Source organism: Thermophagus xiamenensis (assembly GCF_900112795.1).
Classification (GTDB): domain Bacteria; phylum Bacteroidota; class Bacteroidia; order Bacteroidales; family Marinilabiliaceae; genus Thermophagus; species Thermophagus xiamenensis.
The window spans coordinates 1-57,671 of sequence record NZ_FONA01000017.1; the positions used below are offsets into that span (position 1 = coordinate 1).

52 protein-coding genes and 2 tRNA genes (1 of these 54 running past the window's edge) are annotated in these 57,671 nt (G+C 34.5%); 23 read left to right on the forward strand and 31 right to left on the reverse strand.

All coding sequences use genetic code 11. The annotated features are described in order from the left end of the window. Window positions 1-398 precede the first annotated feature (398 nt). From BM130_RS15310 to BM130_RS15680, 3 genes are all read right to left on the reverse strand, one after another. Entirely contained in the window at window positions 399-992 is a 594-nt protein-coding gene (locus BM130_RS15310) for a hypothetical protein (protein ID WP_138956887.1), read from the reverse strand. 498 nt (window positions 993-1,490) lie between these two features. Further along, the gene (locus tag BM130_RS10685) at window positions 1,491-2,315 is read right to left on the reverse strand and encodes a glycosyltransferase family 2 protein (RefSeq protein WP_010527662.1); all 825 of its coding nucleotides are present in this window, start codon (window positions 2,313-2,315) and stop codon (window positions 1,491-1,493) included. 340 nt (window positions 2,316-2,655) lie between these two features. After that, window positions 2,656-2,907 (reverse strand): HU family DNA-binding protein, encoded by a 252-nt coding sequence (locus BM130_RS15680; protein ID WP_010527663.1) that lies wholly within the window; start codon window positions 2,905-2,907, stop codon window positions 2,656-2,658. Between the two features lie 483 nt (window positions 2,908-3,390). Between BM130_RS15680 and BM130_RS10695 the strand changes: the two genes are divergently transcribed. After that, window positions 3,391-3,807: an OsmC family protein gene (locus tag BM130_RS10695; protein ID WP_010527664.1), complete on the forward strand. Its 417-nt coding sequence runs from the start codon at window positions 3,391-3,393 to the stop codon at window positions 3,805-3,807. A gap of 131 nt (window positions 3,808-3,938) precedes the next feature. Here the strand turns inward: BM130_RS10695 and clpX are convergent, their stop codons facing one another. From clpX to tatC, 6 genes are all read right to left on the reverse strand, one after another. Beyond that, window positions 3,939-5,153 carry an ATP-dependent Clp protease ATP-binding subunit ClpX gene (gene clpX / locus BM130_RS10700; RefSeq protein ID WP_010527665.1) on the reverse strand — a complete coding sequence of 405 codons (1,215 nt, stop codon included), beginning with the start codon at window positions 5,151-5,153 and terminating at the stop codon, window positions 3,939-3,941. 54 nt (window positions 5,154-5,207) lie between these two features. Then, window positions 5,208-5,900 (reverse strand): ATP-dependent Clp endopeptidase proteolytic subunit ClpP, encoded by a 693-nt coding sequence (gene clpP, locus BM130_RS10705; RefSeq protein WP_010527666.1) that lies wholly within the window; start codon window positions 5,898-5,900, stop codon window positions 5,208-5,210. 253 nt (window positions 5,901-6,153) lie between these two features. Next, a complete protein-coding gene (gene tig, locus BM130_RS10710) occupies window positions 6,154-7,533 on the reverse strand; it encodes a trigger factor (RefSeq protein ID WP_010527667.1) in 1,380 nt (459 codons plus the stop codon). Between the two features lie 296 nt (window positions 7,534-7,829). After that, window positions 7,830-7,911 (reverse strand) — tRNA-Leu (locus tag BM130_RS10715). 62 nt (window positions 7,912-7,973) lie between these two features. After that, entirely contained in the window at window positions 7,974-8,741 is a 768-nt protein-coding gene (gene lptB, locus BM130_RS10720; RefSeq protein WP_010527668.1) for an LPS export ABC transporter ATP-binding protein, read from the reverse strand. A gap of 19 nt (window positions 8,742-8,760) precedes the next feature. Beyond that, window positions 8,761-9,582, reverse strand: coding sequence for a twin-arginine translocase subunit TatC (gene tatC / locus BM130_RS10725; protein ID WP_010527669.1), 822 nt, complete (start codon window positions 9,580-9,582; stop codon window positions 8,761-8,763). A gap of 363 nt (window positions 9,583-9,945) precedes the next feature. On the opposite strand from tatC, the gene recQ reads away from it, so the two are divergent. Beyond that, window positions 9,946-12,126 (forward strand): DNA helicase RecQ, encoded by a 2,181-nt coding sequence (gene recQ, locus BM130_RS10730; RefSeq protein WP_010527670.1) that lies wholly within the window; start codon window positions 9,946-9,948, stop codon window positions 12,124-12,126. Between the two features lie 26 nt (window positions 12,127-12,152). Here recQ and BM130_RS10735 read toward each other — a convergent pair whose 3' ends face one another. The 9 genes from BM130_RS10735 to BM130_RS10775 form a co-directional block, all read right to left on the reverse strand. After that, window positions 12,153-14,177, reverse strand: coding sequence for a ComEA family DNA-binding protein (locus BM130_RS10735; RefSeq protein ID WP_010527671.1), 2,025 nt, complete (start codon window positions 14,175-14,177; stop codon window positions 12,153-12,155). 356 nt (window positions 14,178-14,533) lie between these two features. Continuing rightward, window positions 14,534-15,367, reverse strand: a complete 834-nt coding sequence (locus tag BM130_RS10740) for a hypothetical protein (protein ID WP_010527672.1) — start codon at window positions 15,365-15,367, stop codon at window positions 14,534-14,536. A gap of 140 nt (window positions 15,368-15,507) precedes the next feature. Continuing rightward, a complete protein-coding gene (locus BM130_RS15685; protein ID WP_237706134.1) occupies window positions 15,508-15,900 on the reverse strand; it encodes a hypothetical protein in 393 nt (130 codons plus the stop codon). A gap of 703 nt (window positions 15,901-16,603) precedes the next feature. Further along, window positions 16,604-18,055 carry an RNA polymerase factor sigma-54 gene (gene rpoN, locus BM130_RS10750; RefSeq protein WP_010527674.1) on the reverse strand — a complete coding sequence of 484 codons (1,452 nt, stop codon included), beginning with the start codon at window positions 18,053-18,055 and terminating at the stop codon, window positions 16,604-16,606. A 164-nt stretch (window positions 18,056-18,219) separates the two neighbouring features. Beyond that, entirely contained in the window at window positions 18,220-19,659 is a 1,440-nt protein-coding gene (asnS, locus tag BM130_RS10755) for an asparagine--tRNA ligase (protein WP_010527675.1), read from the reverse strand. Between the two features lie 156 nt (window positions 19,660-19,815). Then, window positions 19,816-20,376, reverse strand: a complete 561-nt coding sequence (locus tag BM130_RS10760) for a hypothetical protein (protein ID WP_010527676.1) — start codon at window positions 20,374-20,376, stop codon at window positions 19,816-19,818. Beyond that, on the reverse strand, window positions 20,369-20,791 hold the full coding sequence (locus BM130_RS10765) for a hypothetical protein (protein ID WP_010527677.1): 423 nt from the start codon (window positions 20,789-20,791) through the stop codon (window positions 20,369-20,371). Before BM130_RS10765 ends, BM130_RS10760 begins: the two co-directional genes overlap by 8 nt. 31 nt (window positions 20,792-20,822) lie before the next feature. After that, a complete protein-coding gene (locus BM130_RS10770; RefSeq protein ID WP_010527678.1) occupies window positions 20,823-21,377 on the reverse strand; it encodes an RNA polymerase sigma factor in 555 nt (184 codons plus the stop codon). 133 nt (window positions 21,378-21,510) lie between these two features. Beyond that, window positions 21,511-21,942 carry a hypothetical protein gene (locus BM130_RS10775; RefSeq protein ID WP_010527679.1) on the reverse strand — a complete coding sequence of 144 codons (432 nt, stop codon included), beginning with the start codon at window positions 21,940-21,942 and terminating at the stop codon, window positions 21,511-21,513. Window positions 21,943-22,327: 385 nt separating this feature from the next. On the opposite strand from BM130_RS10775, the gene BM130_RS10780 reads away from it, so the two are divergent. Both BM130_RS10780 and BM130_RS10785 read left to right on the forward strand, forming a co-directional pair. After that, on the forward strand, window positions 22,328-23,632 hold the full coding sequence (locus BM130_RS10780; protein ID WP_010527680.1) for an O-acetylhomoserine aminocarboxypropyltransferase/cysteine synthase family protein: 1,305 nt from the start codon (window positions 22,328-22,330) through the stop codon (window positions 23,630-23,632). Window positions 23,633-23,734: 102 nt separating this feature from the next. Beyond that, window positions 23,735-24,934: a homoserine dehydrogenase gene (locus tag BM130_RS10785; protein WP_010527681.1), complete on the forward strand. Its 1,200-nt coding sequence runs from the start codon at window positions 23,735-23,737 to the stop codon at window positions 24,932-24,934. Window positions 24,935-24,936: 2 nt separating this feature from the next. Here BM130_RS10785 and BM130_RS10790 read toward each other — a convergent pair whose 3' ends face one another. Further along, complete coding sequence (locus BM130_RS10790) at window positions 24,937-25,644, reverse strand: ComF family protein (RefSeq protein ID WP_237706135.1); 708 nt, start codon at window positions 25,642-25,644, stop codon at window positions 24,937-24,939. A gap of 58 nt (window positions 25,645-25,702) precedes the next feature. Then, the gene (locus BM130_RS10795) at window positions 25,703-27,973 is read right to left on the reverse strand and encodes an inorganic phosphate transporter (protein ID WP_010527683.1); all 2,271 of its coding nucleotides are present in this window, start codon (window positions 27,971-27,973) and stop codon (window positions 25,703-25,705) included. Between the two features lie 249 nt (window positions 27,974-28,222). Here BM130_RS10795 and BM130_RS10800 point away from each other — a divergent pair, with 249 nt between their 5' ends. The 3 genes from BM130_RS10800 to BM130_RS10810 all read left to right on the forward strand — a co-directional run bounded on the left by BM130_RS10800 (window position 28,223) and on the right by BM130_RS10810 (window position 30,549). Beyond that, entirely contained in the window at window positions 28,223-29,251 is a 1,029-nt protein-coding gene (locus tag BM130_RS10800; protein WP_010527684.1) for a sensor histidine kinase, read from the forward strand. Window positions 29,252-29,321: 70 nt separating this feature from the next. After that, window positions 29,322-30,023 (forward strand): response regulator transcription factor, encoded by a 702-nt coding sequence (locus BM130_RS10805; protein ID WP_010527685.1) that lies wholly within the window; start codon window positions 29,322-29,324, stop codon window positions 30,021-30,023. Window positions 30,024-30,126: 103 nt separating this feature from the next. After that, window positions 30,127-30,549 carry an SPOR domain-containing protein gene (locus tag BM130_RS10810; protein ID WP_010527686.1) on the forward strand — a complete coding sequence of 141 codons (423 nt, stop codon included), beginning with the start codon at window positions 30,127-30,129 and terminating at the stop codon, window positions 30,547-30,549. A gap of 4 nt (window positions 30,550-30,553) precedes the next feature. On the opposite strand, the gene BM130_RS10815 is transcribed toward BM130_RS10810, so the two are convergent. Next, window positions 30,554-31,183: an HAD family hydrolase gene (locus BM130_RS10815; RefSeq protein ID WP_010527687.1), complete on the reverse strand. Its 630-nt coding sequence runs from the start codon at window positions 31,181-31,183 to the stop codon at window positions 30,554-30,556. 536 nt (window positions 31,184-31,719) lie between these two features. Between BM130_RS10815 and BM130_RS10820 the strand changes: the two genes are divergently transcribed. Next, a tRNA-Ile gene (locus tag BM130_RS10820) sits at window positions 31,720-31,793 on the forward strand. Between the two features lie 855 nt (window positions 31,794-32,648). On the opposite strand, the gene BM130_RS15460 is transcribed toward BM130_RS10820, so the two are convergent. From BM130_RS15460 to hemW, 6 genes are all read right to left on the reverse strand, one after another. Further along, on the reverse strand, window positions 32,649-32,819 hold the full coding sequence (locus tag BM130_RS15460) for a hypothetical protein (RefSeq protein ID WP_157998108.1): 171 nt from the start codon (window positions 32,817-32,819) through the stop codon (window positions 32,649-32,651). A gap of 29 nt (window positions 32,820-32,848) precedes the next feature. Next, complete coding sequence (locus tag BM130_RS10825; protein WP_010527688.1) at window positions 32,849-33,829, reverse strand: permease; 981 nt, start codon at window positions 33,827-33,829, stop codon at window positions 32,849-32,851. Window positions 33,830-34,002: 173 nt separating this feature from the next. Next, window positions 34,003-34,614 (reverse strand): sigma-70 family RNA polymerase sigma factor, encoded by a 612-nt coding sequence (locus tag BM130_RS10830; protein ID WP_010527689.1) that lies wholly within the window; start codon window positions 34,612-34,614, stop codon window positions 34,003-34,005. 178 nt (window positions 34,615-34,792) lie between these two features. Continuing rightward, the gene (locus BM130_RS10835) at window positions 34,793-35,650 is read right to left on the reverse strand and encodes a cation diffusion facilitator family transporter (protein ID WP_010527690.1); all 858 of its coding nucleotides are present in this window, start codon (window positions 35,648-35,650) and stop codon (window positions 34,793-34,795) included. 351 nt (window positions 35,651-36,001) lie between these two features. Next, window positions 36,002-36,376 carry a rhodanese-like domain-containing protein gene (locus BM130_RS10840; RefSeq protein WP_010527691.1) on the reverse strand — a complete coding sequence of 125 codons (375 nt, stop codon included), beginning with the start codon at window positions 36,374-36,376 and terminating at the stop codon, window positions 36,002-36,004. 302 nt (window positions 36,377-36,678) lie between these two features. Beyond that, window positions 36,679-37,806 carry a radical SAM family heme chaperone HemW gene (hemW, locus tag BM130_RS10845; RefSeq protein WP_010527692.1) on the reverse strand — a complete coding sequence of 376 codons (1,128 nt, stop codon included), beginning with the start codon at window positions 37,804-37,806 and terminating at the stop codon, window positions 36,679-36,681. 468 nt (window positions 37,807-38,274) lie between these two features. Between hemW and BM130_RS15690 the strand changes: the two genes are divergently transcribed. Beyond that, the gene (locus BM130_RS15690; RefSeq protein ID WP_237706137.1) at window positions 38,275-38,550 is read left to right on the forward strand and encodes a VanZ family protein; all 276 of its coding nucleotides are present in this window, start codon (window positions 38,275-38,277) and stop codon (window positions 38,548-38,550) included. Here BM130_RS15690 and BM130_RS10855 read toward each other — a convergent pair. From BM130_RS10855 to rpiB, 3 genes are read right to left on the reverse strand one after another with little or no spacing between them, the layout of a single operon-like run. Then, a complete protein-coding gene (locus BM130_RS10855; protein ID WP_010527693.1) occupies window positions 38,504-38,950 on the reverse strand; it encodes an RrF2 family transcriptional regulator in 447 nt (148 codons plus the stop codon). The genes BM130_RS15690 and BM130_RS10855 overlap by 47 nt on opposite strands. Before the next feature lie 11 nt (window positions 38,951-38,961). Then, entirely contained in the window at window positions 38,962-40,350 is a 1,389-nt protein-coding gene (locus BM130_RS10860) for a LutB/LldF family L-lactate oxidation iron-sulfur protein (protein WP_010527694.1), read from the reverse strand. A gap of 5 nt (window positions 40,351-40,355) precedes the next feature. After that, complete coding sequence (gene rpiB, locus BM130_RS10865) at window positions 40,356-40,799, reverse strand: ribose 5-phosphate isomerase B (protein WP_010527695.1); 444 nt, start codon at window positions 40,797-40,799, stop codon at window positions 40,356-40,358. Window positions 40,800-41,226: 427 nt separating this feature from the next. Here rpiB and nadA point away from each other — a divergent pair, with 427 nt between their 5' ends. The 13 genes from nadA (at window position 41,227) to uvrC (ending at window position 55,898) form a co-directional block, all read left to right on the forward strand. Then, window positions 41,227-42,219, forward strand: coding sequence for a quinolinate synthase NadA (gene nadA, locus BM130_RS10870; protein WP_010527696.1), 993 nt, complete (start codon window positions 41,227-41,229; stop codon window positions 42,217-42,219). A 151-nt stretch (window positions 42,220-42,370) separates the two neighbouring features. Beyond that, window positions 42,371-42,760: a response regulator gene (locus tag BM130_RS10875; RefSeq protein WP_010527697.1), complete on the forward strand. Its 390-nt coding sequence runs from the start codon at window positions 42,371-42,373 to the stop codon at window positions 42,758-42,760. Between the two features lie 9 nt (window positions 42,761-42,769). Then, complete coding sequence (gene ruvB, locus BM130_RS10880) at window positions 42,770-43,789, forward strand: Holliday junction branch migration DNA helicase RuvB (protein WP_010527698.1); 1,020 nt, start codon at window positions 42,770-42,772, stop codon at window positions 43,787-43,789. 369 nt (window positions 43,790-44,158) lie between these two features. Continuing rightward, complete coding sequence (locus BM130_RS10885; RefSeq protein WP_237706136.1) at window positions 44,159-45,253, forward strand: polysaccharide biosynthesis C-terminal domain-containing protein; 1,095 nt, start codon at window positions 44,159-44,161, stop codon at window positions 45,251-45,253. Next, window positions 45,240-45,674 carry a dUTP diphosphatase gene (dut, locus tag BM130_RS10890; RefSeq protein ID WP_010527700.1) on the forward strand — a complete coding sequence of 145 codons (435 nt, stop codon included), beginning with the start codon at window positions 45,240-45,242 and terminating at the stop codon, window positions 45,672-45,674. Before BM130_RS10885 ends, dut begins: the two co-directional genes overlap by 14 nt. A 40-nt stretch (window positions 45,675-45,714) precedes the next feature. After that, window positions 45,715-47,493 (forward strand): tetratricopeptide repeat protein, encoded by a 1,779-nt coding sequence (locus BM130_RS10895; RefSeq protein ID WP_010527701.1) that lies wholly within the window; start codon window positions 45,715-45,717, stop codon window positions 47,491-47,493. Next, complete coding sequence (gene lolB1, locus BM130_RS10900; protein ID WP_010527702.1) at window positions 47,486-48,328, forward strand: lipoprotein insertase outer membrane protein LolB1; 843 nt, start codon at window positions 47,486-47,488, stop codon at window positions 48,326-48,328. Before BM130_RS10895 ends, lolB1 begins: the two co-directional genes overlap by 8 nt. Beyond that, window positions 48,309-49,463: a murein hydrolase activator EnvC family protein gene (locus BM130_RS10905; protein ID WP_010527703.1), complete on the forward strand. Its 1,155-nt coding sequence runs from the start codon at window positions 48,309-48,311 to the stop codon at window positions 49,461-49,463. The genes lolB1 and BM130_RS10905 overlap by 20 nt, the downstream gene beginning before the upstream one ends. 104 nt (window positions 49,464-49,567) lie before the next feature. Beyond that, the gene (locus BM130_RS10910; RefSeq protein WP_010527704.1) at window positions 49,568-49,963 is read left to right on the forward strand and encodes an ATP-binding protein; all 396 of its coding nucleotides are present in this window, start codon (window positions 49,568-49,570) and stop codon (window positions 49,961-49,963) included. Window positions 49,964-49,968: 5 nt separating this feature from the next. After that, window positions 49,969-50,397: an rRNA maturation RNase YbeY gene (gene ybeY, locus BM130_RS10915; RefSeq protein ID WP_010527705.1), complete on the forward strand. Its 429-nt coding sequence runs from the start codon at window positions 49,969-49,971 to the stop codon at window positions 50,395-50,397. A gap of 36 nt (window positions 50,398-50,433) precedes the next feature. Further along, window positions 50,434-52,311 (forward strand): tRNA uridine-5-carboxymethylaminomethyl(34) synthesis enzyme MnmG, encoded by a 1,878-nt coding sequence (mnmG, locus tag BM130_RS10920; protein WP_010527706.1) that lies wholly within the window; start codon window positions 50,434-50,436, stop codon window positions 52,309-52,311. Between the two features lie 128 nt (window positions 52,312-52,439). Next, the gene (gene ade, locus BM130_RS10925) at window positions 52,440-54,071 is read left to right on the forward strand and encodes an adenine deaminase (protein ID WP_029626610.1); all 1,632 of its coding nucleotides are present in this window, start codon (window positions 52,440-52,442) and stop codon (window positions 54,069-54,071) included. Between the two features lie 6 nt (window positions 54,072-54,077). Beyond that, window positions 54,078-55,898, forward strand: coding sequence for an excinuclease ABC subunit UvrC (uvrC, locus tag BM130_RS10930; protein ID WP_010527708.1), 1,821 nt, complete (start codon window positions 54,078-54,080; stop codon window positions 55,896-55,898). A 118-nt stretch (window positions 55,899-56,016) separates the two neighbouring features. On the opposite strand, the gene lplA is transcribed toward uvrC, so the two are convergent. Beyond that, window positions 56,017-56,991, reverse strand: coding sequence for a lipoate--protein ligase (lplA, locus tag BM130_RS10935; RefSeq protein ID WP_010527709.1), 975 nt, complete (start codon window positions 56,989-56,991; stop codon window positions 56,017-56,019). Between the two features lie 641 nt (window positions 56,992-57,632). On the opposite strand from lplA, the gene dtd reads away from it, so the two are divergent. After that, window positions 57,633-57,671, forward strand: the 5' end (the start) of a protein-coding gene (dtd, locus tag BM130_RS10940) for a D-aminoacyl-tRNA deacylase (protein ID WP_010527710.1). Its footprint extends 414 nt past the window's final position; only the first 39 of its 453 coding nucleotides appear in the window; it begins with the start codon at window positions 57,633-57,635; the stop codon falls past the right edge of the window.

A 57,671-nucleotide genomic window follows, 5' to 3' on the forward strand; every position in this document is an offset into this window, starting at 1 on the left:
GAATGAAATACTCTGGATATTTTTTGGCATACATACGGGCAACGCATTGGAGATAGGAAGGCGGATGTACCAGGCCGGGCAAGAGGTCACAAAGGTTGCTTAAAATCATTTTAGCAATACTATTAATTCTAACGGGCTTCCCGATGGGGATGGTATGCTCTTAAAGCACCTATAATAACAATTTTAATTAACATATAACTGTCTTGAATAACTTATGTAAATAAAAAAGCCGGAATTTAAATCCCGGCTTCTGTGTTTTATTCTAATTTTTTCTTACTTCTGAAATTGCCTACTCTAAAGAGTATCATAAAGAAAAGAAATCCTGAAATTGACTATTCAAAAATTTTATAAACCTAAAACACATTTTTAAAAGCTTGATAGGCCAAAATGTCTAAAATTTAATGGTCAGTACTAAATAAGAAATCACAATACAATTTCTTATCCATTTCAAAATCGGGGGGTTGAATTCTTCCTTTGAAATCATAAGATTTTATATTATTTACGATATCCAAAAAATCCTTTTCTGATAGGTAAAACAAAGAAGGAAAATTAAAATAGGGCTCATTAAACACTTCATGGCAAATCATTGGAATAGAATAACTAACCGATTGAATAAAGGTGCCGGAAGCTTTATATTTTAAATAATCTTTAACAGAAGGTGTTGTGGGATGAATAAGAGGAAGAAGATAATCCGAATTCAACATGTAATTAAAAAATACCTTTTCCGGCACAAATTCCTCAAACCATATAAATTTATCCCCTAAGTTATTCTTTCGTATTTCCTCAATAAATTTTGGTCCTTCAAATCTTGAAGAATTACCAAGTAAAACAAAACGAATGAAATCAGGGAAATCAGGACATTTTGCCACTCTCAAAAGAAAATCATAATCTCTTCTTTTCTTTTCAACCGATCCCGGAATGGTTATCCATATCTCATTATTTGGTTTTTGCAAGTCAATTTTGTCGAAAGTCGGCGAATAGCAACAACTCATGAATCCTTTTTTTATCCCTTTTTTTTTCGGAAAGAATTCATACATATACTTTGTTAAGACAAAATAATTCTTAACCTTCCTGCTTATTATTTTTTGACCAAGACTAGTTTCGATTTTTTTTGTATTATGCAATATACCAACCATTTTAATTCGCCTAGGAAGACAAAAGAGAGAAAATTTAAGCATCCTATTCCCTTGAGCAGTATTAAAGACCACAAAATTTACCTTTGATTTTAAAAGGTAAAGCCAAAGTTTAACTAGAGAACTAAACTTTTTAAAATTATAAGTCTTTAACGTTGCGAACTCTTCTAAATTTTCCAATTTTCGGGCGTTCTGTACATCGCAAAACAGGATAGTTTTACAGTGATTTCTTTTCAAAAAAAGCAGATGTGAATAAATAAGTTCAGAATGATAGGGATAGAACTCTATTAAAGCAACAGAAATATTTTTATGGGTACTTATATAGTCCATATTCAATTAGCTAAAAACCATACTTCTTTATTTCAAGTGTCGAGAAATGCCATCATCCATCCAAAATCGATTTTTTCTTCTCACCTCCGCCCTAATCGCCTTGTTACGTTGAATCGACTCTTTAGTCTTATACGGTCTACCATGCTCCAAATGAACACAAACAGCGGAATAACGAATCTGTTTTGATTTTATGCCATAGTTAATAAGGCGTTCGCCCAATTCACGGTCCTGACCTCCATAAAGCATTGTTTCGTTAAAACCATTAATAGCCACAATATCGGCTTTCCATCCGGAAGAGTTATGGCCATTCCAGGAAGCTTTCGTGGGCGTAAACCGGTTCAATAGACTAGAATACCATGATATATTAAAAAGTTTGGTGCTCTTAAAAGTTCGGGGCAATCCGTGGGTATATAACCATTTCAGGTTAAAGACGCGTTCTTCAATTACATCTTGGCGAGTTATTTTTTTACTTAAAGAAAGGGGTAAACGCAAAGTACCGCCGGAGAGAAAATACCCTGATTCAGCATATTTCAGATGAACCTCAACAAAATCCTTTCTAGGGATACAATCACCATCGGTAAAAATCAGGTATTCACTTTGAGAAGCAATAATGGCTTTATTTAAAATAGTGCACTTCTGATAGCCATCATCGGGATGCCAGACATGTTGGATGTTAAGAAGACTATTTGATTTAAAATGGTCAATAACCTTTTGGGTTTCTTCTCCCGAACCATCATCAGCAATAACAATTTCGAAATTTTTTTCAGTCTGGCATTCATAACCCCATAAAACTTTTCTGAGCCATTCAGGCTGATTGTAGGTGGTAAAAATAACAGTTGCTTTAATTGCCATAAATGAATGCTATATTCTAAAGGTATTACGTCACTATTTCTAATTTATGCAAATATAGTTATTTAGTTTTAGTAAGGTCCATATTTAAATTCGTTGTTTATGTGGTTCCTGCATTAAGTCCCGAGGAAATCATTTAGCTCAATTTACTATTAGAACGTAATGGCAGACAAAAAGCTACTATAAATTCCAAACCAATTTGAAAAATCATGCTCATCAAAGGTGAAAAACATAGGCATGGAATTTTCCAATCATTCCTTTTCAAATTTCACGTTTTTAAGAGCCTCCTAAATTCTTAGTCCGGTGGTAAAAATAACCCTAACACGTTTAATGGCATCAGAGGTTACATCTTCATCCTTTTCTTTACTTTCTGAACTGAAATTGATACGTAAAGACCCCAGAACGGCAAGCTCTGCACTTCGTCCGGCCAACAAGCCCTCACAATCGATACATCGACAGCCCCATAGATGGAACCATGAACATCAGCACCTCTAACGGTACTAATCTTTTCAATTCTACTAATCATTTCGGAGGTGGTAAATTTCCCTTTTCTAACAGGGATAGCATAATGTTTCTTTTCACCTCCACCAGGCACTCCGGGTTGACCCCGTTGAATAACCTAAAATTTTACAGCCATATTACAACATTTTAAGGTTAATAATATGATTAAAATAAATATAAGGTCATTAACCTTAAAAAACAGTAGAGAGACCAATAAAATTGCAAAAAATTAAGACTCCAAGCTTCTATAGTTTCACACCTTCTCTTAAAATACTTTCCCGAACAAAAATTAGGGAAACTCCGTTAAAGATTTGAAAGTTATATTTCTTTGCTTAAGTCCCGAGTAAATAAAGAATTTTGAATGATTAATTAAACTAAATTTGCATACATTGCCATCTTAATTGATGGCTATTTATTTCATAAGTATATAATTTACCTAATTCATTGGCCTGATGGAACTCGCATGGCTTAGTCAAATTTATACATGCTCTTTGGTAGTAAAAGCTGCCATGCTCGTTTCATTCTTCAGACTATTAAATTTTTTAATTTCATCCAGAAAACCATAAATTTTTAAAATATGAAATCTACATTAGACCTTAATTGGACAGGAAAAATGTCTTTTGAGGCCGATATGAGCGGCCACAAAATTGTACTTGATGCCGATCCTTCGGTAGGTGGAGAAGATAAAGGAGTGCGTCCTAAACCACTGATGCTTCTTGCCTTGGCCGGCTGTACTGCCATGGACGTTGTTTCCATTCTAAAAAAAATGCGCGTAGAAATTGAAGACTTTAAAGTACGAGTGGAGGCAGATATGACCGAAGAACATCCCAAACATTACAGCAAAATGCATGTAATTTATATTTTTAAGGGGAAGGATTTGCCTAAAGAAAAAATTGAAAAGGCTGTTAATTTATCGGATGAAAAATATTGCGGCGTATCGGCGGTTTATAAAAAAGCAATGGAATTAACCCATGAAATAAGGATAGAGGAATGATATTGCAGCCGGTTGAGTTTTAATTACCCAAAATTTGATTGGCTTGACAAATCAATTGGAAGCAAAGAGAAAACTAAAGGGCGACCAATAAAATGAGTCGCCCTTAATATTTTGAAATTTCACCATTAAAATCAACTTGCTTTAAGTCTCCTTAAATTAGTATGTTCAACTTTTTCTATGGCAAAATCAAGTGTAATAGTAAGTTTTTTTGAGTTTTTGGAGGGTGTATGAAACATGTGGTCAATCATAATAGTTTCACAAATTGACCGTAATCCACGTGCTCCAAGCTTAAATTCTATTGCTTTGTCAACAATGTAATCCAATACTTCCTTCGAAAACTCCAATTCAATCCCATCAATGGCGAATAGTTTCTTGTATTGCTTTATAATTGAGTTTTTAGGCTCAACAAGAATCCTTCGCAAAGCCTTTCTGTCCAACGGATTTAGATAGGTTAATATGGGCAAACGACCTATAATTTCAGGGATTAATCCGTACGCTTTCAAATCTTGAGGTGAAATATACTGTAGCAGGTTCTTCTCATCGATGCGTTCTTTATCCTTATTGGCAGAGTAGCCTACTACATTGGTATTGAGACGACGGGCAATTTTTTGCTCAATACCGTCGAAAGCACCTCCACAAATAAACAGGATGTTTTTGGTATTAACCGGAATCATCTTTTGGTCAGGATGTTTTCGTCCACCTTGAGGCGGAACATTCACCACAGAACCTTCAAGAAGTTTCAGCAGCCCTTGCTGAACACCCTCTCCCGAAACATCCCGTGTAATGGACGGATTGTCACTCTTTCTGGCAATTTTATCTATTTCGTCGATAAAAACAATTCCTTTTTCGGCTGCTTCAACATTGTAATCAGCCGCCTGAAGAAGACGGCTCAAAATACTTTCAATATCTTCGCCCACATATCCGGCTTCGGTCAAAACCGTAGCATCAACAATTGTAAATGGGACATGAAGCATCCGGGCAATGGTGCGAGCAAGCAGGGTTTTACCGGTTCCTGTCTCACCTACAAGAATGATGTTTGATTTTTCTATTTCTACCTCATCATCATCGTCTTTTTGCATTAATCTTTTATAATGATTATAGACGGCAACCGACAAGTATTTTTTAGCCTCTTCCTGACCAATAACATATTGGTCTAAAAAGGCTTTAATCTCTGCTGGTTTTAAGATTTGTATTTCATCAACATTAAAGGCACTCTTTTTTTTAACTTCTTCTTCAAGAATAGAATAGGCCTGTTCAATACAGCTATCACATATATGACCTGAAATTCCAGCCACCAATAGGTTAGTATCTTTCCTGGGGCGTCCGCAAAATGAACATTTATCCATACATTAATTTCCTTTCTGTTTAATTCCTTTAGAGGTCACATTCGGCCTGTTTTATTATTTTTCTTCCTTTTCTTTCTTCGTCCGCACAAGTACCTCATCGATCATGCCATATTTTTTAGCTTCTTCAGCCGTCATCCAATAGTCGCGATCAGCGTCTTTTTCAACTTTTTTATATGAATTACCTGTATGCTCAGCAAGAATTTCATAAAGTTCCTTTTTCAGCTTAAGAATTTCTCTTGCTGTAATTTCAATGTCGGTTGCCTGTCCCTGAGCCCCCCCCATAGGCTGATGGATCATTACTCTGGAGTGTTTAAGGGCAGAACGTTTTCCTTTTGTCCCGGCAGTCAAAAGAACAGCACCCATAGAGGCAGCCATCCCGGTACAGATAGTCTGTATGTCGGAAGAAATAAATTGCATTGTATCATATATTCCCAGACCGGAATGAACAGACCCACCGGGAGTATTAAAATAGATGCTGATATCTTTCGTGGAATCAACTGAATCCAGATAAAGCAACTGGGCTTGTATTATATTAGCCACATAATCATCGATGGGAACCCCCAAAAAGATGATGCGGTCCATCATTAAACGTGAAAATACATCCATGCTGGCAACATTTAATTGCCTTTCTTCTATAATCGTGGGAGAAATATAACTATTTGTAATGGAAGTATATTTATCCAACACTAAGCTGTTAATGCCACGATGTTTGGTTGCATATTTTTGAAAATCTTTTGGATCAATCATAGTTTACCTGTTATTTGTGTTTTACAAGGTTGCTAAGTTAGAAATATTTTTATTAATAACGTCTACTAACATTTTAACCTGAAAACATAACCATTGAGGCAATGAAATGTTTGTCCTCAAATGGAAATATTTTCAGGTTAATATTAGAAACTCTTTATTTATTCAATCCTTGCCAAACGAAGTCTGACAACAACTTCAATTGACTTACCGGCAAATGATATATTCCGGCCTACTCACACGGGATATCCCGTTCCTATTTTTTATTTTTTTTGGATTCCAAAAGTTCATTGAACTCTTCCCGCGAAACCTCTTTTGTATCTATCTTGATAGCTTCCTTAACAAATTCCATAACCTTATCATGCATGGCTCCTTCCGCCATATTGCGGCGCTGCTCTTCATTATTAAGCATATCCATTGCATAATTTTCAAGATATTCTTCGGGTATATTATTCAATCCATATTGCATAAACTGAAGCCTCGCTGACTTCTTGGCAAAATCAATAATATCTTGTTGTTCAACCTTCAGATTATTGTCTTTTACCAGTTGGTTCCGGATAATTTGCCATTTTAAATCTTCAAGGAAACGTGGCATTTCCTCATCAATCTGCTCATCAGAAAGGGGGTTACCATCCTTATCCTTGGAATTTGCTTTTAACCATCGTTTTAAAAACTCTTCAGGGAATTTAACATCTACTTTCCCCATGAGTTTTTCTTTTGCATCAAGAGAAAATTTGTATTCAGACTCCAGCTTCAATGAATCTTCTAAATCCTTCTTAACCTGAGTAGTAAACTCTTCTTCATTTGAAACTTTATCGGGACCAAAGATCTTATCAAATAATTCCTGATTTAATTCAGGATCAACATATTTGGTAATCTCTTTTACTTTGAATTTAAATTCACCCTTTACATTTTTAGCCTCTTCTTTAGAGATTTTCAGAAGATAAGACAGCTCAGTCTCATTTGGAAGCGCTTTATTAAGTTCAAATACAACATCATCACCTACTTTTGCTTCCAACAATTTGGTCTTGGCATCTTCTGATTTTATAATATTAACAGCCAAAATAGCATCTTCAACCTTAATACCTTCATCTAATTCAGCACCATTTTGATCGAGCTGAGCCAAATCACCCTTAAGCATGCTGCTTTCATCTGCCTTTTCACATTTTTCAATGGTGGCAAAACGGCTAATTATGTTTTTTTTCTGACCGTCTACCATATCATCGGTAACTTCAATGACATAGTAGGGCAATTTTTCCCGTTTGGAAAGTTTCACCTCCACTTCGGGGCTTAACCCCATATCAAAAGAAAACTTAAACTGCTCGTCCTGATCAAAATCAATAGTTTGTTGTTTTTCGGAAGGGAGGGGTTCACCCAGAATATCTAAATTGTTTTCAACAATATATTTCGATAAATTTTCTGATACCAGTTTATTGATTTCATCAGCCAAGACAGCTTTCCCATACATTTTTTTAACGAGGCTAGCCGGCACATGCCCGGGACGGAAACCCGGCATGTTTATTTTTTTTCGATAGTCCTTCAGGACTTTCTCAACGCGTGGTTCATAATCATCTTTCTGGACAGTGATGTGTACCACAGCATTCAAATCATCAATTTGCTCTTTCTCAATGTTCATGTGAATTTTTTTTGTTTGTTAAGACCTTTCATGGACCTTTAATACCCGGAAGATTTCGCATCGGAAATCAATCCAACATTTACTGCATAACACCATTCAGTAATTATATCCCAAAGGTGTTATAAGGTGATGAAATATTAAAAGCACAAAAACGATTGCAAAGATAATGAAGCATTTACAAGTTGCCAAAAAGTTATATAGTGCTACATCGGTTTTTGAGAAAATTAACGTCTTTTTTACTGCTTAATGATATAAAAAACCGCCCAAAGGTAAAATTACCCGAGGCGGCTTTTGAGTGCGGACGGAGGGACTCGAACCCACACGCCTTTCGGCACTAGATCCTAAATCTAGCGCGGCTACCAATTACGCCACGTCCGCAAATTGCGGTGCAAATTTCGTTATTTTTTTGACCTTTTCCAAAATTCTTTATAAAAAAGTGCCTATAAACTTTCTGATGATTGAAAATTTCTACGGCGTAACTCAAAATCATCACCTAAATAAACGCGTCTGACATCCGGGTCTTCCGCCAATTCTTCAGCTGTTCCGGCCTTTAAAATTTTACCTTCAAACAAAAGGTAAGCACGGTCGGTAATCGAAAGCGTTTCATGTACATTGTGGTCGGTAATCAATATCCCAATATTTTTATACTTTAATTTCGCAACAATTTCCTGGATATCTCTAACGGCAATAGGGTCGACTCCTGCAAAAGGTTCATCAAGCAGAATAAATTTAGGGTTTATAGCCAATGCTCTGGCGATTTCGGTTCGTCTACGTTCACCGCCCGAAAGTTGAATCCCTAAACTTTTTCTAATATGTCCTAACCCAAATTCATTAATCAATTCTTCCAATCGTTGCTTTTGATAATCTTTGGGATAGTTGGTCATTTCGAGTACCGATCGGATATTATCCTCTACACTAAGTTTTCTAAAAACGCTGGCCTCCTGCGCCAAATACCCAATACCTTTTTGAGCTCTTCTATAAACCGGTTCATTGGTAATAACATCCTGATCAAGATAAATTTCACCACCATTGGGCTTAATCAAACCAACAATCATATAAAAGGTAGTGGTTTTCCCTGCACCGTTAGGTCCTAACAGCCCTACAATTTCGCCTTGCTTAACTTCGACCGAAACTCCTTTAACAACTGTACGGTTCCGATATTTTTTAACTAAGTTATTAGTATATAATCGCATCTTATGTTCTTCCATACATTACCTAACTTTAAAATTATTTTTGAGGTGCTAAAGTTTTTTCTCGCTTACTCTCAACACCTCTTGCAATAATAATGCCCGCTTCATACAATAATATAAGAGGTAAACAAACCATAATTTGGCTTATGACATCAGGCGGAGTAATAATTGCGGCTAAAGCCAATGTAACCACAACAGAGTGACGGCGATATTTTTTTAATGTCTCTGATGTCACCAACCCTACCTTACTCATAAAGTAAATAAACATCGGCAATTCAAATAAAATGCCGCTGGCCAGAATAATGGATGAAACGGTATTAATATATGATCCAAGATTTACGATATTATCAACTTGCTCACTCACTTTGTAATTACTCAAAAAATGAACGGATAAAGGGCATATCAAATAATACGCAAACAAAATACCTAATGAAAAAAGAATGGATGCAAAAAAAATGGCACCTCTACTTTGTTCAATTTCTTCTTTATAGAGAGCAGGTTTAACAAAGCGCCAAAATTCCCAAAAAATAAGAGGAAATGCAGCAATAATACCAGCCAAAAAAGAAATCCATAAATGGATTGTGAATTGTCCGGTCATATTAATATTTTGAAGTGATATGGCTTTCTGGTTAATGCATAGGGAAGGCATACCTAAATCATTGCCCAAGTCACAAAGAATTCTATTGGTAAAAAAATCGGGTTTACTGGGACCCAGCAATATAACATCAAAAACAATCCGCTTAAATACAAAGGCTAATACGGCAAAAATAAAAATGTAAATTAATGATCTAACCAAATGCCAGCGCAATTCTTCAAGATGTTCAAGAAATGACATTTCGGCTTGGCTCTTTTCACTCATACCCCAATAACAAGATTTTAAAGTTAATGAACCTCTTTAAATTGAAATTTATCGTACGAAGATAAAAACACTTTCTAAATTATTTGTTTTTGCTTTAGCTATTTTATACCTTCAGTATATTTTAACTCCCATAACCTAAAAAAGGGTTATTAGTGGTCAAAAAAGATTGCCAACAACTCTCTATTATTTACATCAAGCATAAAAACAGCTGATCTAAAACAAATTTTAGGGACATAAAATATCAGATTTTTGTTCGGTATTTATAAATAACTATTAATTTTGTTGGTTTTGGAGGTTCCGCAAAAAAATAAATTTCATCAATCTGATATTGTGAAGGATATTGTGAAATAGTTAGATTTTGTTATGACAAAGCAGGTTGACCTAAAAAGGTATTTAAAAAAGCATTTTGGTTTCGATACGTTCAAAGGAAACCAGGAAGAAATTATTAAAAATGTTCTCGCCGGGAATGACACATTCGTATTAATGCCCACCGGAGGGGGAAAGTCTCTTTGCTATCAACTTCCTGCATTAATATTAGAGGGAACTGCAATCGTTATCTCACCCCTCATCGCCTTAATGAAAAACCAGGTCGATGCCATGCGTAGTTTTAGTGAAGATGACGGCATCGCCCATTTTTTAAACTCCTCATTAACAAAATCAGCCATTCAAAAAGTTAAAGAGGATGTAATAGCAGGAAGGACCCGGCTATTGTATGTTGCGCCTGAGTCACTAACGAAGGAAGAGAATATTCAGTTTCTGAAGCAAGTTAAAATCTCTTTTTATGCGGTGGATGAAGCTCACTGTATTTCGGAATGGGGCCACGATTTCAGACCGGAATACAGGCGAATTCGCCCCATAATAAATGAGATTGGGGAAGCACCTGTTATTGCCCTTACCGCTACTGCTACGCCTAAAGTTCAACATGATATTCAGAAAAATCTTGGCATGTTGAATGCCCGCGTTTTTAAGTCTTCCTTTAATCGTCCCAACTTATATTATGAAGTACGTCCAAAAGTTAATGCCACAAGGGAAATCATTAAGATATTAAAGGATAATCCCGGAAAATCTGCCATCATATATTGTTTAAGCAGAAAAAAGGTAGAAGAACTAGCCGAAACGCTCGTTGTGAATGGCATTAAAGCCCTTGCTTATCATGCCGGGATGGATGCTGCCACCCGAAGCAAGAATCAGGATAAATTCCTGATGGAAGAAATTGATGTCATCGTGGCTACCATAGCTTTCGGAATGGGAATAGATAAACCCGACGTCAGAATGGTAATCCACTATGACATTCCTAAAAGCCTTGAAGGCTATTACCAGGAAACCGGAAGAGCCGGGAGAGACGGTGGCGAAGGAAAATGTATTGCCTTTTACAGCTATAAAGACATTCAAAAGCTGGAAAAGTTCATGCAGGGCAAACCCCTGGCCGAGCAGGAAATCGGGAAACAACTCCTTCTCGAAACCGTGGCCTATGCCGAATCTTCTTTATGTAGAAGAAAAACACTTCTCCATTATTTTGGTGAATCCTATACTGAAGAAAATTGCGGTGCCTGTGATAATTGTCTGAATCCAAAAGAACAATTTGACGGAGAAGAGTACATTTTAAAAGTACTGAATGTTGTTAAAGAAGTTAAGGAGCGCTTTAAAACAGAGCATATTGTAGACATTTTAACAGGTAAAGTTACAAGCGTTATAAAATCATATCACCATCATGAATTAGATATTTTCGGATGTGGAGATGATGAAGATGAAAAGTTCTGGCTAGCCGTTATTCGTCAAGCTCTTGTAGCCGGCTTATTATCTAAGGACATTGAAAACTATGGCCTGCTTAAATTAACCGATAAAGGTCATCAATATCTTGAAAAGCCATATCAGATTCGGCTTACCCGCGATCACGATTTTGATGAGATGGAACAGGAATCCCTCTCAGCTGGCGGAACAGCAGCTCTTGACAATACTCTTTTTTCTATGCTGAAAGATTTGAGAAAAAAGATTTCCAAAGAGAAAAAGCTTCCTCCTTTTGTAATCTTTCAGGATACTTCTCTAGAGGCTATGGCTACCTATTATCCCATAACTCTTGAAGAGTTGCAAAATATGCCGGGTGTTGGAGCAGGAAAAGCCAAAAGATATGGTAGTGAATTCGTTAAGCTCATTAAACGCCACGTCGAAGAAAACGAGATAGAAAGACCGATGGACATGGTGGTCAAAACCGTGGCCAATAAAAGTAAGTTTAAGGTATCTATTATTCAAAGTATTGACCGCCAGATATCACTTGATGACATTGCTGAGTCAAAAGGTATTGACCTACTTGAACTTCTTAAGGAAATTGAATCTATTGTCTATTCCGGAACAAAAGTAAACATCGATTATTACATCAATCAGGTGATGGATGAAGAACACCGCGATGATATCTTTTATTATTTTAAGGAAGATGCCGAAACCGACGATATCAATGTAGCGTTAGAAGAGTTAGGTGAGGATGAGTATTCGGAAGAAGATATCAGAATGGTTAGGATAAAATTTATTTCTGAAGTAGGCAATTAAAATTTATGAGGCGAGGACAGATTCTGTCAAAACTTTATTCTTAATTGTAAGGTAATATTTGTCTTTTTATTGGAACGAATCAATTGGTTTCCACTTCCAATTTCTTCTTTGTCGAAATAATGCCACCTGGCCCACCGAAACCATAGGTGGACTTTTTTGGTGGCTTTGTAATTTAGTAACATGAGGTAGCGGCAACCTTTACCGTAATAGGCAGGAACCGAAAGAGAATATAATACATCTGGTTCGTAAACATACAATCGGGAAAGATAATCGGTTGTATTAAATAGTGCCCACTTCGCTGTAATGGTTAGGTTTTCTTTTTGATTCCACCATTTAAGATCCTGCGATATAAGATTTCCTTTTTCATTTAAAGTATCCCCTCTAACCAGTTGCCATTGGAGGAGGGTAGTAAATTGCCAATAAGCAGCAATATTTTGGCGATATTGACATTTTATCAGATTTATTTGTTGTTTAAAAACGGTATTTTCATTGGTATTAAACTGAGTATTTTGCGGTTTTTCTTTATACCGAAATTTTATATGCCAGTTTCTTTCACTATTACCCGATTGAATATTAGTCATCCAATCAAAACCCGAAGAAGGGGCATCAATACCATACTTAACCCAATTAAACTTAAAATAATCGAAATAAGATGACACGGTAAAAAAGGGGAACTCCCATGTTATTCCGGTATAGAAGCCGGTTTCTCCGGAAAAACTACTACTCTCTGTCATTGGCCCTGCTAATGGCGCCTGGTAACGAACCGGAATTCTTCTATAATTCAGCGCCAATGTGAAACCCGAAGCAGCATTCCAACTCATTCCCTGGTATAAGGCAAGATGAGAAAAATCATCAAAAGCAACCTCCCCATATAAAATACATTTTTGAAATCCTGAAACATAAGATATCCAACTGTTTTGGTTATCTGTTCCACTAAAGTAAAACTTATTGTAAGGTTCAAGGTTGGGGCAAAGCGCTTTATTAAGGTGATAATTTAGATGCCCCACATCCAGATTTAATTGTTTACCATAGTAGGAGATTCTCCCGCCTGTAATAAATTCTTGAATATTATGACGTTGTTCCAGTTCAGTTTTGGTACGATGTAAACCATCCTCTTTGAAACCAGAAAAACAACTATCTGAATTATTTCTTCCATCTCTTCTATTCATCGAAAAGAAGGGGGATATAAATAGATTATTTCGCCCCATTGTAAGATAAGCCCCATTTAAACCTGAAGACTCAGCCGCCGACAGAGAACAACGAAATCCAGGTCGCCGATTTCTATTGGTCACGGCGAAGGAACTTTTAAGCTGCGGGAACCCTGTTTGGACAGCCAATCCTTGTCCTGCACTCATCTGATAACGTCCAATACCCACCTCTTTTATCCAACAATTTTGAAATTTATAATGCACATATCCAGAAAATAAGTCAAATGTATTTATCCCTTTCGAGAACATTGGTTCTCCTGCATCTTTTTTTGCTACCATTCCTGCTTCAATACCACGATTACTCTTTATATTCAATCTTTGATAAAAATCCAGGGGACTTCCCAAATAGGGAATATTACCCTCTTCATCAGGCTTATAGCCCTCGGCCTTCTCAAGAGTGTAAAAGCCTCTTAAAAAAAGATCACCCCAAATTTTTAAAGATGAGAGCTTTGGTTCAGCAGATCCAAAATAAATAAGAGGTTCAAGGTTTTTAATGATTTCAATATCTAGTCCTTCAACAGCCTGTAGCTCATAAATGGATAAATAGGGCCCATTTACATATCTTTTAAATAAAATATTCTCAATTTGCCAATCACTCAAAAAAAAGATCCGCTCCAAATCTTCACGCTCTGCTGTATTAATATTTATAGGATTATTAAATAAATCAAGAATATCTTCAATCAGTAATATTAAATCATCCTCATCGGCGTCGGCAGCATATTCAACGACTAAATCCTCGGCCCACCGTTGTATTTCTGTAACATTTTGCGAATAAACCGATGGGTTAAACAGAACAACTAAAAATACCAATGAAATTTCTACAATTGTTAAACTCAATTTCATTCGTATATAATTTATTTAACTCATTGGCCGAATGGAACTCACATGGCTTAATAAAGTTTATACATGTCCTTTTGTGGCAACAGCCGCCATGCTCGTTTCATCCGTATATAATTTACTTACTTCATTGATATATTGGTTATTAAAAGTAGTCATTAGTGGTTAGTCGTTAGTTTTTAGTGATTAGTCTATTTATCACGCCAATCTCACCAATCTCTTCAATCCATTCAATCTCCTTATCTAACGACCTATTGGGCCTATTAACCTATTGGCCTATTGGCCTTTCCAGCATGCGCACTTCTGCCACTATTATTTTTATACATGTTCCTGTGGCAAAAGGCGACATGCTCAATTCATGCCTATTTACCTTTACTGCCACCAAAGCAATAGGTAATCCCAACATTAGTACTTAATCCTAAAGTATCATGGTGATTCCCGGCAATCTTAACTTCAATATTATTCCAGCTAATATTTGTTCCAATAGCCAACCGCAGAGGTTTTGCAGAAATGGCACCACAAAATTCAACCATTCGGTGAACCTGTGCATTCAGCCCAAAAGCGTAAACCATAGTTGAATAATCTGAGCGTTGTAGAATATCCAACGTCAAGTAGAATTCATCTGACAATTTGGAAATACAAGCAACGGCTATTGAGGTTGGTAAAATCTGTTCGTTATATTCATCGGCAAAGCCTTGCCTGGCTGGATTGTTTACGGACACCGCCACATCAACATTATGATAAGCTTTATATCGAAAACCCGCATCTACAATCAACGCCCCTACTTTTGAATGATTTTGAATTCGTCTTAGGAAATACTCGAATCTAAAGCCAAATTGCAGGTCGGGTGAAAGGGCCCGGGCAAACGTTGCACTCAAATTTTGAATGTTATAAAGATTTTCCCCGTATTTTGAATACGCTAATCCTAATTTAATTAAGGAAGAGGGGATAATACAAAAAGCCGATTGAGCACTTAATGCTTTCAATTGATAAGCATTATGATATCCAATCCCTGTTACAACCTTATTAAAATGATAAATACCAGCAGGATTGGAAAATAATGCCCAGGCAGTGGAGTCACTGGCACCGGAAAGTCCCAGAGCCTTGGTGGATGGTGAAGGAAATTCATAAGCCTGAGTAAAAGAAGAAACAGTAAGGTTGACCAGAAGTCCAAAAACGTAAAACTTCCTGAACATCTCGGGTCTTAGTATTAATTACCAATTTTAATAAAATTCGGGTTTTAAACCCAGTTCATTTAAAAACTGCTTTTTAGGCAGAGATTATCAAAACGGTTCAAAATACTGCTACCAATTTAAAAATATCAACAATAAAAGAATTAAAAAACGTATAAAAGACTCAGCAAAACTACCCCTAAACCAACAAGATACCCAATAAAAACCTGCAATGGGGTATGAGCCTTTAAATAAAGACGAGCAGTGGCTACTATTCCGGATATCAGGACCATTATGGAAAGTAAAAGTAAAAGGTCTATTCCATAACGGAATATTAAGGCCAAAATCAAACCGGTTACTCCACCTATGGCAAGAGCATGCAAACTAATCTTCCAGTAGATAGAAATCACTGATGAAAGTATTACTGCAAAAAAGGAAGCCAACAAAAATGATTCGATCAAAGATGAAATATTAAGCCGAAAAAGAAGAAAATACCCCAAAAAGAAGAAAATCGCCGAAGACAAAGCAGGGGCTATACGCTCCCGGGAAGTCTCCATTTCGAAGCTCTTAATAACTTTGGTTTGTAAAAATAATGGAAGAAGGGATAATGGCAATAAACATGTTGATGCAAAAACTACAATATATACAATTCGCTTTATAGAAAAAGGTAACAATGAATGATGAGGTACAACATTCAGAATAAAAAATGTCCCCAAAGAGGGCATTAACATTGGGTGAAATAAGTAGGAGAGTATTTTACTTAAACGCCTCATTCATTCGTATATAATTTATTTAACTCATTGGCCGAATGGAATTTGCGCGAAATTTAATGGAAAACCATTCATATTGTCGGAACTCCACTCCATATTGGATTCGTAAAAATAATATAGCCTAATAAAAGAATACTTTTTGACAAATATAACACAGTAAAAAGAGAGACTCAACTACCAAACTAATTTCTCACTTTCATCAGTATAAATTTTGCTTACCTCATTGATATATTGCTTCTTAAAGGTTGTCATTAGTGGTTAGTCATTAGTTATTTAACACTAACCACTTGTTGACTAATGACTAATCACTAAAAACTTATGCTGCCTGTGCACTTCTGCCTTTGTCATTTATACATGTTCTTTTGTGGCAAAAGTCGCCATGCTCGTTTCATCCGTATAAAATTTATCTAAGTTATTGGCCGGATGGAACTCGCATGACTTAAATTTATACATGTTCTTATTGTGACAAATCTTCTTGGTCATGCTCGTTTCATTGCAATTCTTTTCTGAGGCGAGCCACAGGAATGTTCAATTGTTCCCGGTATTTAGCGACCGTGCGACGTGCAATGTTGTAAGATTTTTCTTGCAATATTTTAGCCAGCTTGTCGTCAGTAAGGGGTTTTCTTTTGTCCTCATTTTCTATACAATCCTGAAGAATTCGTTTAATTTCACGGGTAGATACCTCCTCACCGGAATCAGTTTGCAGGCCTTCAGAAAAGAAAAATTTAAGCGGGAAAATACCAAAATGTGTTTGAATATATTTACTGTTCGAAACCCTGGATACTGTTGAGATATCAAGATTGGTTCTGTCAGCAATATCTTTCAGTATCATTGGTTTTAGTTTTGTTTCATCCCCTTCAAGGAAATATTCATATTGATAATCCACAATGGCCTGCATAACGGTCATTAATGTTTGCTGACGCTGTTTTATGGCATCGATAAACCATTTAGCAGAATCCAGCTTTTGTTTGACAAACATCAATGCCTCTTTTTGTTCCTTGCTTTGATTCTTTTTATTGGCCTGATAATCCTCAAACATTTCGGAATAAGTATGGCTTATTCTGAGCTCAGGAACATTCCGATTGTTAAGAGAAAGCTTTGGTTTCCCATCTTCAATATCAAGAATAAAATCGGGGATTATGTGTTGTATAGTTTTGGTAACCGGATTACTATATGAACTCCCGGGTTTTGGGTTAAGCTTCAAAATTTCATCAAGAATAGCCTTTAGTTCACCCGTTTCCAGGTGCATTCTTTTTTCAATCTTATCATAATGCTTCCGGGTAAACTCCTCAAAATGGTGCTTTATCAGATGAAACGCTTTTTGTATAAGCGGATCATTCAAATCTTTTCTCTTAAGCTGAAGCATTAAACACTCTCGTAAATCACGGGCACCTACTCCAGGGGGGTCAAAATCCTGTACTATTTCGAGAACTTCTAGTGCCTCTACCTCCTCAATTTCAACGTTCTGAGAAAAGGCAATATCATCAATGATTTCATCGATTTCTCTTCGTAAATATCCGTCCTCATCAATGTTGCCAATGATGTATTCAGCAATCAAAGCCTGGCGCTCACTTAGAATACGTAAACCCATTTGAGAGATGAGGTGCTCATGAAAGGTCGTTCCCGAAGAAAAAGGAACATCCTCTTGCTTATCATCTTTTGAAAAGTTACGGGCACTTAATTTATAGGCGGGAATGTCTTCATTTTGAATATACTCATCAATAGACATTTCATCTTTTTCATTGTCGTTTTCAGCAACCGGTTCCTCTTCTTCTTCAGAATCACGAGATTCCCCTTCCAATTCGAGCACGGGATTTTTTTCCAACTCTTCCTTTATGCGTTGCTCAAGTTGGGTAGTAGGAATCTCCAAAAGCTTAATAACCTGTATCTGAAGAGGAGATAATTTCTGTAATAGTTTTTGCTGTAAACTCTGTTTTAACATTCCCTTTTCCCGTTTTTAACCTGTTGGTCTATTACAAAAATACAGTAATTTGGACAATTCAGAAAACATCATAGACATTTTAAAGAACTGAATCATAATCTCTCCAAAAACACTTAAATATTCTCAGGTATTCCACAAACTTTCCTTTTACAAAATAATAAAGATTAAAATTCAGCATTTTTAGGTGTACGCGGGAAAGGAATTACATCCCTTATATTGGTCATTCCTGTCACAAATAACATTAACCGCTCAAAACCAAGACCAAACCCACTATGCGGGACAGAACCAAATCTTCGGGTATCTAAAAACCACCACATCTCTTCTTCCGGAATATTCATTTCCCTCATTCGTTGAACCAATTTTCCATAGTCTTCTTCTCTCTGAGAACCGCCAATAATTTCACCTATTTGAGGAAACAAAACATCCATAGCCCGCACCGTCTTGTTATCTTCATTTAGCTTCATATAAAAAGCCTTAATTTCTTTAGGATAGTCAGTCAAAATCACTGGCTTTTTAAAATGTTTCTCCACCAAATACCGCTCATGCTCCGATTGAAGATCTGTTCCAAACCCCTGAATGGGATATTGAAATTTACCTTTCTTATTGGGCTTAGAATTTTCTAATATATTGATGGCCTCTGTATATGTTAGCCTTACAAATTGATTCTCCAGAACGAATTTTAGCTTTTCGATAAGTTCCATTGAGCGCTCAGAGGCTTTTTTGTTTTTTTCTTCCTCCTGTAGGCGTTTGCTCAGAAACTGAAGATCTTCCATGCAATGATCCAAGGCATATTGAATAAGGTATTTAAGGAATTCCTCAGCCAGGTCCATATTATCATTTAAATCATAAAAAGCCATTTCGGGCTCAATCATCCAGAACTCTGCCAGATGTCGCGAAGTATTAGAATTTTCTGCTCTAAAAGTTGGCCCAAAAGTATAAATCTCCGACATTGCCAACGCCGCCAGTTCGCCTTCCAATTGACCGGAAACAGTTAAATTAGTAGGCTTTCCAAAAAAATCTTTAGAATAATCTATTTTATTTTCTTCATTACGTGGCGGATTCTCCAGGTCTAAGGTCGTAACCTGAAACATTTCTCCCGCACCTTCTGCATCTGAAGCAGTAATAATAGGTGTATGAATATTATAAAAGCCTTTTTGATTGAAGAACTGATGCACCGCAAAAATCATGGCATGTCTTATCCTTGTAATAGCACCAAAGGTATTGGTACGGAATCGAAGGTGAGCTATCTCCCTCAAAAATTCAAGGGAATGTTTTTTGGGTTGCAAGGGATATTTCTCCGGGTCACAATCACCTAATACCTCTATCTTTCGGGCATGTAATTCCACCTTTTGTGCGGACCCCAACGATTCCTTCAATTCACCTTCAACCGATAAGGCAGCACCGGTTGTAATCCGGCGAATTAAAGCCTCATCAAATTGGTCCATATCAACAACTATTTGAAGGTTGTTAATTCCTGAACCATCATTCAGAGCTACAAAATTTACTTTTTTATTTCCTCTACGGGTTCTCACCCAACCTTTTACCGTAAATGTTTTTCCAATTTCGTTCGACCTTAACAGATCGGCTACCTTAGTTCTCTGCATCAGCTTATATATTTTTAGTCCTGAAGTCCACAAAATTAATGAATAGTTTTAATCAGACCATTTCTTTTACTTTATTTATACCAAATTCAATACAATAAAAAATAAAATTTTTGTAGCTATTTTAATGTAGATAAACAGATTCAATATTAAACCACCCTATCTATTTCTATTCCTCCAACCTTTACCTTTTCCATTTCCACGTCCTTCGCCTCGTCCCTGACCACGACGATATTGACCTATTTCTGAAATCACCTCCATAAAGCGTTCCTGTTGTTTCGGGGTACATAAATTTTTAATTTGAATGAAATGTTCATAGGTAGCTTTTTTTAGAGCATATTGAATTTTACCGGATTGATAAGCCAATGAATCCAATTGATTTTTATCCGGTTTTTCCTTTTGTATTTCCCGGATGATAGCTAAATCTATACTGTCGAGCCGATTTATATATTCGGTCATTTTTTGACGATACTGCCCCTCTGTCTGCAAAAAATTAACAGACTGTTCCTTCGAAAATCCTAATAGATTTATCATTCTGTAATACCCGGTTCCGGCCGATATATTATTAGAACCCGATGTATCTTCATTCAACGAAGATATGGACCCGGAAGCTTCCCCCGAAGGTATGTTATTTGGCTTCCAGCATTGATAAATAAACCATCCTGACAAAAAGGCGCCTAATAAGATGAGAATGGTTACTATAATCGTCTTTTTATTCATTTTGATAGGTATTTAGCCATGTTTCTTCTAATAACGTTCCCGGATTATCTGATAAATAATATTCCGAAGCAATAATTTCAACGGATTCTTCAGAAATAGTATCTAAGCTGATAAATATTTGGGCTGAAAAAAAACCTAACAGCAAAAAAATAAACGACAACACAGGTATAAGTACCCTTTTCATTTGCCTTTCTCTATTGGTTCTACGCTCAATTTTCGCTATTACACGAGTGGTAATGAAAGGGGAAATTTTTTCGGATTTCTCTTCAGATATATATTGAAATAATTTTAGAAATTGTTCATATGCAGCATGGCACGAAGGGCATTCTTCCATATGTTTTTGCATATCCTTCGTAATGTTTTTCTGCTCTCTTTCCGGTAAAGCCAACAGTTTATTAAATTCTTTACAATTCATGAAGAATGATATTATAAGATTGAATTAAAAGTCAATTTGTTTTTTGTGACAACATTTTCTGTAAGTTCTTTCTGGCTCTGAAAAGTAAACTTTCAGCTGCCTTTGGTGAAATTTTCATTACAGAAGCAACTTCTTTGATGCTTAATTCCTGGTAATAAACCAAAATAAAAGCTTTTCTTTGATTAATTTTTAAACGGCCTATTGCTTCTTTAATTTCCTGTTTAACCTCTGTCCTCATTAAACGATGATCTGCATTTTCTGAGGGGTTAGAGAAATCATTCACCGCTTTACTTAACCCAACAAATGACCTTAATTTATTTTTTCTAACCTGATTAATGGCACTATTAACAGCGATACGGTAAAGCCATGTACTAAAAGTTGAGCGCTCGTCAAAGGATTTTAGTGAATTCCATACTTTAATAAAAATATCCTGGGTCAGGTCCTCTGCATCATCCCTACTATGTAAAAATCCCATACAAGTTTGAAATACTTTTTGTCGGTATAAGTCAATCAACTTAGAAAAAGCTTCTATATTGCCTTCCTTTGACAGTTTAACCAGTTCATATTCGGATGGAGATGACTGCATGCAATATAATTAGGGTATAGCTAAATTAAACGTTAACAGATATGATAAGTGATGCAGAAGATTCATAATAAACCTCCTGCATCAACTCTTTTCAAATTATTTTTTCTTTAAAGTTACATTAAATACCAATAGTTTAGTTACCTTCTTTATTTGTATTTCCGGCAGGTTGAAGTATTGCTCCGTTTTCAATCCTGTCACAAATACCGTTATTGTTGGCATCTACATAATTGGCCAAACCAAATCGCCGACCATAGTTTCCTTTTCCTGAACCATTCCGAATGCCATTGCCATTTCCATTGAAAGACCTGTTTCCGGAATTTCGGTTTAACCCTTTTCCGTTATTCCTGCCCTGACCTAATCCATTGCCGGGACCCAGGCCTTGTCCCGGACGTTTTCCATCATAATGGTCACAAATACCATCACCATTGTTATCGATAAAGCCCGGTCGGTTAGTCTGGATAACCTGACTTGATTCTTCACTCTGGTTGTTTTCCTGAGCCTGAAGGTTTTGGTAGCTAAAGATAAACCCTAAAACCATTAACAACGTAAATCCTAACTTTTTCATAATGCTATAATTTTTTATTGTTTGTATCTTTTTGACACCTTTCTGAGAAAAATCATTCGTTTTTTTTAAAAAAAATCATCAAACTGTTTGCATTTTGGATAAAGTTATCCATATTTGCAAACGAATAATACATTGAATGAAGAATACAACCACAAATATTAATTCACTGGTTGCCGCAATAAGTACCCGCGGAACTTCCTTCACTACCTCTACAGGTATGATGATGGGACGAATGTCTATGGCATAAGTCTCGTTGACGCATCATATCTGTACATCTTATCAAATTCCACAAAGCTTAAAATTCAGAATTAAATCAGATACCGGTGCGTCAACGCAGCGGAATAGGATGATTTTTTTATTTATTAACCTATAAATTCTAAAAACTATGTCTGATTTAAAATTTGAAACACTGCAATTGCATGCCGGTCAGGAAGTGGACCCAACAACAAATTCGAGGGCTGTACCCATTTATCAAACCACTTCGTACCTGTTTAATGATGCCCAACATGCGGCAAACCTTTTCGGGTTAAAGGAATTCGGCAACATCTACACCCGTATAATGAACCCTACCACCGATGTGTTCGAAAAACGTATTGCCGCTCTTGAAGGAGGTGTGGCAGCGGTAGCGGTATCATCGGGTCAGGCAGCACAATTTATCGCCATAACCAATTTCTTACAGGCAGGCGATAACTTTATTTCCACTTCAAATCTTTATGGCGGAACCTTTAATCAATTTAAAGTTCAATTTAAACGGCTGGGGATAAATGTTAAATTTGTAGAAACCGATGACCCGGCCGATTATGAAGCAAAAATCGACGAGAATACAAAAGCCATATATGTTGAAACCATCGGTAATCCCCGATTTAATATTCCCGATTTTGAAAAGTTGGGTGAAATAGCTGCTAAACATGATATCCCACTGATTGTGGATAACACCTTTGGTGCAGGCGGTTATCTCTTTAGACCGCTGGAACATGGTGCCAATGTAGTAGTAGAATCGGCTACTAAATGGATTGGAGGTCATGGCACTTCAATTGGTGGGGTAATCGTCGATGGTGGCAATTTTAATTGGGGTAACGGCAAGTTTCCTGCCTTTTCGGAACCCTCTGAAGGTTATCATGGATTAAAGTTTTGGGAAGTATTCGGTTCTGATGGTCCTTTTGGAAACATTGCCTTTTCTATCCGGGCACGCGTTGAAGGCTTACGCGATTTTGGTCCGGCATTGAGTCCATTTAACGCCTTTTTACTTCTGCAGGGATTGGAAACCCTATCTCTGAGGGTAGAACGAACCGTTCAAAATGCCCTTGAATTGGCCCAATGGCTCGAAAATCATCCCCAGGTTGAATATGTCAATTATCCCGGGTTACCTTCAAGCCCATATCATGAATTAGCAAAGAAATATCTAAAACGCGGATTCGGGGGAGTCCTCTCTTTCAAAATCAAAGGGCCTGCCGATACTGCCGATAAGTTTATTGACAACTTGTCTTTGGTTAGTCATTTGGCTAACGTGGGTGATGCCAAAACTTTGATTATTCATCCAAGTTCAACCACCCATGAACAACTTTCGGCTGAAGAACAAAAGGCTGCAGGAGTTGAACCCGGCTTATTAAGGGTTTCGGTAGGAATTGAGCATATCGACGATATCAAATCCGATTTTACTAGTGCATTTGAAAAAGTATCCCAAAAATGATTTGCTTTTCCCTATTTTTGGAGCCCCTTATTTCCCCTTTAAAAATGGAGTAAGGGGCTTAGCTTTTCACTTCCTTTGAATTCAAAATATAAATTTAAGTCCATGACTCGTCAAAAACTAACGTTAGGATTATTTGGCTTTGGTGTTGTAGGGCAAGGCCTTTATGATGTATTAAAGAAGAGTCCCGCACTGGATGTTAAAGTGGAAAAAATATGCGTTAAACGGAAAATTAAACGCTCGTTGCCCGAACATTTTTTTTGTTATAATCCGGATGATATTCTGGAAAATGACCGTATAAATACAATTGTGGAATTAATAGATAATGCCGATGAAGCATACTTTATTGTAAAAAAAGCACTGCTTAAAGGGAAAAATGTGGTTTCGGCCAACAAAAAAATGCTAGCCGAAAATCTTGCAGAACTAGTGTCGCTGGCTAAAGAAAAAAATGTATCTCTTCTGTACGAAGCATCGGCTTGTGGAAGCATCCCTGTTATTCGAAACCTGGAAGAGTATTACGATAACGATTTATTGCTTTCCGTTACCGGTATTCTCAATGGGTCTTCAAATTATATCCTTTCTAAAATTTTTGATAATAATCAAAGTTACGAAGAAGCTCTAAAGGAAGCACAAAATTTGGGGTTTGCCGAATCCAATCCGTCCTTTGACGTGGATGGCTTTGATTCTTTATATAAGCTGATTATATTAACAATGCACAGCTTTGGAGTCATTGTACCACCCAACGATGTGCTCAATTACGGAATTTCCAATATATCGGATTTTGATATTAATTTCGCAAAAGAAAAAGGTTACAAAATAAAATTGGTAGGGCAGGTAGAACGTCTTCATGATAAAAAAATTACCCTCTTTGTATTACCACGGTTCGTATCAAAAGATAAATACATTTATAGTGTAGAGGATGAATTCAATGGTGTGGTTATCAAAGGACTGGCATACGACAAACAATTTATGTTCGGAAAAGGCGCAGGCGGTCATCCAACAGGTTCGGCAGTATTATCGGATATAACTGCTTTAGGCCATTCTTATCGTTATGAATATAAGAAGGCTACTTATTTCGGCGGGTTCGAATACTATAAAGAAGGGGCCATTGAAGTATATCTACGGTACAGTAATCCGGAAATTCTAAAATATTTTGAGTTCAATTCCATTTCAGAAGAATATCATGGACCGAAATATCACTATAAAATTGGATTCATTCGGCTGGATAAACTTATCGACATCAAAGACAAATTAAGAACCATGGACATTTTTTTGGCTGCTACCGGCAAAACATTGAATTATTAATATTACCTGTCGGCATAGCCTATGGTTAATGCTGAAAGCTTAATGCCCGGAACATCCCTTAGCGATTGACAAAATGATTCTATAGTTGAACCGGTGGTAACCACATCGTCCAAAACTAAAATATGTTTGTTTATGAGAGGGACTTGGTCAATGACCCTAAAAATATCTTTTACATTTTGCCACCTCTCATATCGTCCACGCCGGGTTTGGCTTTCATTATATTCCGGTCGGACTACAGCTTTATTAATTACAGGGATTGATGTAATTTCGTTAATGCCATAAGCAAGCAACTCGGATTGGTTATAGCCTCTTATTCTTTGTTTTCGGTAATGAAGTGGTATGGGTACAATGGCATCGAATTGCCCGGCCATTTCCGTTTGTTTCAACATTTTTCCGGCCAACCGGCCTAAATAAATACCGGTTTCTTTACCTCCATGATACTTTAAATGATGAATTAGCTTTTGAAGAAGCTCTGCCTTCCGGTAGTAAAACAGTGAGGCTGCATATTCCAATTTTACCCGTCCCCAAAACATTTGAGCAACCGGATTATCTTTTTTCTTTAGAAAGTTGGTTCTGGGCAACTCCATTTCACAGCGCCCACAAATGACTGTACGTGAACTTTTCAGTATCTTTCCACACCCCTTACATATAACAGGAAAAAATAGTGATGTTAAACCGGATAAATACCTGGCTAATGGTGCTAAATCCATCATCATTTCATTTATCAGATTTCTATAATTTCCTTTACAGGTTGTAATGTACAGACCTTTAATTGTCAAAGAAATTCTTAAGCGACTTAACAAGATTTACCGAATATAAAATCAAATTTCGCGATTCCGAAAGCAGTTCAAGGTATAGAATATTAATGCGTGTTTTCCCCGAACCCGACCTTATCTTTTTTAAATGACGAAAACGTAAAAGTTCTATAAGATTAAAGATAGCTTCCTGCCGCTGAATAAGTTCCGGAAACATAAAATATTTTTTATCTTTTTCCAAATAAACCATAAAGTTAAAAAAGGCGGTGGTTTCTTCTGCCAAAGTCGTCAAATCCTCCTTTTGATAATCGGTAAGACCTCTATGTTGATTCTTGAAATGCGCATATGCTGGTTCTACCATCAACGACAATGTGTTGCCTAATTCCGTTAAATAATCGAGGGCCTGAACAAAATATTGCCCAGAATCCTGTGTTTCTTCTGGTATTCGGGTTAAGGTTGAAAAAAATTCCGTTTTGGAATGTTTGATATGCCTTTTAAGTTGTTTGGTTTTCTCGGATACTTCGAACAATTCATTTTTGTTTTCTTCCAAAAGCCCTTTTATCAATAGCATATATATTTTGGACGATTCCAGAATCATTTTTCGGATTGTGTCACTGCCCGAATTTTGAAGCCAATCAATATTTTGTGCTACTTCTTCATAAATTTCCCGTTTAAATAATTCCCGCTCTTCAATCCTTTTTTTATGAAACTGAGTGGTTTTTATTAAAAATAATGTCATTAATAATAATGAAATAAGTATGGCAATCCATCCTCCCCACCATAACAGAAGAGTCAGGAAAAAAGCACCCAAAAACCCCAGGCAGGCGGTTATAAACCATCCGCCAAGTATTGTTAATACCCCTGATATACGATAAACAGCACTCTCCCGACTCCAGGCCTGGTCGGCCATGGATGTTCCCATGGCTACCATAAATACGACGAAAGTGGTGGATAAAGGAAAAGCCCAGGCCGTGCCAAGACTGATTAATAGACTTGCAACAATCAAATTTACCGTAGCACGTATAGTATCAAAATAGATTACCCCATCCAAGGCTTCAGAAGTTTTAATATCATCCATCTTTTGATACCTATTGGCCACATATTGGTGAATTGGTTTGGGTATTAACTGAACTACCTTATTATATAATCCTAAAAAACTCCTTACCACAACTCTGGAAAGTTGCGATGGTTCAAAATGTTCATGACCTGCCCGTTGCCGACCCAGATATACTTCGGTCTCTGTAACACTTCGTAATTTCTTCGAATAAAATAACGTAATTACCATTACCACTCCGGAAAGGAGAAAAAACAACGCATTAGCATTACCACCTATCCCATGATTTCTTAGCCATTCTTTACTTAAAAAAGACAAACTAAATTGTTCCGGCATTACGCCCGGGTCTTTAGTAAGATAGGCTTTAAAACTTTCTATGCCTGCCAACGGGATACCTATAAAATTCACTAAATCATTTGCTGCAAACGAAAGGGCCAAAGCAAAAGTACCGATTACAACTACTACCCGCGAAGTATTGACTTGAAACAGAAAACGTAAAACAAATAGGACAAAAAACGTGATTGAAAAAAACAATACGAAAAAAATTACGGGGTGATGATTTAACCACTCATTGGCATTGATATTTATAACTTCCGAAACCTTAATTCCTTTGTGCAATATCAAGTAAAGTATAATGGTTATGGAAATAGTTCCATACAACAATCGTATCCAACCTGACCGACTTTGAAAGTTAAAACCCAATAATAATCTGGTAATAAACTGAATGATTGCTCCCAGGACAAAAGAGATGATGATCGATACCAAAATCCCTGAAAAGAGTATAAATACTCGTCCGGTATTTATGTAATCGGTAAGCAGAGCATCGCCTGTTATCGAATGATTGCTTTTTATCAAGGCCATTGCCAGTGCTGCACCGGTAAGCTCAAATACTACTGCCATGGTTGTTGAAGTGGGAAAACCTAAAGTATTAAAGGTGTCTATTAAAATTATATCCACTATCATTACACCCAAAAAGAGAACCAAAAGTTCTGTTAAATAAAAATTTTGAGGATAGATTACACCTTCCCGTGCCACCTCCATCATCCCCACCGAATAAAGTGTACCTATTATCAAACCAAAACCGGCAATCCAATATATGGTGCGGCTTTTTGCTACTCTGCTACCTATAGCCGAATTGAGAAAGTTAACGGCATCATTGGATACCCCAACAATTAAATCTATTATACCCAGTATGGCGAGTAATATGGCAATAACCCAAACGAATGTCATTATGCTTTTTTTATTTGATGAACAACAAAAATAGTGTCATATTAGCTGACTAAGCAGACCCCTATGTTAAATTATTGTTAGCTTTATTCCTTTTTTTTATTCAAATTTACTTTTAAAAAATTTAGTTTCAGGCTCATTGTCGTCTTAACATTAATTTAAAATAGCTACCGAAACATCTATTGACTTACTTCATGGTATTTTCATTTATATTTGTGTACCATGCTGTTGGGAAATGTATAATAAAATAGTATGAAGACTGTTGCTCCTCAAAAAATTGCAGGTTACCTGGCAGTTACCTTTTTAGGTCTGTCTATAATTTTTTTTCTAATCAATTATTTTAGTCCCAACCTTGTTATTTCTCTTATTATTACTATTCCTCTATTTACCGGTATCGCTTTCTCTGCAATAAATTATTTCATCAATTCTTTTATATATGCTAAAATTAAACCCATCTACAAAACCATATATAGCTTTAAACCAGGCGTTAAAGATTTAAACGAAACAGATACGGACATTTTTTCCCGGGTCAATAAGGAAGTTGTTGAGTGGATGAAAGGCAAAACCATGGAAATTCAACATCTTAAACAACTCGAAAAATATAGAAAAGAATTTTTAGGTAATGTTTCTCACGAACTGAAAACCCCAATATTTAACATTCAAGGATATATACTTACTCTGTTAGAGGGGGGGATTGATGATCCGGAAATTAACATGTTGTATTTGAAGAGAACAGAACGAAGTATTGACCGTATGATTTCTATTATAGAGGACCTCGAGTCCATTTCCAAACTAGAATCCGGTGAAATGGTTTTGAATCCATCTCGTTTCAATATATTTCAATTAACAGAAGAGGTTTTTGACCTACAAGAGGTTAGAGCTGATAAACGGAATATAAAACTTAAATTTGGACGTAATATTGATCGTAACATTTTTGTTATGGCTGATAAACCTCGAATTTTTCAGGTTTTAAGCAATTTAGTAGTAAACTCTATAAATTACGGAAAAGAAGGGGGTACCACCACCGTTAACTTTTATGATATGGATAACCTGGTATTAATCGAAGTAAAGGACAACGGAATTGGTATTGCTTCAAAAGATTTACCGCGAATCTTCGAACGCTTTTACCGAGTTGATAAAAGCAGGTCAAGGGAACAGGGGGGGACAGGCCTGGGTCTTGCTATTGTTAAACATATCATTGAAGCTCACAACCAAACCATCAATGTGAATAGTAAACCGGGGGAAGGTACTTCTTTTACTTTTACTTTGAAAAAAGCCTGAATCTCTGGTGAAACCAAAAATTTTACTTCCTTCTTTCATATTAATTAAAATGTTTATCAACCAATAAGCCATGAATGAGACAAACAATTACAAAATTCTTTTAGTGGATGACGAACCGGATATTCTGGAATTTATCGGCTATAATCTTAAAAAAGAAGGTTTTCAGGTAAAAACCGCCGCCAATGGTTCCGAAGCACTTAAAGTGGCTCAAACATACTGTCCACATCTGATTATTTTAGATGTAATGATGCCGGGTATGGATGGCATCGAAACCTGCGAAGAGATGCGTCAGATACCTGTACTCAAGGATTCGCTGGTGGTTTTTCTAACCGCTCGCGGAGAAGATTATTCGCAGATAGCAGGATTTGAAGCCGGGGCCGATGACTATATTACCAAACCCATTAAACCTAAAGTACTAATTTCGCGAGTAAAGGCCTTACTTAAACGTTATAAAAGTGGTTCAACCAACGAACAACCGTCTGATGAAACCCGTATTGCTGTAGGTGATTTAACTATTGATCGTGAAAAATATATAGTTCTTATCCAAAATAAAGAGCTGGTTTTACCCAAAAAAGAGTTTGAATTACTTCTTCTTTTGGCTTCCAAACCTAATCGTGTTTTTACCCGGGACGAAATTTATTCGGCTGTCTGGGGCGACAACATTATTGTGGGCGACCGTACCATTGATGTCCATATTCGAAAGCTCAGAGAAAAAATCGGACAAAATCATATAAAAACTATTAAAGGTGTAGGCTACAAGTTCATTGGTTGATTTTTAAGGGATTCTAAATTTTTCTCTTTAATTTGTAATTTTGTTTCGTAAATTGCATCACTAAAAGAGAATTTTTGAATGTAGTCACTCTAAAAGTCCCTTTATGAAGAAAATAATTTTTGTATCTGTAACGTTGTTATTGTTTGTAGCTGCCTGTAAAAATAACCCCAAAAAAGCAAAAGTAGAACCTGTAAAACAGGAAACACCAGCTCCTGCCATAGCCGATACTACTGTTCAAAACAATACTGAAACCGAAATATCTGAACCAGAACCCGCACCTGAGCCCGACAAATATTTCCTTATTGCAGGAAGTTTTGCTAATCTTTCCAATGCAGAAGCTTTACAAAAAAAGTTGACCGACCAAGGGTTCAATTCTCAGGTTATTGTGCGCAACACTGGCATTAACAGTGAATTCTACAAGGTTTCCTATATGGGCTTTAGAAACAAAAAAGAAGCCATTGCCAAAATGAAAGAGGAACGTCTGGTACCTGGCAAAGAAGATGTGTGGGTTTTAGTGAAAAAATAAACCCTTAAAAAGCTTCAAAACATTTTTCCAGGTTAATATCGGGAGTCACCTGTAAGGTTTGTATACCTAATTCGCTGGCCGATTCAATGTTTTCTCGCAAATCATCGGCAAAAAGTGTTTCCGATGGCTTAAGACGATTTTGGTCCAATACCCGTTGATAAATCTCTTTCTGGGGTTTTCGAAATCCTTCTAAATGCGAGTAGTATACTTTTTTAAATACCTGATGAATATTTAAAATGCCATCTATCTTATATTCGAAGTGATTGGCATGTAATTCATTTGTGTTACTCAATAAAAATAACTGGTAACGATTGCTTAGGCGTTTTAACAATCTGGCATGAGCATCCGGCAAATCACCTATAATCATATTCCAGGCAATTTCAAAATCACTTATGGAAACTTCTTCCTTAAAATAAGGCTTTAAACTCTGAAAAAAATCTTTCGTAGATATTTTGCCGGTTTCGTAGAGGGTAAAACTTTCCAGATAGCTTAACTCCATAGGATCTTTTATACCGCTTTGGTCTGAAATAAGCTTTCTGAATTCCAAGCCGGCCTGTTCCATTTGTAACGGAATAAGTACATTCCCTAAATCAAAAATAATATTTTTTATCCCGTCAGGTTTAATCATATACATAATCCAATTTTCCTTGTTTTTCTTAAATCATTGAACAAATTAAAACCTACCTCACAATCTAATTTTTTCATCAGTATAAAATTTATCTAATTCATTGGTCTGATGGAACTCGCATGACTTAAAGTTTATACATGTTCTTATTGTGACAAGCCATTTTAGCCATGCTCGTTTCATTAAAAAACTAGATTATCCTGCCCCAATATTCCTGAATTGGTTTACATCAGAGTATGCAAATGTAAAGAATTATTCGTTTTAAAATTTTATTCACCCATTCCCTGAACGATAATTTTATGTTATTAATTAGATTTAACCCAATGATTTAGGTAAGGTTCGTTTATATTTAGCTCTATTGTAAAAGTTTTAATTCTTTTTAAAAACATAAAATATCTATAACCACCCAAAATACAACATGATAAGATATCAGAGATAAATTTATTCATAATTTAATACCAACTAATGGTAAAATGAAGTTTGAAAATTACCTTCCTTTTTGTAATTTTGCATCCGCTCGACGAAAACAATAGTTGTTTGGAACCGGGCCCATAGCTCAGTTGGTTAGAGCACCTGACTCATAATCAGGGAGTCGCAGGTTCAAGCCCTGCTGGGCCCACAAAAACGTCACTTACATTTTTATAGTTGTAAGTGGCGTTTTTTTTTTCAACTTAAGCGAAAAATTAATAACATAACAGGCGAATTACTCAATGAAGTCTCTTATTTACCCTTCATTTGGACCATATCCTCTAGAGGATTAAGTTTGTCTAAACAGAATAACAAACATTATATCCTCTAGAGGATTAAGTCTGTCTAAACAGAATAATAAACTTCATATCCTCTAGAGGATTAAGTCTGCCTAAACAGAATAATAAACTTCATATCCTCTAGAGGATTAAGTCTGTCTAAACAGAATAACAAACTTCATATCCTCTAGAGGATTAAGTCTGTCTAAACAGAATAATAAACTTCATATCCTCTAGAGGATTAAGTCTGTCTAAACAGAATAATAAACTTCATATCCTCTAGAGGATTAAGTCTGCCTAAACAGAATAACAAACTTCATATCCTCTAGAGGATTAAGTCTGTCTAAACAGAATAATAAACTTCATATCCTCTAGAGGATTAAGTCTGTCTAAACAGAATAATGAACGTCATATTCTCTAGAGAATTAAAATTTAATATCGATTTAAACTACTAATATTCATCAATATATGCAGAGCACATATATTTATTTCGTAATGTAGCCTTCTCAGGAAACCGGACCGGTTAAAATTAAATAAGATATTAATTTTAAGCAGTCAAAAATCAGTTCTGAAAAAGTCAATATTTACAGTGAGTCAAATTGTAAAGAGGAAAAGGGTGTAATTCTGCATTTTATTTACATTAAGAACTTTAAAATTATCACTTAAATTTTCTTTCACATAATAAATTTGAGTCAGCCTGTTACAAGACCAGACTGACTCAAAAAACTTTAGCCACAACATGGCTTATCCTTACTTTCTTCTTTTGAAGCTTCTTTTTTTGTGTTATTATTGCTTTCACAACACTTCGGTTCATCATTTTTTTGAGGTGTTTCTTTTACCTCTTCAATCTGAATGTTACAACAGCCCGACGCCTTTTTGGACTTTTTAAATAGTCTCATAGCATTAATTTTTAAGGTTAAAAATTGATTTATAAAATAATATTGAACGTATAACCGGAAATTACTGCCACCAGAAAAATGACGGTAATAAACGACACCAATAATGGTCTTCTAAATATTTTGGCGAGCATAGTCATTTCGGGGATAGCCATTCCGGCACCACCGATGATAAGAGATATGGCCGTTCCCATACCAACGCCCTTAGATATTAATGACATAGCTATAGGTATAGCTGTTTCAGCCCTAACATAAAGTGGTATTCCGATAATAGAGGCTATAGGTACGGCAAAAAGATTATTTTTACCGGCAAAGCGTGTAAAAGAATCGCCCCCCGGCAGGTATCCGTATATGGCTGCTCCTATACCTACCCCTATAAAAAGATATGGCAAAATAGGCGTTAAAGAATCCCTCCCGGCTTTTAAGGATATAGTTATTTTTTTCTTAAAGGAATATTTACTTCTTGCGTCTTGTCCATCCTCATCTACATGTTTGCCGCCACTCACTCTAACAGATTTAACATACCGTGCATAACCTAACTTTTCCAGCACATAACCAAACAGCGTTGAAAGCGCAAAAGCAAGGATAAAATATATTATTGCATTTCGAACACCTACAGTTCCTGCGAGCATGGCAACAATGACAGGATTTAACAGGGGAGAAGATATTAAAAAAGACATTACTGACCCGAAAGGCATTCGGGCATTCAAAAAACCTACTGTCATAGGTATGGTAGAACACGCACAAAAGGGCGTTATGGCCCCAAAAAGTGAACCCGCAACGTTTCCCAGAAGCCCGTTTCCGCGAAATAATTGTTCAAGCCTGTTACGATTTACATGCATCATGATGTACTCAATGAGGGCCGTTATGGCTATGAACAAAATGAGTAATTCCAATGTAATAAAAACAAAATTTCCTAACGTTTTGCTTAAATTATCTACAAAATGGGAAGGAGATACTCCCAAAAGGTTGTAAAATAAATTTCGAATGGCCGTTATTAATACTTCCTGCATGATTTATAATTTTTATTAATTGCTTCTTTTCCTGTAGTCGTTTTAACCTTAAAAAAGTCACATTTTTGACCCGAAAAAACAGCAAAAAAAATCCCTGTGCTATGAATAAACACAGAGATTTATGCAAATTCCATTAAGTCTTTATTTATAAAAAAGACTAGAACAGCAGTAAATTAACTTTGACCAATCATTTTTTCCTGTTCTTTTAATAAAACATCACATGACGCTTTTAAAGTGCAGTGCGAAAAAGCACCATCTTTAGTGTATTCAATATCGCAACATTCCTCAAAAAGTTGATGTAATTTCATTCTGCCCCGTTGGCATCGCATTTTAACTGCTGATAACGATAGATTTAACTTTTGCGCTATCTCCGCTTGTTTTAAATTTTCTATATCACTCATATAAAGCGGAATGCGATATTTTTCCGGCAACAAGTTTAGCATGGGGATAATAAAATCTTCGGCTGATAATTCGAAATTTCCCTTTTCTGCAGGAAGGTCCACATTTTTTTCATCATAAAGAACTAAGTTATTCTTACGATAATAATCGGAAATAACATTATTAGTTACCCGGAACAACCAACCGCTTACATTTTTTATGAGAATATTTTTGTTATAAGCATTAATAATACACACCATCACTTCCTGAGTAATGTCGGAAGCAATGGTTTCATTATGAACCTTTTTAATAACATATTTCCAAATTTTACCGTAAAATTCAGAAGCTATTTTTTCCAAATTACAACAAGCCGAATTTTTCTCATTTTCTTGCATAATAATTCCCATCAGAAATAAAATTTGTCAAACACATAAGCCGAAAGAAACTTGCATAACCTTAATTGTTTTGATGTTACTTTCATCAGTATAAAATTTATCTAACTCATTGGCCTGATGGAACTCGCATGACAAAGAGTTTTATACATTCTCTTTTGTGAAAATCTCTCATTGTCATGCTCGTTTCATTCTATTCCACCGGTTCAATATGAATGGTAACCTCTAAGCTGTATTTATCTTCAATAAGGGCTTCATATTCGCTGGCAATGGCATGGGCTTTAGCCAGACTGTAATCGCCGGGTAATCGGATATGAAACACCAGTTCAGAATGATTTCCATAGTGATGGATTTTGAAATCATGTGGGTCTAAGAACAAGTTATTTCTAATATTTAGTCCAATAGATTCAATTTCATCTTTCATTTCCTTTTCAATATTCTCACCCAGCAAAACACTTATAGTATCTTTCATAATTCCATAGGTGGTATAAAAAATCATGAAAGAGACAAAAATACCCAACACACTGTCCATCCACCAGATTTTCGAACCAATGAAAATGCCAATTAAAATAACCAAACTGGAAATAGCATCCGAACGATGATGCCATCCGTCGGCTTTCAATGAATTGGAATGAATATTTTTTCCCACATAAATGGAATACCTGGCCATTGCTTCCTTAACAACAATTGATATAACGGTAACCCATATAGCCAATGGCTTAAAATTAAAAGCAGCCTGTTCCTTAAATTTGATAATTGAATCAGCCAGGAAATTAAAACCTACTACGGCTAATAAAATCCCCACAATTAAGGAAGCAATTAATTCGGCACGCCCGTGTCCATAAGGATGCCGCTGGTCGGCAGGCATATTGGAAAATTTAAGTCCTAGTAACACAGCTAAAGATGAGACCGAATCAGAAAGGGTATGCCATGCATCGGCAACTAAAGCAACAGAATGAGACACTATTCCTGCCCAGTATTTTATTGCAAATAATCCAATATTTAAAACAATAGAGACCCAAGTGACAATAATGCCTTTTTTAAAATTCATTAGTATATAATTTATTTAACTCATTGGTATAATGGAAACTAAAATTAGTCATTAGTGGTTAGTTCCTTAGTCGTTAGTTAATCAACACTTGTCACTAATGACTATTGACTAATGACTAATGACTTGTTCTTCCTTCTGCCTTTGTCGTTTATACATGTCCTATTGTGGCAAAAGCCGCCATGCTCGTTTTATACGGGTATAATTTACATGCCGTCTTATTGGCCAAGTAAAACTTGCCAGCTTAATTTTAGATAACTTCATCGTTTAATAATATTTTATTGGCCATGGGCATTTTATTCGTTCAATAATTACAGATGGTATAACTAAAAAATAACCTAATTGGCTATCTTCTCAATTTTGAACTATTGGATAACCTTTTCTTCTCCATTCAACAAAACCTTTCTTTAACTGGTAAATATTTTTGAATCCCTTATTTTTGAGTAATTCTAAAGCGCTTTTGGACCTATTACCCATATTACAATAAACCAAAATAGGTTGTTGTTTATCAATAGTATCAGTCACCTGAAACAGGGCATCCTTATTTTCACAACTTATAGCTCCGGGTATTCTTTCTTCTAAAAATTCTTCTTTATTTCTGACGTCTATAACAACAACATTTTTACAGGTATCCATAAATAAAGAAAACTGCTTAGCCGTAAGGTTGCCCTGAGCATACAAAGTAAGGCAAGGAAAAATTAAAAACAGCAACAACAAATAGTTTCTCATTAAAAAACAGATGTTATATTAAATTCTATTTTAAGCATTCAAAACAAAGCTATTTCAACCAATTTTGGTATTAAAGAAATACTATTTCATCCTTATAAAATTTACTTACTTTATTGATATATTTTTTCTTAAAGGTAGTCATTAGTGGTTAGTCGTTAGTCATTAGTTATTTAACACTAACCACTTGTTGACTTATGACTAATCACTTCTTCTGCCTTCTGCCTGTGCACTTCTGCCTCAGTTTTATACATGTTCTTTTGTGGCAAAAAGTCGCCATGCTCGTTTCATGCTTTGGATGTTACCTAATCAACAAGAAAAAGGTCTTTAATAACTCCATCAATCACAAACCAACCTTTTCGAGTACCTCTAATGTATCCATCTTCACATTCCAAAAAATCACTATCTAACCACTTCTGTACTTTGGGCTGTATATTAATCCAAAACTCTTCAAAATTTTCCATCATTCTTTTAATATCAATTCCTTTTTGAGTTCTCAAACCAAGCATTAAATATTCATTAAAACGGTCAGTTGTAGTCAGTGATTCGCAACTAAGTCCTTCTGAATAACCTTTAGTTACATATTGATGAAGGTCAGGTTTTATCCAGTATCTATGATTCCCGTCGTAAGAATGAGAACCGGGACCAACCCCCAGATAAGGTTCGTTATTCCAGTAGGAAGAATTATGACGGGAAAAATAATCTTCTTTACAAAAATTGGAAATTTCATAATGTTCAAAGCCTAATTGTTCGACTTTATCATGAAGGTTCCAAAAAAGTTTTTCACTCTTAGAATCTTCTATCTCAAAAAGTTTTTTTTGCAACTTTAATTTCCCGAATTGAGTATTGGGCTCAATGGTAAGGTGATAAGCAGACAAATGTACTATTGGATATTCTTGCAGAACATCAAGATTTGACAGAAAGAGATTAGAATCGGACCAGGGAAGACCATAAATAAGGTCGATACCAACATTTTGGAATCCTGCTTTAAATGCCCACTCCAATGCGGACCGACTTTGAAGGGCATTATGCCTGCGTCCCATTCTTTTTAAATCTTCATCAAAAAAACTCTGAACCCCAATACTAAGTCTGTTGATTCCAATATTTTTTATTGCTTTAAGGTATTCGAAATTCAAGTCATCAGGATTAGCTTCCAAGGTAATTTCCACATTATCGATAACCCGAAAATTTGTCTGTATGGATTCCAATATTTTTTCAATCCACTCAACTTTCAGAAGGCTAGGTGTTCCTCCACCAAAATATATTGTTTGAACAGGTGTATTATTTTTTTCAAAAAAATCACTTCTTTCCCTTATTTCTTCTAAAAGCTTTTCAAGATATTGTTTTCTAAAAGCAAGGTTAGTACTTTTAAAAAAATCACAATAATGACAACGCGTTTTACAAAAAGGGACATGAATATATATACCGGCCATCCAGATTTCACTTTAATTATTTTAACTTTCCCAAATCTAAGTCCAACACAAAAATAATCTGTCCAATAAGAATATGCAAACAGCTTTAATTAAAAAAATTATAAACCAATAAACCTTTTGAACCACTTTTGCCGCATAAAGAATTTATATATTTTAGCAACTCATTATAGTTGGATTCGAGCTAAAGTTTCAGTGAACAAAAATGGATTATTTTTTTATGATTCATATAACACTTCAAGTAATAAATTGTTCCACGTGAAACACTCAAAAACAATAAGTTATCAACAGATTTTAATAAGTTATCAACAATAACCGGTAATGAAGAAAATATTTCAACGCATTAATAATTATAAATTTACATTAATAACAGTTGGTGTAATATTGTTTCTAAGTTTATCATCGAGTGAAGATATCAACAAGCCCGATTTTTTTGATTTTAAAAATTCGGATAAAGTTATTCACTTTTTAATGTATGCATTTCTGACGTTAATTTACCTAATGGAAAGGACGCACTTTTTAAAATTCAGAACACAAACAAAAAAAACGCGGTGGTATTTTGTGTTATGGATTTTTCTTGCCGGTGGAATTATAGAGATATTACAGCCCATCCTTTCTGACCGGAATCAAGACATCTGGGATTTTGTCGCTAACACATCCGGTATAATTACCGCCTATCTATTTTTCATTATTTTAAAAACTACAACTTCAATAAAATTCTTTCGTCGTGACCCATCCGCTCAATAATACCTTTAATATTTTCACTTTTAAAGTAATTAACCACTTGTTCCCGTACTGCGCTAAAGCGGTCATGAACAGGGCACCGTTCAATTTTATTGGTAGAACTTTGACATAACCCTGTACCAATAAGACACGTTTCAAAAAATCCCGGTCCATCAATAATTTTTACAATATCATACAGAGTAATCTCCTCGGGTTTCCTGGCCAAAAAAAATCCACCGGTGGGACCTTTTACACTTTTAAGTAATCCTTTTCGAACAAAAATCTGCAAAATTTTACTCAAAAATTGCATTGGTATTCCTAACTCATTGGCAATAATTCGGGCATTAGCACGATTTTCCTCACTTCCTTTCATACCTATATAAATCAGGGCCCTAACAGCATATTTACAAGTAGTAGATAACATAATTCAAAAATTTAGTGCTTAGATTTTCTTTTTTTCCATTGTTTGCTAAACGATGAATCGGCAAATTCAGGGAAAGCCCTCTTATCCCCAACAACAGTTCCAATACCACCTTGTTTAACGAGGAAATTTTTTACGGAACCGTCAGCCATATCCATCAAAGAACGAGAACTTAAACCCATCTTCATACCTTTCATGATTACCGATTCCAATAAAGGTCTATAACCTTTTTCAACGGCGAGACGACGATTTTCCAACAATAACTCGGGTAAAGGAATTTTAACCGGACAAACCTCACCGCATTTACCGCACAAAGAACTGGCAAAACTTAAATGTTGGTATTCTTTTAGCCCCTTAAGATGTGGCGTAATAACAGAACCTATAGGACCACTGTATACTGAGTTATAGGTATATCCCCCCACATTTTTATAAATAGGGCAAGCATTCAAACAGGCACCGCAGCGAATACAACTCAATGCTTCAGACTGCTCAGGTGTATTATACAAATTACTCCTGCCATTGTCTAACAAAATAACAATCATTCTTTCTGGACCATCCTTTTCATCACTCTTTGCAGGACCAAAAACCACTGAGTTATATACTGTTACTTTTTGTCCGGTTCCATGAACTGCTAATAATGGCCACATCAAATCCAAATCTTTATATGAGGGCAATAGTTTTTCTATTCCCACCAAAACAATGTGTACCTTAGGTAAAGAAAAAGATAACATACCATTACCTTCATTTTCGGTAAGGGCAATACCACCTTCTTCGGCCAATAAAAAATTTGCACCGGTAATACCCACTAAAGCATTTTTAAATTTTTCACGTAACTTTTGTCGGACAAAAGCAGTCATCTGCTCAGGGGTAGATTCTTCTGAAATATTGAATTTTTCATGAAAAAGCGCAGCGATGTCCTTTTTTGACTTATGCATTGCAGGCGTAACAATGTGATAGGGTTTTTCACCGGCAACTTGTACGATAAATTCACCAAGGTCAGTTTCAATAGATTGAACCCCAATTTTTTGCAGATGTGAATTTAATTCGACTTCTTCCGAAGTCATCGACTTACTTTTGACAATGAATTGAGCATTTGATTCTTTAACAATTTTAGAAATGATATCAATTGCTTCGTTAGCGTCTACGGCCCATTTTACTTCACACCCGTTAGCGATGGCATTTTTTTCAAATTTTTCGAGATAAAAGGGAAGATTTTTTAAAACCTTACGCTTTAATATTGCTGCCTTTTCTTTTGCCAACTCTAAATTTTTATAACGACTTTTACCTTTTTCAACGGCAGCATCATATTTCGAAATATTAAATCTGATTGTTGCCCTGTGCTTATAGTCAAAAGCAACATTTTCTGATTCTTTTAAAAATTGTCGACTCTTTTCACTCGCCATACAAACTATTTTTTACACTGAATCTTTTTTATTCTACGCTCATGTCGTCCACCTTCAAAGCCGGTTGTTAGAAAGGCATTCACAATTTTCCATGCTTCCTGTTGTTTTAAAAACCTGCCGGGTAAGGAACAAATGTTGGCATCGTTATGAAGCCGGGCCAAATAAGCAATTTCAGTGTTCCAACACACAGCCGACCGAATGCCCTGATGTTTATTAACAGTCATGTTAATACCATTACCGCTTCCGCAAATGGCAATACCAATTTCGCATTCACCGTTTTCAACAGCTTCGGCTAATGGATGAGCGTAATCAGGATAATCTGTACTATCTTCTGAATTTGTTCCAAAGTCAACTACTTCAATACCTTTCTTAATTAATTCACCCTTTAAAAATGTCTTAAGGGCAAAGCCTGCATGGTCACAACCTAAACCTATCTTTTTGAAACGCATGATTTTTTATTTCAAATATAGTAAATAATCGGTCTTTTTTATCCTTTTTCAACACTGTTGATAACTTGTTATATCTTTGTGTCTATTGTGTGAAAAATATTTCTTGACACTTAAAGAAATTTGTATATAACGAATTAAACCCTAAAATTCATTTAAAGAAAGCATCAATTATCAATTAGTTATTCACCGATTTAAATCGTTTCATCAACAAGATGCCATTAATTATTTTTTAAATTTGTGTGATATTAACCGTTGTTGATAAAGTAATAGAAAAGGATGAATTTTATACATTTAGGTATATTCATAAAGGGTTGATAAATGAAAATGGAATGTTTATTAAAGAAGAAATCAATAGCAAATAAGATTTTTTTTAAACATTATTGACAAGCTAATACCATCATCATATATTTTTTTAAAACTTTATAATATGAATAGTAATTGGTTGAAAAAAGGGTTTGTGGACGAAAATATTCCAACGGATATCGATTTGGTTAACGAGATAAACAAGTTAAAGAAGGAAAAGAATGCCCTTTTAATGGCGCATTATTATCAACAAAACGATATTCAGGATATTGCCGATTTTGTGGGGGATAGTCTGGCTTTAGCATGGGAAGCTTCAAAAACCGATGCAAGTATTATTTTATTGGCAGGTGTTTATTTTATGGGTGAAACTGCCAAGATTTTATCTCCTGAAAAAAAGGTTTTAGTACCTGATTTAAATGCGGGCTGCTCGCTTGCCGATAGTTGTCCCGCCGATGCTTTTGAGGCCTTTATAGCAGAACATCCCGACCATATCGTTGTTACATACGTTAATACCACTGCCGAAGTTAAGGCGCTTTCTGATATAGTAGTTACTTCTACAAATGCTGTTAAAATTATTAATAGCATTCCCGAGGAACAAAAAATTATATTTGGACCCGACCGTAATTTGGGAAATTATTTACAAAGTATTTCCGGCAGAGAAATGGTTTTGTGGGATGGTGCCTGCCATGTGCATGAAAAATTCTCTGTTGAAAAAATTGTTGAGCTTAAAAAAGAAAATCCCGATGCTTTAATATTAGCTCATCCTGAGTGTAAAAAGCCCGTTTTAACTCTTGCAGATTTTATTGGAAGTACTGCCAGTTTATTGAAATTTACTCAAAATTCAGATTCCGGTAAATTTATTGTAGCCACCGAATCGGGTATTTTGCATCAAATGCAAAATTCTTCGCCTAACAAAACTTTTATTCCGGCACCCCCCTCTGACTCTACTTGCGGATGTAATGATTGTGAATTTATGAAACTTAATACCTTGCAAAAAATTTATTTAACTTTAAAATATGAATATCCGGAAGTGTTTGTTAAAGAAGATATTCGACAAAAAGCTATTAAGCCTATTCAGAAGATGTTTGAATTATCAGGTGAACTTATTAAAAAGTGAAGAATGATTTAATTTTATATAATTCTTTCATTGTTTGATTCATTAACTTAGGATTGATTGTTTTTTTGAAGTTAGTTTCTATTTAATTTTTTACCTTTAAATTTTTAATTGGTTTTATGTTAAAATTAGTTTCCAGAAACGGTATATTTTCATGAGTTATATAAAGTTATTATTAGTTGAAGATAACGTATTGAATCAAAAGCTTATTAATTTAACCCTTTCCAAATATGGTTTTGAGATAGAGGTGGCAAATAATGGTAAGGAAGCTTTGGATAAGCTCAAGGATAATCATTATGATATTATTTTAATGGATTTAATGATGCCCGTTATGGATGGGTTAGAAACAACCAGGCTTATAAGAGAGCAAGAAAAAGAAACAGGGTCAAGAAATATTATTATCGGGTTAACAGCCAACACTTATGATGCCGATAGAGACAAGTGTTTAAAAGGGGGGATGGATGAATATATGACTAAACCTTTTGATATTAAACAATTCGGGCAAATAGTCAGTAGTTTTGGTTTCGAAATGAGTAAGGTTTAATTTTGAGAGATGGATTTTGATATTAGAAATACGGAATTGGAAGAAACCAAGGACTTTGATTTTGAGCAAAAACTTCGTCCTTTATCTTTTTCGGAGTTTCGGGGTCAACATAAAGTAGTTGAAAATTTAGAAATATTCGTTAAGTCAGCCTTAATGCGTGGCGAAGCACTTGATCATGTATTATTGCATGGCCCTCCCGGTCTTGGTAAAACTACTCTTTCCAATATTATATCTCATGAGTTAGGTGTAGGTTTTAAGCTTACCAGTGGTCCGGTTTTAGATAAACCAGGTGATTTGGCTGGTATTCTTACTTCTCTTCAGCCCAGAGATGTTTTATTTATTGATGAAATTCATCGGTTGAGCCCGGTTGTAGAGGAATATCTTTACTCAGCCATGGAGGACTTTAGAATAGATATTGTTATCGATAAAGGGCCAGGGGCTAAGAGTATTCAAATAGAATTAAATCCTTTTACTTTAATAGGCGCAACCACCCGAAGTGGATTACTAACCAGTCCTTTAAGAGCCAGGTTTGGAATTAATTGCCATTTAGAGTATTATGATTCCGAAGTCTTAAAAGGAATTGTTAAACGTTCTGCCAAAATTTTGAAAGTGGGAATAGAAGATGATGCGGCAGGAGAGATTTCCCGAAGGAGTAGGGGGACACCCCGAATTGCTAATGCATTGTTGCGTAGAGTACGAGATTTTGCCTTGGTTAAGGGGAATGGTGTTATTGATATGGCTATTACTAAAATGAGCCTTAAAGCTTTAAATATCGATAAATATGGGCTTGATCAAATGGACCATAAAATATTACTAACTCTTATTGACAAATTCAATGGTGGTCCTGTTGGTATTTCTACCATTGCTACAGCTATAGGGGAAGATTCCGGTACCTTGGAAGAGGTCTATGAGCCTTTTCTTATTAAAGAGGGATTTTTAAAACGTACTCCCAGAGGTCGGGTAGTTACCCCATTAGCTTATAAACATTTTGGTCGTGAAAAAAATGGTCCTCAGCCTTCTCTATTTTAATTTTCATTCATGTCTTTAAGTTTAAAAAAATTAGCCGGCGAAACAGTTATTTATGGGGCGTCCACAATGATAGGGCGCCTTTTAAATTGGTTATTGATGCCCTTTTATATTCGTACGTTATCTACTTATGAATATGGGGTTGTTGTTAATTTTTATGGTGTAATATCGGTTCTTTTAGTTATTTTGACTTATGGACTTGAAACGGGTTTTTTTCGTTTTGCCGGTAAAGCTAAATCTTATAAATCGGTTTATGAAACTTTATTGTGTTTATTAAGTTTTACCAGTTTTATTTTTCTATCTTTTGGTATATTTTTTTTCAGAAATGTAAGCGTTAGCTTTTATGGTGGTCAGCATCAATATGCTATTCTTTTGGTTTTCTTTATTCTTGCGATAGATTCTTTTGTTTCATTACCCTTCGCAAAGCTTAGGTTAGAAAATAAATCCTTAAAATTTGGTATTATTAAATTGATTAGTATAGGTGCCAATATTTTCTTTAATCTATTTTTTCTGGTTGGTGTTCCTTATTTCATAAATAAAGGACTTTTTCAGGGCTTTCTGTCATTTATACACTTCGAGGAATTAGGTAAGGTATTTTTTGTTTTTCTAAGTAACGGTATTAGTAGTTTAATTACTTTGTTTCTTTTGATGTCTGAAATCAAATGGCATCGAAATTATTTGGATTTTAGGCTTATAAAACCCGTACTCATTTATTCTTTACCAATACTTTTTGTTGGTATTTGCGGTATGGTCACCCAAAATATAGATAAAATATTGCTACCTTCTCTTTTAGGAAGTAATGGTTTTGAACAGCTTGCTATATATGGTGCCAACTTTAAAATAGGGGTTTTAATGAGTTTATTTGCGCAATCCTTTAGGTTTGCCTTTGAACCTTATTTTTTTAAAAACCGTGAACACGGTAAAGAACAATATGCCAAAATAATGGATTATTTCATTTTTTTTGGTTTAACTATATTTCTTGGAGTAAATATCTTTCTCGATTGGATTAATATTTTATTAACTGATATCTATACAGAGGGGAATTATATAATTCCTATTATTCTTTTAGCACTATTATTTTATGGGATCTATTATAATTTATCCCTATGGTATAAACTTACCGATAAAACGTGGATTGGCGCTCTTTTAGGGGGTGTAGGGGCTTTAATTTCTGTTACGTTAAATTTTGTGCTTGTTCCGATATATGGCATCATAGGTTCGGCTATTGCCTTGTTTTTTGGGTATTTTTCTATTACTTTATTATCCTGGTTGCTTGGTAAAAAATTTTACCCCGTTCCTTATAAACCTTTAAGGTATTTATTCTATTTTGTTCTTGCAGGTATTTTCTTTTTACTAGATCATTATACTGTCTTTGAAATACTTTTTTTTCAGTATCTGTATAAAGGAACTATATTTGTTGTTTTCATTGGTTCGTTTTTTGTAATTCAAAAGTATGGTCAAAATTAAGCTAGTTAATAAAAGTAGTAATAAAGTTCCTGAATTTGCTACAGAAGGTTCAGCGGGTGTTGATTTATGTGCCAATTTGAGTGAACCGTTAATTTTAAAGCCTTTGGAAAGGGCTTTGGTACCAACAGGCTTATTTATTGAACTTCCGGAAGGAATGGAAGCGCAAATTAGGCCGCGTAGTGGGTTAGCCCTTAAATACGGTATTACTGTTTTGAATTCACCGGGAACTATTGATAGTGATTATCGGGGCGAAATTAAGGTTATTTTAATTAATTTGTCGGATAAGGAATTTGTTATTAATCATGGTGATCGTATTTGCCAAATGGTAATCAATAAATATGAAAAGTTCGAGTGGGATATTAATGAAAATTTAAGTATTACTTCCAGAGGAGAAGGGGGATTTGGTCATACAGGCATTTAATTAGCATTTTGGTTTTGTGTCGATTTTAAATTTACCACTAATGAGGTATTTGAGTATTATTTCTTTAGTTATTATTTTTTTTACCTCTTGTTCTGTTTTAAGTAAATATCAGGCAGGTGAAAACAAATATTCTAAATTATCCGATTCTTTAAATGTTCGATCCATCAGTTTGGATGAAAGCGAGCAAAGAAAATTTGATTATTATTTCTATGAAGGTATTCGGTACAAAGCCTTGAATGAAGTTAATAAAAGTTTTATGTATTTCGCCGAAGCCTTTAAAATTGATTCTACCTGTTCTGCTTGTGCTTATGAGCTTTCCAGAATATTGTTAGCCAACAATAGTGTTGAAGACGCTCAAAAGTTGATGGTGAAGGCGGTCCAATATGATCCTTATAATCGTTATTACATATTATTACTTTCCAGAATATACCAAAATTTAGGAAATGGTGAGGCAGCCGTTGATATTGCTCGTAGACTATTAAATAACAATGGAAATTCTTCTGTTGAAGATATTTATTATGTTGCCGAATTAGAAGTTCAAAATGGTTTTATTGATGCAGCTATTGATAATTTAAAGATTATAGAAAATCGTCTTGGCATCTCTGAACCCATTAATTTAAGAATTTATCAGCTTTATCTTCAAAAGGAGGATTTTAATAATGCTGAAAAAGAGCTTTACAAATTGATAAAAAATAATCCATATAATTCCAATTACAGAATTCTGTTGGGTGATTTTTACCTTGAGAATGGAAATTTTAAGAAAGCTTTTTCAGAATATAATGAAGTATTAAAAATAGAACCTGTTAATGGAAATGTATATTTTTCATTGGGTAATTATTATCTTGAAAAAGGGGATACTCTTTCCTTTAAGAAAAATTTCTTTAAAGGTTTTGAATCTAAAAATGTTGATTTCACCAATAAATTCAGAAAGCTTCTTTCCTTAGTTGGAAACAATGATAATAGTAAAGAACTTTTTGAAAAAGAAGAGATTAAAACACTTTATAGAATTTTAATTAGGGTTCATCCCTATGAAGTTGATGTATATCATAGTTTTGGTAATTATTTAATGAGTCTTGGAGAGAAAGATTTAGCAAGGGATATTTTTCAACAAGGCTTGGAGATAGATGCTTCTCAACCATTATTATGGCAAGATTATTTGATTTTATTATCAGAATTTCAGGATTATAATACTTTATCAAATAAGGCATCGCAAGCCATAAAATTTTATCCTGAAGAACCTGTTTTTAGGTTATTATATGGAGTTGCTCTTTTCCAGCTTAAAGATTATCGGGCTGCTGCTAATGTTCTTTTAAATGGATTAGAACTTGAAAAGGTTAAATCAAATCTGCCTTTAAAAGGGCAATTTCACGCCTATTTAGGGGATATTTTTTATTCAATGAAAAATGTTGATAGTTGTTTTTATCATTATGAAGAAGCCCTTAAAATAGATGAGAATAATATAATAGTATTAAATAACTATAGTTACTATTTGGCATTGGAAGGCCTTAACCTGGAAAAAGCCGAACATATGAGTGCCAAAACAATTCAATTAGAGCCCGGAAATCCTACCTATTTGGATACTTATGCCTGGGTTTTATTTAAACGTAAAAGATTTAATGAAGCAAAATTTATTATAGAACGAGCTGTTGAAAATTTGGATGAACCCAATGGTGTTATTTTAGAACATTATGGGGATATTTTGTATAAAACCGGTGATTTAGAAGGTGCCCTTATTCAATGGCAAAAAGCTCTTGAATTAGGTGAACACTCCAAAACTTTGGAAAAGAAAATAGAATTGAAAAAGTTTGTTGATGAATAGGCGAGTTTATTGGGTTATTTTTTTGTTAGTTTTTTTTGTTAGTTGTAAATCTCTTGATATAGTTTCAAGTGAATATGATATTCCTTTATTGGAAAAAAAGGAAATTTTTAAACAGTTATCTGTAAATTCAGAAAAGGAAAGTTTAAACAATGTTCTTTTTAAAAGAGCATCTATAGTTATTAATTCAGAAACCTTCAAACAAAATTTTAAGTGTAATATTGCATTAAAAAGGGATAGTTTTTTAAGAGTTAGTGTTTTAGGTCCTATAGGAATTGAAGTTTTGAGAATATCTTTTGAACCCGATTTGGTTAAAATTATTGACCGAATTAATAGGGAAGTTATTTTTTCTCATTATTCAGAATTATATACCAGTATTGGTCTTTCATTAGATTTTCAGTTTTTACAAAAAATTATTTTAAACGAACCATATTCTTATTTTACTTCTGATGTTTTAGGTTTATTTGATTTTGAATATTGTGGTGTTGAAAATTCTTTTTACAAATTTTCCTCTGTTAAGGAGAAGAAACTTAATAGGAAGTTAAATTACCATAATTTAGAAGATTTAGCGTATCAGCAGTTTTGGATCAATCCCAATGACTTTTATATGGTTCGTAATTTTATTGAACTTTCTGATTCTCAACTTAAGCTGGATATTAGATATAAAGATTTTAAAAAGCGGAATAATGATTTTTATTTTCCTTTTGCCTTTGAGATTGAAGGTAGTATGGAAAATAAAATCTATCATTTACAACTAAGTTTTACCGATATTCAATTTAATGCTTCAAATTTGATTGGTTTCAGTATACCTAAGAAATATGTTAAGGTTTATCGTTAATGCCATTTTTATTTTGATCTCCTGTGTTAATCTTTACGGACAATCTGTTGAAAGTCTTCGTAAAGAAAGGGAAAATATTATAGAAGAAATAATTAAGCTTCAAAAGTTACTGAACGAAAAGATTGAGACCAAAGATGCCTTTATGCAAAAATTATCTCTTTTAGATAGAGAAATTTTTAGTCGTAGGAAACTTATAAATAATTTCGAAAGAGAAATTAATAAACTTGACGAACAAATTGAAGTTAATGAGCTATTAATTAATGATTTGGAAAAGGATATTCAGTCTTTAAAAGAAGAATATGCCCAACTTATAAGGTACACCTATAGGCAAAGAGGAGAATTAAATCAATTGATGTTTCTTTTTAGCGCTGAATCTTTTAGTAATTTATATACAAGGTTTAGATTGTTTAAGGAGTATAGTAATTACCGAAAAACTCAGGGTGAAAAGCTTGTTAAATCCCAAAATCAGGTTAAGGGTTTACTTAAAGAAATTCAAGTACAAAAAAATGAAAAACAGGCTGTACTAAATGAAATAGAAAGCGAATTAGCTCGTTTGGAAGAAAACAGGAAAAATAGGGCTTTATTGATTAAAAAACTTCAAGAGGAACAAAAGTGGTTACAACAAAACTTAAAACAGAAAGAAGTGGCAGCTCAACAGCTTGAAAAGAAAATTAAGGAGCTTATCGCTGCTGAAAAAGCTTCAAGTATTAACAAAGATGAATCTATTACTTTTGAAGATATGAAAGGTCAGTTGGTTTGGCCGGTCGAAAACGGTGTGATAGTTAATCCTTTTGGTGAACATGCTCATCCTATTTTAAAAAATGTATCTATTAAAAATAATGGTATTGATATTCAGACTTTAGAAAGTAGTGATGTTAGATGTGTTCATTCCGGGGTTGTTTCTATGGTTGTGGCCATACCTGGTTTAAATAAAACAGTAATTGTTCGTCACGGTAAATATTTAACAGTTTATGGAAATTTAATTGAAGTTGTAGTGAAAAAGGGAGATATTGTAGAGGCTGGAGAAATTTTAGGAAAAATTTATCATGGCAATACCAATATGAATAAAGTTCTTCATTTCGAAGTTTGGGAAGAAAATAATAAGTTAGATCCTGCACTGTGGCTTAAACCATAGTTTTTTATCAAAAATCGATACATTTTAGAAACTCTTTTTTTGTATAAGAGTATAAGTTGATGTAATTTAAATAGATTAAGACAGCTAACGTTAAAACCTATGTTGTGAATAAAGTTGTTTTCAAGTCTGAAATTAAAAACATTAGTTTAGTTGAAAGATTAATTGACGATATTTCAGTTAAATATAATTTGCATTCCGACATTTATGGTAAGTTGTTACTTGCCGTTGTTGAGGGTGTTAATAATGCTATTGTTCATGGAAATAAACTTGAAAAAGAAAAAATAGTTATTTTAAAATATATAATTACTGACGAAAAGATTGAATTTATTATCAGAGATAGTGGTGAAGGTTTTGATTATAGAAATCTTCCTGATCCGACTAAACCTGAAAATATTGAAAAAACCCATGGAAGAGGCATTTTTTTGATGAAACATTTATCGGATGAATTGGAATTTAATGAAAAGGGTAATGAAGTTAGGATTGTATTTAATTTAACATAAGTAACGTGTCTATTTTTTTCGATTCAATAGATATTGAATATATCCTCGAGAATGAAAGCATTATTCGTCGTTGGATTATAGAAGTTATTGAAAATAAGCAATTTAGGGTAGGTGAAATTAATTATATTTTTTGTTCCGACGAATATATTTACAAAATTAATAAAAAATTTCTTGGACACGATTATACTACCGATGTTATAACTTTTGATTACTCCAAAAAGAATATTATTTCAGGGGATATTTTGATTAGTATACCTACAGTTAGTTTGAATGCCGAGTTTTATAAAGTTCCTTTTTTTCATGAACTTCTTCGGGTTATTATTCATGGTGTTCTGCATTTAATGGGTTATAAAGATAGTACAGAAGAGGAAAAATCCTTAATGCGGTCTGCTGAGGATTTGGCTCTACTATTCTTCGAAACAAATTTCCGTTAGTGCTGTTTATTTACTATTATTTAAGGGTTTAAAAGTATGGATTTTAATTACGATATAATTGTAATTGGTGGAGGTCATGCCGGTTGTGAAGCTAGTGTAGCTGCAGCTAAATTGGGGGCTAAAACACTTCTTATTTCTATGGACTTAACTAAATTAGCCCAGATGAGTTGTAATCCTGCTGTAGGTGGTATTGCCAAAGGTCAAATAGTTAGGGAGATAGATGCACTTGGAGGTCAAATGGGAATTGTAACCGATTTGTCATCTATTCAATTTAGGATGCTTAACAGATCTAAAGGTCCTGCTATGTGGAGTCCTAGATCCCAATGTGATAGGATGGTATTTTCCAAAGAATGGAGGCATATTATTGAAAATACTGAAAATTTATATTTATGGCAGGATTTGGTTGTAGATATTGATTTTTCTAATTCTGATTTTTTTGCGGTATTTACCTCTCAGAATGTAAAATTTTATTCTAAAAAGGTTATTTTAACTACAGGAACTTTTTTAAATGGACTTATTCATATCGGTAAGGTTCAAATTGAAGGTGGAAGGATTTCTGAAAAATCAAGTAAGGGATTAAGCGATAAATTTTTTAAACGTGGTTTTAAAACAGGCAGGATGAAAACCGGTACGCCTGTACGTGTTGATGGTAGAACTGTAGATTTTACCAGATTACAGGAACAACCCGGAGATGAAGATTTCTATAAATTTTCGTTTCTTCCTGTTTCTAATAAAAAGTTAAAACAACGTAGTTGTTATCTAACTTATACCAATCCGATCGTTCATAATACCATACGAGAACGTTTAGATGAAAGTCCTATGTATAACGGGACTATTAAGAGTATAGGTCCGCGATACTGTCCTAGTATTGAAACTAAAATTGTAACTTTCTCTGATAAGGATAGTCATCAATTACATTTAGAACCAGAAGGCGAAGATACTATTGAATATTATTTAAATGGTTTCAGTAGTTCCTTACCCTTGGAGACACAATTGGAGGCTTTAAAATCGATTCCTGGCCTTGAAAATGCTTTTATTTTTCGTCCTGGTTATGCTATTGAATATGATTTTTTTGATCCTACTCAATTATATCATACACTTGAAACCAAATTAATTAACGGTTTATATTTTGCAGGTCAAATTAATGGTACTACCGGTTATGAAGAAGCCGCTGCACAGGGTTTAATGGCAGGGATTAACGCAGCCTTAAGTTTAAAAGGGAAGGACCCTTTTGTGTTAAATAGAGATGAAGCCTATATTGGAGTATTAATAGATGATTTGGTTACCAAAGGTGTGGATGAGCCTTATAGAATGTTTACCTCACGTGCTGAATATCGTTTATTATTACGTCAAGATGATGCCGATTTAAGATTGACACCCAAAGGCCGAAATATTGGATTGGTAGATGACTATAGGTATAATTTCTATAAGGAAAAAATTCTTTGGCGTGAAAAAATTTTTCAATTTATTGAAGATTATAGCGTAAAACCTGAAGAAGTTAATAACTATTTATTAGAAAAAGGTACTTCTATTTTGAAACAAAAAATTAAAATTAAAGAGTTAATTACGCGTCCCCAAGTTAATATTATTGAGTTGGTTAATATTATTGGTTCTTTTAGGGAATTTTGTAAGGACATTCCTAATGACAGAAAATTTGAAATTTTAGATAGTGTAGAAATTGCGATTAAATATCAAGGATATATTGCACGAGAAAGGCAATTGGCAGATAAACTTAAAAGATTAGAAAAGTTAAAGATTAGAGGTAAATTCGATTACGAATCGATCCATAACTTGTCTATTGAAGCCCGGCAAAAATTGAAGAAAGTGGATCCCGAAACATTAGGTCAGGCCTCACGAATTAGTGGTGTTTCACCCAGTGATATTAATGTATTATTGGTTCTTATGGGAAGATAATGTTCCACGTGGAACATTATCTTTTGACTGTTTTTTTAAAAAAAAGACTCATATATTTTGTGGGTCTTTTTTGTTTTTTTTTTTTGAATTTATTTAGATTTTATGTTAGTGTATTAATTTTTAAGATTATGAAAGTAATTAAAGGTAATATTGTAGATATTCATAATAGAGAAATTTTTCCAGGGAAAGTTTATTTTAAAAGGGGTTTTATTGAAAGAATAGAACGATGTGGTGATAATTTTGGGCAATACATTTTACCCGGATTTATCGATTCTCATGTTCATATCGAGAGTAGTATGGTTGTGCCTTCTCTGTTTTCCCGGTTGGTTGTTCCACGTGGAACAATTGGGGTGTTAACCGATCCACATGAGATAGGTAATGTGTTGGGAGTGGAGGGTGTAGAGTATATGATTGATGATGCAAAAAATACGCCGTTAAAGATATTTTTTGGTGCACCATCCTGTGTGCCGGCAACCAATTTAGAATCGTCAGGTGCCATTATTGATTGTACGGGAGTAGATTATCTTTTAAATAGAAAAGAAGTATGTTTTTTGAGTGAAATGATGAATTATGTAGGGGTTATTAATAATGACAAGGAAGTTTGGAAGAAAATTCGGTTGGCTCAGAAAAGAAGAATTCCTATCGATGGTCATGCTCCGGGAATTGGCGGTGAAGAGTTAAACAAATATGCCTCGGCGGGAATTTCTACCGATCATGAGTGTTTTACGTTAAAAGAAGCGCTTGACAAAATTAAATGTGGTATGAAAATTCAAATTAGAGAAGGAAGTGCCGCTAAAAATTTTGAAGCTTTAGTTCCCCTCTTTAATTCTCATCCTGATTCTTTGATGTTGTGTACTGACGATTCTCATCCACATGAATTGATTAAAGATGGACATATCGATAAATTAATTAAATTGGGTCTGAAAAAAGGTGTTGATTTGTATGATTTGCTTAGGGCTGCTTCTTTGAATCCCGTTGAACATTACAATCTTCCTGTAGGGTTATTGAGAGAAGGTGATAAAGCCGATTTTATTGTTATTGATAATCTAGATGAATTTAATGTCAAAGAAAGCTATATTGATGGAGAAAAAGTCTTTGATCATCGTTATGGCGTTCTTTTTGATAAGAAAGAAGTCAAAATTGTTAATCAATTTAAAGCCCATGAAATTTCTTTAGAGGATATTAAAGTAATGGTTCCTCAAAATGCAAGCAAAGTAAATGTTATACAATGTTTTGATGGATCTCTTGTTACCGATGCTTTAACTTTGGATATATGGGATGATAAAGTTTTAGAGTCCTGCGCAGATAAGGATATTCTTAAAATTGTTGTTGTGGATCGGTATAAAAATAAACCTGCTTCTGTTGGTTTTATAAAAGGTTTTGGATTTAAAAAAGGTGCCATAGCTTCGTCTGTTGCGCATGATAGTCATAATGTAGTCGCTGTAGGTGTGGAAGATGAACATATAGTTAATGCCCTTAATTTGATAATGGAAAATAAAGGAGGACTTTCTGTTTCCTCTAAAAATAATCAAAGTGTTTTGCCGTTGCCTATTGGGGGAATTATGAGTAATCAAGATGGCATAGAAGTAGGGAAAAAATATGCCAATATTGAGAAAATGGCTGTTGATATGGGGTGTAATCTTAAAAGTCCGTTTATGACTTTATCTTTCATGTCTTTATTGGTTATTCCCAAATTGAAGATTGGTGATAAAGGACTATTTGATGGAGAAAAGTTCGAGTTTATATCACTTTTCAATTAAAAAAATATGAATGAAATATATCAGGGTCGATTAAGTTATCTTAAAGAATTAATAAAGGTATTACCAGAAGGTCCTGGTGTTTATCAGTATTTAGATAGTGCAGGAAATATTATATATGTTGGTAAAGCTAAAAATTTAAAGAAAAGGGTCTCTTCATATTTTTATCGTACACCCGATAATGCTAAAACTAGAATTTTGGTGAGAAAAATTTATGATATTCGCCATATTGTAGTAAATAGTGAAGAAGATGCTCTTCTTTTAGAAAATAATTTAATAAAGAAATATCAACCACGATATAATGTCCTACTAAAAGATGATAAAAGTTTTCCCTGGATAGTAGTAAAGAATGAGCCATTCCCGCGGGTATTTTCCACGCGTCGAATCATAAAAGATGGCAGTTATTATTTTGGACCTTATACCAGCAGTGGTATGGTTAGAACTTTGATCGATCTTTTTCGGCAATTATATTTTTTAAGAACATGTCGACATGCACTCACCCCTGAAAATATTGCAAAAGGTAAGTTTAAAGTTTGTTTAGAGTATCATATTGGCAATTGTAAAGGTCCATGTGAAGGCCTCCAAAAAGAGGAGGATTATAATCTCCAGATTGAAGAAATTAAAAATATATTGAAAGGGAATATTTCTTCGGTTATAAAGTATATGAAAGAAACCATGATGAAGTTGGCTAAGGATTTTAAATTTGAAGAAGCCGAGGAAATTAAACAAAAATTATTAACTCTTGAGGGCTTTCAAAGTAAATCAACCATTGTTAATCCCAAAATTAATGATGTTGATGTCTTTTCTATTATTGAGGATAAAAAGTCTGCTTATGTGAATTTTCTTAAAATCGTTAATGGGGCCATTATTCAAGCTCATACTATTGAGTACAAAAAGAAAATGGATGAAGATATTAAATCCTTACTTGCATTAGCTATTGTCGATATTCGAGAACGATTGCATAGCAATTCCCCTGAAATTATTGTTCCATTTAATCCTGGTATTGAATTTAGCGGCGTTAAATTCTTAATACCCAAGAAAGGTGATAAAAAGAAGTTGCTCGAACTATCTGAGCGAAATGTAAAATATTATCGTTTTGAAAAGCTCAAACAACAAGCTAATAGGACTAAATCTAGCAGAGAAAATTCTATTTTGGAATGGGTAAAACGAGATCTGCATTTGAATGTACTCCCAATACATATTGAATGTTTTGATAATTCAAATATTCAAGGTCATCACCCGGTAGCAGCTTGTGTTGTTTTTAAGAATGGGAAACCTGCTAAAAATGAATACCGACATTTCAATATTAAAACAGTTGAGGGCCCCAATGATTTTGCCTCCATGGAAGAAGTTGTTTATAGACGATATAGTCGATTAAAAAATGAAGGTCAGCCTCTTCCTCAACTTGTCGTTATTGATGGAGGGAAAGGTCAATTAGGGTCGGCAGTTAAAGCTCTGAGAGAGTTAGACTTAATTGATCAAATTAATATTATTGGAATAGCTAAACGTTTAGAAGAGATATATTTTCCAGGCGACCCGGTTCCTTTATATATTGATAAAAATTCGCCTTCCTTAAAATTAATTCAACATCTTCGAAATGAAGCTCACAGATTTGGTATAACTTTTCATCGTCAAAAACGAAGTAAAGCTTTTATAAATTCTAAACTAGAAGATATTCCCGGCATTGGGCCTCAATCTGTAAAGAAGTTATTGACCCACTTTAAATCGGTAAATGGAGTCAAAAACGCCTCCCTTAACCAGTTAAAAGAAGTTGTGGGAGAGGCCAGGGCTAAGAAAATTGTCCGATTTTTTACTGAGAATGTTGAATAATGCTTTTTTTTTTTATGTGAGAAATGAGTTTGAATTCAAATCATAACGATTAAATATTATATGGTGCAAGAGGAAATAATTCCTACAACCAATAGGTAAAAATGGCATTGAAATGATACTAAAATAATGAATTTATAATACCTTCCTGAATTTCGGAAGGAAGGTCGGACAAACAATTTTGAATGTATTCTTTTTCATGGTATGCCATATGGATGACTTTCTCGGCTTTTTTAATGAAGTTTGCGTTTGGATAGTTGCTTTTAATTTCAATGTGTTGAATAATGCCCTTTTCTACTTTAAGTTGAGATAAGAAGGTATAATTTCCTGTTTTATATGCCTTTTTAAATTCATACATAGGGCTATATCCATAATTCCATTGCCAGGTTTCATATTTGTTTTTAATTAATTCGTCTATTTTTTCAATATCTTTTGTCGTTAGATTCCATGGTTGAGCGTTGTATTTTTTCTTTAAATACTCTCCTATTTCTAATAGGAATTCAGTGGTTTGCTTTTTTGATTTAATTATTCTGGAAATATTTTCCACTTCACTACGAACCGATTTTACTGCTCGGTCTTTAAAATGTATATTTTTTGTTTTGAGGCTTTCAGTAAGGTAGGAGAGATTTGAATTATAAAGAAGGGTTCCATGGTGCATGGAACGAGATTTATAAACATGACAAGCATTTCCTGAAATTTTTTTATATCCGCAAAGTAAATCATTTCTTTTGCCATGGCGAGCATTAATACCTAAATGTTTTAATACTTCAACAACGGGTGTGGTGGCTCTAACAAAATCCACCAATTTGCCTGCTTCTCCATTTTCTATTAAACAATAATTAATATTGCCTAAATCATGATAAACTGTTCCACCTCCAGAAAGACGGCGATATACAGGTATATTGTGCGATTTTAAGAAAGACAAATTGATTTCTGATAATGTATTTTGATGTTTTCCTACAATGACCGATGGCTTATTTATGTATAAAAAAACTATATTTTCTTCATAATTTCTTAATAATACCTCTTCTGTGGCTAAATTATAAGCGGGATCGTTTGATTTACTTATGACATAAAGTGTTTTCTTGTGCTCCATTTGTTTTAATTTTTACGGATATCACCTATAAAAGCTAATTTTATTTTATAAAATCATTCAAAAATATAAAAATTGGTTAGTTTAAATTTTACAGGAGACTATTTGGTTGCTACATATATAATTGAATTTCAATTGGGTTAAGAGATAAACTTCTTGTTGAGATATAATTTTTATTCTACATGTTTATTTTAATTTTTAAGTGATAGTGATTTATGGTTTTCAAATTTAGTTTTTAAATAATATAAGAAATTAAAAATCAGTTGTATAATGTGTAATTAGAGTTAGTCATTTTATATTTGCGTAATTTTATTTAATCGTTAACCTAACCATTTCTCAGGTAAAAGGTTTTTAATATTTAATTTTAGTTGTTCCCTATTGATTAGTTTTTTTTCAAGAATAGCTGTAAACCGGACTAATTAGGTGATAGCAAATAAATATTATTGGCGTACATTTTTTGTTTAAAATTGATTTAACTTATTATTGTTGAATTACTACGGATTGTCTTTAATGGTTTCCAATTTAAGTTAGCTCGCTAACTACCTAAAGAAAATTTTCTCTGATTTTTCCTGAAAAATTTTTTTCTGATTGGGAAATTTCATTATTTCGAAAAGTTTGGATAGAAGTTAACGGATAAAATTAAAATGAGAGCAGTAATACAAAGAGTTTTAAAGGCTTCTGTT

What these genes read in the sequence shown, in the direction of transcription:
- BM130_RS15310 (WP_138956887.1), bottom strand. Translation starts at nt 992, where the DNA reads ATGAGTTGTTGCTATTCGCCGACTTTCGACAAAATTGACTTGCAAAAA.
- BM130_RS10685 (WP_010527662.1), bottom strand. Translation starts at nt 2,315, where the DNA reads ATGGCAATTAAAGCAACTGTTATTTTTACCACCTACAATCAGCCTGAA.
- BM130_RS10695 (WP_010527664.1), top strand. Translation starts at nt 3,391, where the DNA reads ATGAAATCTACATTAGACCTTAATTGGACAGGAAAAATGTCTTTTGAG.
- clpX (WP_010527665.1), bottom strand. Translation starts at nt 5,153, where the DNA reads ATGGATAAATGTTCATTTTGCGGACGCCCCAGGAAAGATACTAACCTA.
- clpP (WP_010527666.1), bottom strand. Translation starts at nt 5,900, where the DNA reads ATGATTGATCCAAAAGATTTTCAAAAATATGCAACCAAACATCGTGGC.
- tig (WP_010527667.1), bottom strand. Translation starts at nt 7,533, where the DNA reads ATGAACATTGAGAAAGAGCAAATTGATGATTTGAATGCTGTGGTACAC.
- lptB (WP_010527668.1), bottom strand. Translation starts at nt 8,741, where the DNA reads ATGGAAGAACATAAGATGCGATTATATACTAATAACTTAGTTAAAAAA.
- tatC (WP_010527669.1), bottom strand. Translation starts at nt 9,582, where the DNA reads ATGAGTGAAAAGAGCCAAGCCGAAATGTCATTTCTTGAACATCTTGAA.
- recQ (WP_010527670.1), top strand. Translation starts at nt 9,946, where the DNA reads ATGACAAAGCAGGTTGACCTAAAAAGGTATTTAAAAAAGCATTTTGGT.
- BM130_RS10735 (WP_010527671.1), bottom strand. Translation starts at nt 14,177, where the DNA reads ATGAAATTGAGTTTAACAATTGTAGAAATTTCATTGGTATTTTTAGTT.
- BM130_RS10740 (WP_010527672.1), bottom strand. Translation starts at nt 15,367, where the DNA reads ATGTTCAGGAAGTTTTACGTTTTTGGACTTCTGGTCAACCTTACTGTT.
- BM130_RS15685 (WP_237706134.1), bottom strand. Translation starts at nt 15,900, where the DNA reads ATGGAGACTTCCCGGGAGCGTATAGCCCCTGCTTTGTCTTCGGCGATT.
- rpoN (WP_010527674.1), bottom strand. Translation starts at nt 18,055, where the DNA reads ATGTTAAAACAGAGTTTACAGCAAAAACTATTACAGAAATTATCTCCT.
- asnS (WP_010527675.1), bottom strand. Translation starts at nt 19,659, where the DNA reads ATGCAGAGAACTAAGGTAGCCGATCTGTTAAGGTCGAACGAAATTGGA.
- BM130_RS10760 (WP_010527676.1), bottom strand. Translation starts at nt 20,376, where the DNA reads ATGAATAAAAAGACGATTATAGTAACCATTCTCATCTTATTAGGCGCC.
- BM130_RS10765 (WP_010527677.1), bottom strand. Translation starts at nt 20,791, where the DNA reads ATGAATTGTAAAGAATTTAATAAACTGTTGGCTTTACCGGAAAGAGAG.
- BM130_RS10770 (WP_010527678.1), bottom strand. Translation starts at nt 21,377, where the DNA reads ATGCAGTCATCTCCATCCGAATATGAACTGGTTAAACTGTCAAAGGAA.
- BM130_RS10775 (WP_010527679.1), bottom strand. Translation starts at nt 21,942, where the DNA reads ATGAAAAAGTTAGGATTTACGTTGTTAATGGTTTTAGGGTTTATCTTT.
- BM130_RS10780 (WP_010527680.1), top strand. Translation starts at nt 22,328, where the DNA reads ATGTCTGATTTAAAATTTGAAACACTGCAATTGCATGCCGGTCAGGAA.
- BM130_RS10785 (WP_010527681.1), top strand. Translation starts at nt 23,735, where the DNA reads ATGACTCGTCAAAAACTAACGTTAGGATTATTTGGCTTTGGTGTTGTA.
- BM130_RS10790 (WP_237706135.1), bottom strand. Translation starts at nt 25,644, where the DNA reads ATGGATTTAGCACCATTAGCCAGGTATTTATCCGGTTTAACATCACTA.
- BM130_RS10795 (WP_010527683.1), bottom strand. Translation starts at nt 27,973, where the DNA reads ATGACATTCGTTTGGGTTATTGCCATATTACTCGCCATACTGGGTATA.
- BM130_RS10800 (WP_010527684.1), top strand. Translation starts at nt 28,223, where the DNA reads ATGAAGACTGTTGCTCCTCAAAAAATTGCAGGTTACCTGGCAGTTACC.
- BM130_RS10805 (WP_010527685.1), top strand. Translation starts at nt 29,322, where the DNA reads ATGAATGAGACAAACAATTACAAAATTCTTTTAGTGGATGACGAACCG.
- BM130_RS10810 (WP_010527686.1), top strand. Translation starts at nt 30,127, where the DNA reads ATGAAGAAAATAATTTTTGTATCTGTAACGTTGTTATTGTTTGTAGCT.
- BM130_RS10815 (WP_010527687.1), bottom strand. Translation starts at nt 31,183, where the DNA reads ATGTATATGATTAAACCTGACGGGATAAAAAATATTATTTTTGATTTA.
- BM130_RS15460 (WP_157998108.1), bottom strand. Translation starts at nt 32,819, where the DNA reads ATGAGACTATTTAAAAAGTCCAAAAAGGCGTCGGGCTGTTGTAACATT.
- BM130_RS10825 (WP_010527688.1), bottom strand. Translation starts at nt 33,829, where the DNA reads ATGCAGGAAGTATTAATAACGGCCATTCGAAATTTATTTTACAACCTT.
- BM130_RS10830 (WP_010527689.1), bottom strand. Translation starts at nt 34,614, where the DNA reads ATGGGAATTATTATGCAAGAAAATGAGAAAAATTCGGCTTGTTGTAAT.
- BM130_RS10835 (WP_010527690.1), bottom strand. Translation starts at nt 35,650, where the DNA reads ATGAATTTTAAAAAAGGCATTATTGTCACTTGGGTCTCTATTGTTTTA.
- BM130_RS10840 (WP_010527691.1), bottom strand. Translation starts at nt 36,376, where the DNA reads ATGAGAAACTATTTGTTGTTGCTGTTTTTAATTTTTCCTTGCCTTACT.
- hemW (WP_010527692.1), bottom strand. Translation starts at nt 37,806, where the DNA reads ATGGCCGGTATATATATTCATGTCCCTTTTTGTAAAACGCGTTGTCAT.
- BM130_RS15690 (WP_237706137.1), top strand. Translation starts at nt 38,275, where the DNA reads ATGTATGCATTTCTGACGTTAATTTACCTAATGGAAAGGACGCACTTT.
- BM130_RS10855 (WP_010527693.1), bottom strand. Translation starts at nt 38,950, where the DNA reads ATGTTATCTACTACTTGTAAATATGCTGTTAGGGCCCTGATTTATATA.
- BM130_RS10860 (WP_010527694.1), bottom strand. Translation starts at nt 40,350, where the DNA reads ATGGCGAGTGAAAAGAGTCGACAATTTTTAAAAGAATCAGAAAATGTT.
- rpiB (WP_010527695.1), bottom strand. Translation starts at nt 40,799, where the DNA reads ATGCGTTTCAAAAAGATAGGTTTAGGTTGTGACCATGCAGGCTTTGCC.
- nadA (WP_010527696.1), top strand. Translation starts at nt 41,227, where the DNA reads ATGAATAGTAATTGGTTGAAAAAAGGGTTTGTGGACGAAAATATTCCA.
- BM130_RS10875 (WP_010527697.1), top strand. Translation starts at nt 42,371, where the DNA reads ATGAGTTATATAAAGTTATTATTAGTTGAAGATAACGTATTGAATCAA.
- ruvB (WP_010527698.1), top strand. Translation starts at nt 42,770, where the DNA reads ATGGATTTTGATATTAGAAATACGGAATTGGAAGAAACCAAGGACTTT.
- dut (WP_010527700.1), top strand. Translation starts at nt 45,240, where the DNA reads ATGGTCAAAATTAAGCTAGTTAATAAAAGTAGTAATAAAGTTCCTGAA.
- BM130_RS10895 (WP_010527701.1), top strand. Translation starts at nt 45,715, where the DNA reads ATGAGGTATTTGAGTATTATTTCTTTAGTTATTATTTTTTTTACCTCT.
- lolB1 (WP_010527702.1), top strand. Translation starts at nt 47,486, where the DNA reads ATGAATAGGCGAGTTTATTGGGTTATTTTTTTGTTAGTTTTTTTTGTT.
- BM130_RS10905 (WP_010527703.1), top strand. Translation starts at nt 48,309, where the DNA reads ATGTTAAGGTTTATCGTTAATGCCATTTTTATTTTGATCTCCTGTGTT.
- mnmG (WP_010527706.1), top strand. Translation starts at nt 50,434, where the DNA reads ATGGATTTTAATTACGATATAATTGTAATTGGTGGAGGTCATGCCGGT.
- ade (WP_029626610.1), top strand. Translation starts at nt 52,440, where the DNA reads ATGAAAGTAATTAAAGGTAATATTGTAGATATTCATAATAGAGAAATT.
- uvrC (WP_010527708.1), top strand. Translation starts at nt 54,078, where the DNA reads ATGAATGAAATATATCAGGGTCGATTAAGTTATCTTAAAGAATTAATA.
- lplA (WP_010527709.1), bottom strand. Translation starts at nt 56,991, where the DNA reads ATGGAGCACAAGAAAACACTTTATGTCATAAGTAAATCAAACGATCCC.